Annotated in this window: 51 protein-coding genes and 1 other RNA gene (1 of these 52 running past the window's edge); 20 read left to right on the top strand and 32 right to left on the bottom strand. The window is 27.3% G+C overall.

The features are described from left to right. The 3 genes in view from QZ288_RS01545 to QZ288_RS01535 are tightly spaced (at most 38 nt apart) and all read right to left on the bottom strand, a layout consistent with a single transcriptional unit that may run on beyond the window. Positions 1-250, bottom strand: partial view of a hypothetical protein gene (locus QZ288_RS01545; protein ID WP_295154234.1) — the 5' end (the start) only. 554 nt of this gene lie to the left of the window's left edge; 250 of the gene's 804 nt are visible here — the first part of the coding sequence; the start codon lies at positions 248-250; the stop codon falls past the left edge of the window. 38 nt (positions 251-288) lie between these two features. Then, the gene (locus tag QZ288_RS01540) at positions 289-2,685 is read right to left on the bottom strand and encodes a GAF domain-containing sensor histidine kinase (RefSeq protein WP_295154232.1); all 2,397 of its coding nucleotides are present in this window, start codon (positions 2,683-2,685) and stop codon (positions 289-291) included. A gap of 20 nt (positions 2,686-2,705) precedes the next feature. Beyond that, positions 2,706-4,103, bottom strand: coding sequence for an alpha-amylase family glycosyl hydrolase (locus QZ288_RS01535; protein WP_295154230.1), 1,398 nt, complete (start codon positions 4,101-4,103; stop codon positions 2,706-2,708). A gap of 202 nt (positions 4,104-4,305) precedes the next feature. On the opposite strand from QZ288_RS01535, the gene QZ288_RS01530 reads away from it, so the two are divergent. Continuing rightward, a complete protein-coding gene (locus tag QZ288_RS01530) occupies positions 4,306-5,013 on the top strand; it encodes a response regulator (RefSeq protein ID WP_295154228.1) in 708 nt (235 codons plus the stop codon). Positions 5,014-5,058: 45 nt separating this feature from the next. Then, the gene (gene thiD, locus QZ288_RS01525; protein WP_295154226.1) at positions 5,059-5,868 is read left to right on the top strand and encodes a bifunctional hydroxymethylpyrimidine kinase/phosphomethylpyrimidine kinase; all 810 of its coding nucleotides are present in this window, start codon (positions 5,059-5,061) and stop codon (positions 5,866-5,868) included. Positions 5,869-6,193: 325 nt separating this feature from the next. On the opposite strand, the gene QZ288_RS01520 is transcribed toward thiD, so the two are convergent. The 3 genes from QZ288_RS01520 to gltA form a co-directional block, all read right to left on the bottom strand. After that, on the bottom strand, positions 6,194-7,954 hold the full coding sequence (locus tag QZ288_RS01520) for a hypothetical protein (RefSeq protein WP_295154225.1): 1,761 nt from the start codon (positions 7,952-7,954) through the stop codon (positions 6,194-6,196). Between the two features lie 19 nt (positions 7,955-7,973). Further along, entirely contained in the window at positions 7,974-8,594 is a 621-nt protein-coding gene (locus QZ288_RS01515; RefSeq protein WP_295154223.1) for a hypothetical protein, read from the bottom strand. A gap of 310 nt (positions 8,595-8,904) precedes the next feature. Next, complete coding sequence (gene gltA / locus QZ288_RS01510) at positions 8,905-10,305, bottom strand: NADPH-dependent glutamate synthase (RefSeq protein ID WP_295154221.1); 1,401 nt, start codon at positions 10,303-10,305, stop codon at positions 8,905-8,907. A 326-nt stretch (positions 10,306-10,631) separates the two neighbouring features. On the opposite strand from gltA, the gene QZ288_RS01505 reads away from it, so the two are divergent. From QZ288_RS01505 to QZ288_RS01495, 3 genes are all read left to right on the top strand, one after another. Continuing rightward, positions 10,632-11,849 (top strand): DegT/DnrJ/EryC1/StrS aminotransferase family protein, encoded by a 1,218-nt coding sequence (locus QZ288_RS01505; protein WP_295154219.1) that lies wholly within the window; start codon positions 10,632-10,634, stop codon positions 11,847-11,849. 738 nt (positions 11,850-12,587) lie between these two features. Next, positions 12,588-13,316: a hypothetical protein gene (locus QZ288_RS01500; RefSeq protein WP_295154217.1), complete on the top strand. Its 729-nt coding sequence runs from the start codon at positions 12,588-12,590 to the stop codon at positions 13,314-13,316. Positions 13,317-13,861: 545 nt separating this feature from the next. Then, the gene (locus QZ288_RS01495) at positions 13,862-14,290 is read left to right on the top strand and encodes an NYN domain-containing protein (protein WP_363322998.1); all 429 of its coding nucleotides are present in this window, start codon (positions 13,862-13,864) and stop codon (positions 14,288-14,290) included. A gap of 107 nt (positions 14,291-14,397) precedes the next feature. Here the strand turns inward: QZ288_RS01495 and QZ288_RS01490 are convergent, their stop codons facing one another. Continuing rightward, on the bottom strand, positions 14,398-15,399 hold the full coding sequence (locus QZ288_RS01490) for a glycosyltransferase family A protein (RefSeq protein ID WP_295154215.1): 1,002 nt from the start codon (positions 15,397-15,399) through the stop codon (positions 14,398-14,400). A 742-nt stretch (positions 15,400-16,141) separates the two neighbouring features. On the opposite strand from QZ288_RS01490, the gene rplM reads away from it, so the two are divergent. Genes rplM through priA form a run of 4 tightly spaced genes read left to right on the top strand, consistent with a single transcriptional unit; the run spans position 16,142 to position 19,407 of the window. Beyond that, positions 16,142-16,597: a 50S ribosomal protein L13 gene (gene rplM / locus QZ288_RS01485; protein ID WP_295154213.1), complete on the top strand. Its 456-nt coding sequence runs from the start codon at positions 16,142-16,144 to the stop codon at positions 16,595-16,597. A gap of 14 nt (positions 16,598-16,611) precedes the next feature. Next, the gene (gene rpsI, locus QZ288_RS01480) at positions 16,612-17,010 is read left to right on the top strand and encodes a 30S ribosomal protein S9 (protein WP_008723492.1); all 399 of its coding nucleotides are present in this window, start codon (positions 16,612-16,614) and stop codon (positions 17,008-17,010) included. A gap of 40 nt (positions 17,011-17,050) precedes the next feature. After that, complete coding sequence (locus QZ288_RS01475; RefSeq protein WP_295154202.1) at positions 17,051-17,416, top strand: TraR/DksA C4-type zinc finger protein; 366 nt, start codon at positions 17,051-17,053, stop codon at positions 17,414-17,416. A 5-nt stretch (positions 17,417-17,421) separates the two neighbouring features. After that, positions 17,422-19,407, top strand: a complete 1,986-nt coding sequence (priA, locus tag QZ288_RS01470; protein WP_295154201.1) for a primosomal protein N' — start codon at positions 17,422-17,424, stop codon at positions 19,405-19,407. Between the two features lie 20 nt (positions 19,408-19,427). Here the strand turns inward: priA and QZ288_RS01465 are convergent, their stop codons facing one another. Then, positions 19,428-20,036 (bottom strand): response regulator, encoded by a 609-nt coding sequence (locus QZ288_RS01465; RefSeq protein ID WP_295154199.1) that lies wholly within the window; start codon positions 20,034-20,036, stop codon positions 19,428-19,430. 232 nt (positions 20,037-20,268) lie between these two features. Here QZ288_RS01465 and QZ288_RS01460 point away from each other — a divergent pair, with 232 nt between their 5' ends. Next, on the top strand, positions 20,269-21,342 hold the full coding sequence (locus QZ288_RS01460; RefSeq protein ID WP_363322963.1) for a sugar phosphate nucleotidyltransferase: 1,074 nt from the start codon (positions 20,269-20,271) through the stop codon (positions 21,340-21,342). Here QZ288_RS01460 and QZ288_RS01455 read toward each other — a convergent pair. The 12 genes from QZ288_RS01455 to QZ288_RS01400 form a co-directional block, all read right to left on the bottom strand. Next, positions 21,334-22,191, bottom strand: coding sequence for a hypothetical protein (locus QZ288_RS01455; RefSeq protein WP_295154196.1), 858 nt, complete (start codon positions 22,189-22,191; stop codon positions 21,334-21,336). The genes QZ288_RS01460 and QZ288_RS01455 overlap by 9 nt on opposite strands. Before the next feature lie 6 nt (positions 22,192-22,197). Then, positions 22,198-23,190: a hypothetical protein gene (locus tag QZ288_RS01450; protein ID WP_295154194.1), complete on the bottom strand. Its 993-nt coding sequence runs from the start codon at positions 23,188-23,190 to the stop codon at positions 22,198-22,200. Between the two features lie 79 nt (positions 23,191-23,269). Further along, positions 23,270-24,124 (bottom strand): 4-(cytidine 5'-diphospho)-2-C-methyl-D-erythritol kinase, encoded by an 855-nt coding sequence (gene ispE, locus QZ288_RS01445; RefSeq protein WP_295154192.1) that lies wholly within the window; start codon positions 24,122-24,124, stop codon positions 23,270-23,272. A 37-nt stretch (positions 24,125-24,161) separates the two neighbouring features. After that, on the bottom strand, positions 24,162-24,590 hold the full coding sequence (locus tag QZ288_RS01440) for a hypothetical protein (RefSeq protein WP_295154403.1): 429 nt from the start codon (positions 24,588-24,590) through the stop codon (positions 24,162-24,164). Positions 24,591-24,622: 32 nt separating this feature from the next. Beyond that, on the bottom strand, positions 24,623-25,120 hold the full coding sequence (locus QZ288_RS01435) for a hypothetical protein (protein ID WP_295154190.1): 498 nt from the start codon (positions 25,118-25,120) through the stop codon (positions 24,623-24,625). After that, a complete protein-coding gene (locus QZ288_RS01430) occupies positions 25,121-26,281 on the bottom strand; it encodes a chemotaxis protein CheB (RefSeq protein ID WP_295154188.1) in 1,161 nt (386 codons plus the stop codon). Positions 26,282-26,294: 13 nt separating this feature from the next. Beyond that, entirely contained in the window at positions 26,295-28,466 is a 2,172-nt protein-coding gene (gene lnt / locus QZ288_RS01425; protein WP_295154186.1) for an apolipoprotein N-acyltransferase, read from the bottom strand. A gap of 86 nt (positions 28,467-28,552) precedes the next feature. Further along, a complete protein-coding gene (locus QZ288_RS01420) occupies positions 28,553-29,008 on the bottom strand; it encodes a bacteriohemerythrin (protein ID WP_295154184.1) in 456 nt (151 codons plus the stop codon). Positions 29,009-29,090: 82 nt separating this feature from the next. Next, positions 29,091-30,452, bottom strand: a complete 1,362-nt coding sequence (gene hslU, locus QZ288_RS01415; protein WP_295154182.1) for an ATP-dependent protease ATPase subunit HslU — start codon at positions 30,450-30,452, stop codon at positions 29,091-29,093. Positions 30,453-30,454: 2 nt separating this feature from the next. Continuing rightward, complete coding sequence (gene hslV, locus QZ288_RS01410; RefSeq protein WP_295154180.1) at positions 30,455-30,985, bottom strand: ATP-dependent protease subunit HslV; 531 nt, start codon at positions 30,983-30,985, stop codon at positions 30,455-30,457. 125 nt (positions 30,986-31,110) lie between these two features. Beyond that, positions 31,111-33,027, bottom strand: coding sequence for an ankyrin repeat domain-containing protein (locus QZ288_RS01405; protein WP_295154178.1), 1,917 nt, complete (start codon positions 33,025-33,027; stop codon positions 31,111-31,113). A 161-nt stretch (positions 33,028-33,188) separates the two neighbouring features. Continuing rightward, a complete protein-coding gene (locus QZ288_RS01400) occupies positions 33,189-33,845 on the bottom strand; it encodes an outer membrane beta-barrel protein (protein WP_295154176.1) in 657 nt (218 codons plus the stop codon). A gap of 500 nt (positions 33,846-34,345) precedes the next feature. Between QZ288_RS01400 and QZ288_RS01395 the strand changes: the two genes are divergently transcribed. Continuing rightward, positions 34,346-35,536, top strand: a complete 1,191-nt coding sequence (locus tag QZ288_RS01395; RefSeq protein WP_295154174.1) for an iron-containing alcohol dehydrogenase — start codon at positions 34,346-34,348, stop codon at positions 35,534-35,536. A 247-nt stretch (positions 35,537-35,783) separates the two neighbouring features. Here QZ288_RS01395 and QZ288_RS01390 read toward each other — a convergent pair whose 3' ends face one another. Together QZ288_RS01390 and QZ288_RS01385 are read right to left on the bottom strand one after the other, a co-directional pair. Next, positions 35,784-36,386 carry a hypothetical protein gene (locus QZ288_RS01390; RefSeq protein WP_295154172.1) on the bottom strand — a complete coding sequence of 201 codons (603 nt, stop codon included), beginning with the start codon at positions 36,384-36,386 and terminating at the stop codon, positions 35,784-35,786. Positions 36,387-36,388: 2 nt separating this feature from the next. Next, positions 36,389-37,846, bottom strand: coding sequence for an AAA family ATPase (locus QZ288_RS01385; RefSeq protein ID WP_295154170.1), 1,458 nt, complete (start codon positions 37,844-37,846; stop codon positions 36,389-36,391). 315 nt (positions 37,847-38,161) lie between these two features. Between QZ288_RS01385 and QZ288_RS01380 the strand changes: the two genes are divergently transcribed. After that, the gene (locus tag QZ288_RS01380) at positions 38,162-38,917 is read left to right on the top strand and encodes an ankyrin repeat domain-containing protein (RefSeq protein ID WP_295154168.1); all 756 of its coding nucleotides are present in this window, start codon (positions 38,162-38,164) and stop codon (positions 38,915-38,917) included. Positions 38,918-39,403: 486 nt separating this feature from the next. Here QZ288_RS01380 and QZ288_RS01375 read toward each other — a convergent pair whose 3' ends face one another. The 6 genes from QZ288_RS01375 to QZ288_RS01350 form a co-directional block, all read right to left on the bottom strand. After that, the gene (locus QZ288_RS01375; RefSeq protein WP_295154166.1) at positions 39,404-41,095 is read right to left on the bottom strand and encodes a phospho-sugar mutase; all 1,692 of its coding nucleotides are present in this window, start codon (positions 41,093-41,095) and stop codon (positions 39,404-39,406) included. 141 nt (positions 41,096-41,236) lie between these two features. Next, positions 41,237-41,875 carry an invasin gene (locus QZ288_RS01370; RefSeq protein ID WP_295154164.1) on the bottom strand — a complete coding sequence of 213 codons (639 nt, stop codon included), beginning with the start codon at positions 41,873-41,875 and terminating at the stop codon, positions 41,237-41,239. 11 nt (positions 41,876-41,886) lie between these two features. Continuing rightward, positions 41,887-42,546: a tia invasion determinant gene (locus QZ288_RS01365; RefSeq protein ID WP_295154162.1), complete on the bottom strand. Its 660-nt coding sequence runs from the start codon at positions 42,544-42,546 to the stop codon at positions 41,887-41,889. Positions 42,547-42,587: 41 nt separating this feature from the next. Beyond that, positions 42,588-43,277, bottom strand: coding sequence for a hypothetical protein (locus QZ288_RS01360; protein ID WP_295154161.1), 690 nt, complete (start codon positions 43,275-43,277; stop codon positions 42,588-42,590). A 14-nt stretch (positions 43,278-43,291) separates the two neighbouring features. After that, the gene (locus QZ288_RS01355; RefSeq protein ID WP_295154159.1) at positions 43,292-44,206 is read right to left on the bottom strand and encodes a hypothetical protein; all 915 of its coding nucleotides are present in this window, start codon (positions 44,204-44,206) and stop codon (positions 43,292-43,294) included. Positions 44,207-44,238: 32 nt separating this feature from the next. Then, positions 44,239-44,751: a hypothetical protein gene (locus tag QZ288_RS01350; protein ID WP_295154157.1), complete on the bottom strand. Its 513-nt coding sequence runs from the start codon at positions 44,749-44,751 to the stop codon at positions 44,239-44,241. Between the two features lie 253 nt (positions 44,752-45,004). Between QZ288_RS01350 and QZ288_RS01345 the strand changes: the two genes are divergently transcribed. The 6 genes from QZ288_RS01345 to QZ288_RS01320 all read left to right on the top strand — a co-directional run bounded on the left by QZ288_RS01345 (position 45,005) and on the right by QZ288_RS01320 (position 50,056). Continuing rightward, positions 45,005-45,427: an HIRAN domain-containing protein gene (locus tag QZ288_RS01345; RefSeq protein WP_295154155.1), complete on the top strand. Its 423-nt coding sequence runs from the start codon at positions 45,005-45,007 to the stop codon at positions 45,425-45,427. 26 nt (positions 45,428-45,453) lie between these two features. Beyond that, positions 45,454-46,473: a DNA polymerase III subunit delta gene (gene holA / locus QZ288_RS01340; RefSeq protein ID WP_295154153.1), complete on the top strand. Its 1,020-nt coding sequence runs from the start codon at positions 45,454-45,456 to the stop codon at positions 46,471-46,473. Between the two features lie 101 nt (positions 46,474-46,574). Then, positions 46,575-47,249 (top strand): late competence development ComFB family protein, encoded by a 675-nt coding sequence (locus QZ288_RS01335; protein WP_295154151.1) that lies wholly within the window; start codon positions 46,575-46,577, stop codon positions 47,247-47,249. A gap of 49 nt (positions 47,250-47,298) precedes the next feature. Next, entirely contained in the window at positions 47,299-47,841 is a 543-nt protein-coding gene (locus QZ288_RS01330) for a hypothetical protein (RefSeq protein WP_295154149.1), read from the top strand. Between the two features lie 120 nt (positions 47,842-47,961). Further along, positions 47,962-48,348 carry a transcriptional repressor gene (locus QZ288_RS01325; RefSeq protein WP_295154147.1) on the top strand — a complete coding sequence of 129 codons (387 nt, stop codon included), beginning with the start codon at positions 47,962-47,964 and terminating at the stop codon, positions 48,346-48,348. Positions 48,349-48,469: 121 nt separating this feature from the next. After that, entirely contained in the window at positions 48,470-50,056 is a 1,587-nt protein-coding gene (locus QZ288_RS01320; protein ID WP_295154145.1) for a 1,4-alpha-glucan branching protein domain-containing protein, read from the top strand. Between the two features lie 99 nt (positions 50,057-50,155). Here QZ288_RS01320 and QZ288_RS01315 read toward each other — a convergent pair whose 3' ends face one another. The 4 genes from QZ288_RS01315 to QZ288_RS01300 form a co-directional block, all read right to left on the bottom strand. After that, positions 50,156-50,695 carry a hypothetical protein gene (locus tag QZ288_RS01315; RefSeq protein WP_295154143.1) on the bottom strand — a complete coding sequence of 180 codons (540 nt, stop codon included), beginning with the start codon at positions 50,693-50,695 and terminating at the stop codon, positions 50,156-50,158. Between the two features lie 44 nt (positions 50,696-50,739). Beyond that, positions 50,740-51,092: a transfer-messenger RNA gene (ssrA, locus tag QZ288_RS01310) on the bottom strand. 97 nt (positions 51,093-51,189) lie between these two features. Continuing rightward, positions 51,190-53,751, bottom strand: coding sequence for a leucine--tRNA ligase (gene leuS / locus QZ288_RS01305; RefSeq protein WP_295154141.1), 2,562 nt, complete (start codon positions 53,749-53,751; stop codon positions 51,190-51,192). Between the two features lie 350 nt (positions 53,752-54,101). Continuing rightward, positions 54,102-55,115, bottom strand: a complete 1,014-nt coding sequence (locus tag QZ288_RS01300) for a class I SAM-dependent methyltransferase (RefSeq protein ID WP_295154139.1) — start codon at positions 55,113-55,115, stop codon at positions 54,102-54,104. A 708-nt stretch (positions 55,116-55,823) separates the two neighbouring features. Here QZ288_RS01300 and QZ288_RS01295 point away from each other — a divergent pair. Together QZ288_RS01295 and QZ288_RS01290 are read left to right on the top strand one after the other, a co-directional pair. Continuing rightward, the gene (locus tag QZ288_RS01295; protein ID WP_295154137.1) at positions 55,824-57,056 is read left to right on the top strand and encodes an NAD(P)-dependent alcohol dehydrogenase; all 1,233 of its coding nucleotides are present in this window, start codon (positions 55,824-55,826) and stop codon (positions 57,054-57,056) included. A 95-nt stretch (positions 57,057-57,151) separates the two neighbouring features. Next, on the top strand, positions 57,152-57,671 hold a 520-nt coding region (locus tag QZ288_RS01290; RefSeq protein ID WP_295154135.1), incomplete at its 3' end, for a restriction endonuclease subunit S.

The raw sequence follows: 57,671 nt of genomic DNA, 5'->3' as shown, positions 1-57,671 counted from the left end.
TAAGCTGATTATCAGAACGCACATCTATATGTTCTATTGCTATATAACAAATAGTTGCAACAAAAGAAGATGCCTGAACATAAAGCACAGCAAGTTCTACTTTTTTATTTGCTTTTTGAAAATCATCTTCCAAAGCAAGAAGTTCTTTTTCTGCCTGCGTCAATTTTGATTCTACACCTGCAAGAAAATTTTTATATTTATTTTGCATCCTATTGCATTCAGCTTTTGCCGCTTCGCTTATTTTTGCCACAATTTATCCTCCACATTATTATTATCGGAAAGTGATTTTTAATTATTTAAACTAATAGGCATAGAGACGAAAAAAGTAGTTATTTTAAAATCTTCATTTACACTTTTTATAATCATACTTCCGCCATGAGCTTCTACTATTCTTTTAGAAATTGAAAGCCCTATGCCTACTCCATGACTTTTTGTAGTAAAAAACGGAGTAAATATCTTTTCAGCCAATTCAGGTTCTATATATGAATTAGTATTTTCTACTATTACATCAATAATAGAATCTCTATATGCATTATCATTAAATATTACGCTTATTATAGATCCTTCTTCATTATCATTAATAGCATCTATAGCATTTATTATAAGATTAAATATAACTTCATTCATTCTGTCATAATCCCATCTTACAATATCTTTTTTAGTTATCTTTTGTGCATAAAATTTAATATTTTTTCCGCTTTTTTTGATATATTCATTTGCCAAAATAGTAAGGTATTTTATCATATCATCAATTTTTATATTATCAACTTCTAAATTAATACTTTTAGCAAATGATAAATTTCTTTTCAAGTAGTTTTCTAAATTCTCTACTTCATTTACTATTATTTGAGCATAGTTTTTTATATTTTCTTCTTTACTCACTTTTACAAGTCTATTTGCAAATCCTGCAATAGGTACTATAAAGTTTCTGAGATTATGAGCCATAGAAGAACTCATCTCTCCTATCATAGCCAAACTTTTTAAATCAAATAAAGTTTTTTCGGCAACTTTAAGGGCATTATTACTTTTTTCAATTTCATTATAAATAGAAGAGTATTCTAAAGCAACAGCCGCCTGTCTTCCGAACATCTTTAAATAATCTAAATCATCTTCAGGTATAGGTTTTCCATTATAAGTATTATCAATAACTATCATACCCATACAGTTTATAGAATTCATTATAGGTATAATTGCAAAAGGGCAGTCTCCGAATATATCAGTATATTTTTTTATTTGATATACATCTTCATTATCTACATTAACAATATTAATACTTTTTTTATCATTATATACATCAAAAAATAATTTGCAGTTTTCATTATTAGGTATAACGGTATTTAAAAATATCTGATTCAAATCCCAAGAATCTTTCACGCTTCTCTTATCAAAAGAAAGCATTAATTTTTCTCTTAAAGCATATTTATCTAGTTTCTGCATATTACTCCATATCATACCTGCATCTTGTGCATTTGCAGGTGCAACACACATTCTTCCTCTAAATACATTGAATTCTTTGTCATAAAGAAAAGCAAAAGCCCTGTTAAATGCAAATACATCTCCTATTGTTGTAATTGTAAGCAATAAAAATAATATATCTTCAGTTTTTGAACGTTCTAATAAAATATTGCTTATATCATATAATGTGTTCAAGCGTAACATATGCTTAGTATTTTTTTCATTAGCTTTATTTAATTTTACAATATTATAATGTTCTGATATTCTGCTTGCTATATTTGAAATGAGAGAATTAAACAAATTAGAATCATTAGAATCAAAATCTCCTAAAGGGTTTACAGCATCAGGTATCTTATCTATAACAGCTATATATCCTATACAATTATTTTTAAGCTGTATTCTATTGAACAGTACAGATCTGTTTATAATGCCTTTAAATTTTTCATAGTACTTATTGTTTGAAACATTATTTATATAGAATATATCATTATCTAAATACTCATCAGCATTAAAATTATTTTCAAATATTGAATAGTCAAAATTATCAGGAAAACCATAGCTGGATCTTGTATAAAAATCATTATTTTCATTTCTAAGTCTTATAAATACTTTATTTACTGTGAAAATATTTGCTATATCATTAGCTAAATTATTTAAATTATTTTCAAAATCATAAGCATCGCTTAATTTTAAATATAATTCTCTAAGCAATTTAAGCTGTTTGTCTCTTTCTTTATATATTACATTTTGCAATACATTATTGGCATATACAGCAAATATTCCTATTACATTTTTTATTTCATCAACTATTGATCTGTATAAATCTGTCTTATTTTCTTTATTTCTAAATATTAGAACTCCGACTGGACTCATATTGAAAAATATAGGAAGTGTAAATACTGAAGAATAATCTGAAAATACTTCCATATCTGTATGATTAATATTATCTCCAATAAAAATTTTTTGTTCGTATAATATATTTTGGCAATGATCTGCTAATATAGGAAAATATACTTTGCATACATAATATCTGTCTATGCCGTATACTCCCCTAAGTATAAGATAATCGCCTTTAGTAAAATATACCTCTCCGCAGTCAAAACCATAATACTGACAAGTTTTTTCTAAAAATAAATCAACAACTTTATCTATTTCATTAGTATTTAATGCAAAAAGCAATCCCATAGATAAATCTGAAAAAAAAATGTCTATTGATTTTCTATCTCCCATAAAATAAACACCTTAATAAACTATAATTGAACAGTAAATATTTTTAATTGATACGGCAGTATTTCTATAGTATCATTGATATTTTCTATTTTATTTTCAAAAGATATATCTTCTTTTATACCATATTCTGATGCATTCAATTCTCTGATTTTGGATGTTATATTAACTATTATAAGCAGCTTATCATTTTCATCTAAGCTATACTTATAAAATTTCCTAAAAGGATCTTTCTCTTTTTTTTCTTTATATTTTTTTTCCTTTTCATAGAATTCATTATTAATATCGGTTTCTTTTTTTAATTCATAAAGCTCCCTTTTTTCTTCTATATCCAAAGAAACTATTTTACCGCAGTCTGCAAGCACATCATTATTTTTTATATAGCTAGTCATATCTTTTATATATTCGCTTAAATCATAGCTTATATTCTCATAATCTTTTTCATTTCCGCCTACAACATTGCATCTTTTAAAAAATCCGTATTCATCTCCTGCAGTAATCATCCACATATCGCATACTATAGCTGTAAATAAAAATGTCTGTTTTACCCTCCAAATATTTCCGTCATATTCAGAAATAAGCCTTTTTGTATCATGATTGCTGGGAAAAGCTATTTGTCTGCATCTTTCTCTTGCAATATCATACTGCTCTAAAAACCATTCCCCCTCATAATCCCACCATTTGGCACTGCTGGCTACATAATCAAAGCCTGCATCTATTAATTTTTCAGTATCTTCTATAGTACAGCCTAAACTTTCAGCAAAAAATATTATTTCATTATTTATTTTTTTTGCATTATCTATTAGATATTTCCATAATTCTTTAGGTACTTTATAAGCAGCATCGCATCTAAAACCCATAAAGCCTAAATCAAGATTATGCTTTATTAAATCATTCCAATAAAGCCATATAGGATTTAATATTTCATTATCATTTATATAAATTTCTTTATCTTCTTCCCGTTCATTTTCATCATCATCTTTTTCATTAGGGTTTCTTTTATTATTGAATATAGCTAAATCGCCCCATTCAATCCATTTGCCGTTATCCCAAGCACCTGGGGATTGTAAAGCCCCGTCTTTAGTTTTATACCATTCAAAATGTTCTTCTACTAAATTGCAGTCTTTAGATGAATGATTAATAACTAAATCTATCATTAATTTTATTTGCTTATTTCGGCAGTATGCAATAAAGTCTTTTAATTCTTCTTCAGCTTTATTTTTATCCGTACTGCTGAAAAATGCAGGGCTGTATTGATAGTAATTCTTTACAGCATATAAACTTCCGCTAAATCCAGAGTATGTTATAGGATTAATATACACCCATTCAAATCCCATTTCTTTAATTCTGTCAATATGGCTGTACCAATTTTTTATATGCCCCAAAAGAGGCGGAAACAAGTTATAAGCAGATATCCTCATATATTAATTATATTAAATAATTAAAAAAAAACAACTTTTTATCATATTTTTATCCTTTATTATTATATACTAATATTATTATTATATAAAAATATTATTGAATGCATTATATAATTACATACATATATTATTGATTTTAATTTTTTATATTATATAATTATAATATATGAAAGCAGTATAATTATTATCAGGTATAAGTTTTATGAGAGTATTAGTTTATGATTCATCTTTGCAGATAAGAGATAGTTTTATCAGCATACTTATCACTGCAGGATTTGAGGTAGTTGCTGTAAAAGATAAAAATAATATTTTGAGTATGTTCGGAAAACTTCCATTTTCTATTGCTGTTATAGAGGTTGATGAAAATGATGAAGAAATGTACGGCATACTTGAAAAGGTTTATTTAGATGACAGATATAACGGAGTTCATATAATAGTTCATGTTGAAGATCCAAGCAGAGATTTTTTTACTAAGATGATGAGAATAGGAGTTTCAGGTTTTTTATTTAAGCCTTTCAATGAAAAAGATTTTTTAAATAGATTTAATCTTTTAATAGAAAAAGCAGGGGTTAAGCCCAAAAAATTGAAGCATATAGTTGTAAATAATTTGGATAATTTTAAACTTGTATTTCGTCATGACGGTGTAAAGCAGATTCTTCATGGTATGATAATAGAAATGTCGCCTATCGGATTAAAATTTATTATGCCGCCTGATGAAGCCGATATAGAAGTGGATCATTCTATAAAAAATGCTTCTATGTCAATTAGTTCTTATAAAATTAGTTTTAATATTAATATAACAGAAAAGATTGGAAATGAATATATAGGAGTATTTGAAGATTTATCTGTATTTAATTCAAAATTAATATGTAAGTTTATATATGATAAATATATGGAAAAATTAAAATAATAACTATTTACATTCAATTATTAATTCTAATGGAGTTTTTTTACTATGATAAAAGCTTTGACTATAGCGGGATTTGATGGTTCAGGAGGAGCTGGAATACAGGCTGATTTAAAAACTTTTTCTGCTTTGGGAGTTTATGGTATGTGCGTACTTACTGCATTGCCTGTACAGAATACTCAAGGTGTAAGAAATTGCTATGAAATAGAATTAAAAGCAGTAAAAGAGCAGCTTGAATGCATATTTGATGATATTATACCTGATGCTGTAAAAATAGGAATGCTTTTTAATAGCGATATAATAAAACTCATTTATGATTTTTTAAATAATAATGCAAAGAATATACCTATAATAGTTGATCCTGTAATGGCGGCAAAAAGCGGAGACAGACTGCTTTTAAAAGATGCAGTTGACAGCTTAAAAAAATATATAATTCCTATTTCTACTATTGTAACTCCTAATATACCAGAGGCTGAAGATTTAACTTCAAAAAAAATAAACACAGATGATGATATGATAGATGCTGCTAATGATATACTGAATATGGGTGCTAAAAATGTTATGATTAAGGGCGGACATTTAAAAGGGGAATTATCAAGAGATTTATTTATGAGTAAAGATAATAAGGAGTTTTTGGACGCTTTAAGGATAGATACAAAAAATACTCATGGTACAGGCTGCACACTTTCTGCTGCAATCTGCAGTTATACAGCACATGGCAAAAGTCCTTTTGAGGCTTCAAAATTAGCAAAAGAGTATCTGTTTAATGCATTGCTTGCTGCAAAAACCGAAAGTGTGGGAAAAGGTCATGGTCCTGTTCATCATTTTTATGAAGCTTGGAAATATCTTAATATATAATTTATTTTTTATTTGCTGATGAAGTCAGACTTTGGCGTCGCTAGCTTAGACTCTCTTATTATTATGTTCTAGCGAAAGTATATTTTTAAGATTTTTAACAAGTATTGTATTAGGCACTAACAATTTTTTTATTAGTAAATAAAGAGATAAATGAGCAACTTATAACTTAAATTATAAAAATTATGAGCGTCTGACATTGTTAAGAATGGCAGGGATTATGCCGATATCGGCACAAGTTTTTTATTAGTAAATTAAATATTTTTATTCAAATAAAAAAACCGTATATGAATAAAATCATATACGGTTTTATTTTTTTTATTATCTTTTATTCTTCAGTTTCAGGAGTTTGATTATTATTATTTTGCTGATTTCTTAATATCATAGCTTCATCATAAGTTATATATTCCATATTAGGATCATAAGTACCAGCTCTTTCTTCGCCGTTCATACTAGGTATAGTTAATATCTGCCCAGGAAGTATTAAATCAGGATTATTAGGATCTCTTAATATATTTCTATTAGCCTGATATAATCTGTACCACTGTATAGAATTATTATATATGAATGAGTATCCTGCTATTCTCCATAAAGCATCAGTTAAAGGAGTTCTCTGTACAACTGTATAATACATAGGAAGTACAGTAACTTTTCCTTCTGTATTAACAGTTTGTCCTGTAGCGGCATCTATAATCTGACCTGTTTCATTATTATTATCTGTATCAATCAAATCGCCGTCTCCAGGTCTTTTAGGTCCCATTTCATATATAGCATTCATACTTCTATTAGCTTCTTCTAATTTTTCTCTAGCTAAAGCATTATCATTATTGTTTAATGCATCTTCAGCTTCTCTTATTACTTGAGACAGATTTTGATCTTCTTCGCTGTTTGGTATTATATAACCATCATTAACTAATTGCTGATATCTGGCTTTAATATCATCTAATAGTCTTTGATTTTCTTCTCTGGCTATATTATTATCACGATTATTAATTAAATCGTCCATAGCTTTAGAAGCCTCTAATGCTTTTTCGCTCGCAGCAGCAGGATTATTTTCTAATATATTATTAGCATCAGCTAAAAGAGCAGATATATTTTGATCTGATTCATCGCCTCTTGCTATAGTATTATCATTTACAAGATTATTATATTTTTGCTGAGCATTAGCTATATCCTGTTTAGCTTTAGCAATTGCATCGGCTTTTTCTTTAGCAAGTGCTTCCTGCTGAGCTTTTAATCTGGCTTCTTCTTCAGCTTTCTTCTTAGCTTCTGCTTCTGCCTTAGCTTTTGCAGCAGCTTCAGCTTTTGCTTTTGCCTCTGCAGCAGCCTTAGCCTTAGCTTCTGCAGCAGCCTTAGCTTTAGCTTCTGCCTCAGCTTTTGCTTTTGCATCTGCTTCAGCTTTATTTATACCTGCAAGGGCAGCAGCAACATTCTGCTGTACGCTTGCAAAATTATCAGCCTTTAGAGCTTCATCAGCTTTAGTCAAAGCACCATTTACAGTTTTATCATTATTATCTCCTGCTTTTATAGTTTTACCTAAAGCTGCATTATATTTTCCTCTAGCATCTGCTATAGCTTTAGAAGCAGTATCTCTCTCTCTTGATAAATATCCTTCTTTAACTGTATTAGCAGAAGCCAAAGCATTATCAAAATATTGCAAAACATTATTAAAAGTATTAGAAGCAGTATTAAACTCTTCATCATTTTTAGCAACAGTGTCAGGACCAGGTACGCTTCCTATATTATTATTTCCATCTTCAAAATATTTAACAGCCTCTTCATATTTAGCCTTAAATTGATTATCACTAGCAGCACCCATTTGACTGATTTCAGTTATAGCATTATCAGCATCATTTTTTGTTTTATTAATTCTTGCATTCATTAATCTGTAGAATAGAGCCATAGAAGCTTTATCTATACTTACTGATGCTTCTTGAGATTTATCATAAGACTGCTGATATTGTCCTTCATTTTGCAGAGTATTTGCTTCTTCTGTTATTCTAGCTGCATCTTCATAAGTTTGTGCAGGCATAATAGACCATGTAAAAGATAATAAAGCTATAACAGATATTATTTTTTTTATTTTCATTATCATACTCCTTAAATATTTAATTCTGTTCCTGTTCAAAGGCTTCTATTTCCTGCATCATCTTTTCTAATTGTGCCAGACGCTCTTTTACCAATTTCAAAGCCTCATCACTTCTGTCAAATTGTTCTTTAGTTTTATTATACAATTCTGTATAAGCAGTTTTAGCTTTATAGAGTTTATCAACCATCACCCTATAATCTTTAGTTTCGGCTGTATACATTGCATTAGCTTCTTGATATACAGTATCAGCTTTAGAAAATTCATTAGCATACATTACGCCTGCTTTGATATTAACAGCATTAGCTGCACTTTCATCTGTTTGTTTTTTAAGTATTTCAGAATACGGCGGCAAGCCTTTATCTAAAACTACATTATAATTAGTTTCAGCTGTTAATAATAATTCTTTAGCCTTTGCAGCTTCATCTTTGTTTTCTTCTTTCATTATAATATCAGCTTCAGCATATCCTTTCTCAGCTATGTTAAAATCTTCCGGAGCGAATGTTTTTATTTCTGGATATTTGTTTACTACAGTATCTCTTAAAGCAGTTACTCTTTCATATTCTTTAACAGGTAAACCTCCGCAGGAAATAAACATAAAGGCTATTAGAGTAATGAAACCTATTTGCACATTCAATTTCATAATCAGTTTAATCCTCCCAATATTTATAATATATATTTTATGGCTTTTAAGTTAATAAAACCATAATTATCAAAATAAGAAAAAAAATATAATTTATATTTTATAATAAAAAAACAAAATTATGTTAACAATATTATTATTAACGGTATAAAAGTCAATATCATTTGTATTTTTTTTGTATATTTAAATTTGTATTTTTTTGTATATTTAAATGAATAAAAGAACTAAAAAATAAAAGAAATAAAGAAACAAAAAAAGGACTAACAAACTGCAAGCCCTTTTTCAATAAAAAATCTATTAATAAAATCACTTACTTATTAGATAAATATTTATCTATTCCAAAAGCAGCTTTTTTACCATCGCCTATAGCCAAAATAACAGTAGCAGCACCTCTTGCGGCATCTCCTCCTGCAAATACTCCTTCCATAGAAGTAGCACAAGTTTCTTCATCTATTTCATAAGTACCTTTTTTAGTTGTTTTTAATTCTTTTACTTTTCTTGATATAAGCGGATTAGGTGTAGTTCCTATTGCTATAATAACAGCATCTACTTCTATATCTTCTGTTTTTCCTTCAACGGCAACAGGCTTTCTTCTTCCGTCCGTATCAGGCTCGCCAAGCTCCATTACTTGAGTTCTAATAGCTCTTACATTATCATTTTCATCTCCAAGTATTTCTAAAGGGGCTCTTAAAAATCTAAAATCTACACCCTCTTCGACTGCATGATGAATTTCTTCTAATCTTGCAGGAAGTTCTTTTTCAGTTCTTCTATATATTATATATACTTTTTCTGCTCCCAATCTTACAGCAGTTCGGCATGCATCCATAGCCACATTACCGCCTCCTAATACAGCAACTTTTTTATGTTTTATTACAGGAGTATCAACTTCAGGAAATTTATAAGCACCCATTAAATTAACTCTTGTCAAATATTCATTAGCAGAATACACTCCGCATAAATGTTCTCCATTTATATTTAAAAATACAGGAAGTCCTGCACCTGTAGCTAAAAATACAGCATCATATTCTTTTCTCAAATCTTCAAAATCTAAAGATATTCCTGCAACTTCATTAATTTTAAATTTTACCCCGTCTTTTTTAAGATTTTCTACTTCATAAACTACTAATTCTTTAGGCAGACGAAATTCAGGTATTCCATACATTAAAACTCCGCCTATAGTATGCAAAGCTTCTAATACTGTAACATCATAACCTAATTTTATTAAGTCTCCTGCACAAGCTAAACCTGCAGGTCCTGCTCCAATTATACATACCTTTTTACCATTTTTTTCTACTTGTAAATTTTTATGTTCTGCATGCTTTCTTTCATAATCAGCAACAAACATTTCTAATTTGCCTATAGCTACAGGTTCAAATTTTTTACCTACTACACATCTCTCTTCGCATTGTTCTTCCTGAGGGCATACTCTGCCGCAGGCTGCAGGCAATGCATTAGTTTCTTTAATTTTTTCAGCCGCTTCTAAAAATTTCTTTTCTGCTATAAGTCCTATGAACTCAGGTATTTTTACTTTGGCAGGGCATCCTTCCATACAATGCGGTTTCTTACAGTCTAAACATCTTAAGGCTTCTTTATATGCCTGTTCTTCTGTATATCCGAGAGGAACTTCTTTGAAATCTTTTCTTCTTTCTTCTGCACTTCTTGCAGGCATTTCTTGTCTAGGTATTTCACCTAATTTTGATCTTTGAGGCATATATTATATCTCCTAATTATCTAAGATATTTTAATTTTTTATAGCCTATAAATTATACTATAGTATATAAATATAATCAAGAAAGCAGCTATATTTAAATAACTGATTAGCTGATAATACAATTAAAATAATTAGCTTTAAATATTATTCATTTTTTTATTTATTAATAATTAAATAAACGTCATACTTTTTTAAATAAAAAGTGTGCAGTATTTTAGCTTTTAAAGTTATTATTGATTTATTTTTTATATATTATATATTAATTCTTTAGTAAACATAGTTTTATATTATGTAAAGTAAACATAATACAAAGAAGGAAGTTAAATATGAATAAAAAAATACCTTTTTCGCCTCCTGATATAACAGATAGTGAAATAGAAGCTGTAGTTAATGTACTTAAATCGGGCTGGATTACAACGGGTAAAGTAAATAAAGAATTTGAAGAAGAGCTTTCTAAATACATAGATGTAAAAAGAGTAAAATTGTTTTCAAGTGCTACTTCAGCTATGGAATTGGCATTAAAAATATTTGGTGTAGGCGATGGAGATGAAGTAATAATACCTGCCTATACTTATGCTTCTACTGCAAATGTAGTTATACATCTTGGGGCAAAAGCTGTATTGATAGATGCTTCAGATGATATGAATAGTTTTAATATAGATTTAGAAAAGTTAGAAAAAGCTATAACTAATAAAACCAAAGCAGTTATTGCTGTAGATATTGGGGGAATGCCTTGCGATTATGATAGTATTATAAAACTGCTTGAAAGTAAAAAATATTTGTTTAAAGCCTCGAAAAATAAATATCAAAAAGAATTAAATAGAGCATTATTTTTACTTGACGGAGCACATTCAATAGGAGCTGTTTATAAAGGAAAAAGAACAGGTTCTCAGGCTGATATATCATCTTTTTCTTTTCACGCTGTAAAAAATATAACAACTTCAGAGGGCGGGGCATTATCTTTTAATAATATAGGAAATATTAATGCTGATGATATATATAAAGAACTTTCTATATTATCTTTACATGGACAAAATAAAAGTGCTTTTGATAAAAATAAAGGAGGTAAAGGAGCTTGGAAATATGATATAGAATTAGCAGGATATAAATGCAATATGAGTGATTTGCATGCTGCTATTGGCTTATCTCAATTAAGAAGATATGATTCAATGCTTAATCATAGAAAAAAAATTGTAAATATATATAATGATATTTTAGGAAATAATAAAAATATTATACTTCCTAATTTTAAGAATGATTACAGTGAATCTTCCTATCATCTTTATTTAATAAGAATAAAAGATTTTGAAGAAGATGAAAGAGATTTGCTTATAGATAAAATGTCTGAAATCGGAATCATTTTGAATGTTCATTATCTGCCTTTGCCTTCACATAAGGCTTATATTGATTTGGGTTATAGTATTAATGATTATAAAAATGCATTCAATATGTATAAAAATCAAATAACTCTGCCTTTATACAGCACATTAAAAGAGGAAGATGCTGTATATATAGCTGATAATATAATTAAATATTTAAATTAATATTATACTTTTTGTTATGATATGCTTATATTCAGAGTTTTATAAATATTATTTAATATTTTTTAATATTCATAAAACTTATTTTTTTAATAAGCACTAAATAATTCCTATTATTGTTAATAATATCAGAGCCTTTAAGCGAGCAATTTTTTATGAATATAAACAAAAATTTATCAATTTCTTAACAATGTCAGAGTATCAAAGCCCATAGTTTTTATTAGCAATAATAAAAAGTTTATAGCTAGCAACAATAAAAATTAATAATTTTTTAAATACTAGAAAGCTGAATATAAAAATTGTGAGCGTTTGGCAAGTTTACTTGACAGAGTTTTTTAGCGAACAATTTTTATTGGCAATAATAGAAAGTTTATAGCTAGAAACAATAAAAATTAATAATTTTTTAAATACTAGAAAGCTGAATATAAAAATTGTGAGCGTTTGGCAAGTTTACTTGACAGAGTTTTTTAGCAAACAATTTTTATTGGCAATAGTAAAGATAAACGAGCAGTTAATAAACAGTAAAGCTGGTTATTAGCTAATTTAATGCGAGTTTATAGCTAGCAATAATAAAAAGTTTATAGCTAGCAATAATAAATAATAATAAAAAAAATTTTAATTGCTAATTTTATATACAAATTAAATTCTTTTTTTAATAAAATATAAAAAAACTGTATTTTAATAATTGTAATATTTTTCTATATATCTTATTATATTAAAAATACAAAAAAGGATTAAAAAATGAATAAAATTATATTAATTACATTTATTATATCTGTTTTACTATTTTCATGCACTAAGACAGATACAACATCAAATGAAGCTGGAACTATGGATATAGATTTTCAAGCAGTATTCGGAGAAAAAGCTAATGATGATAATAATTTAATGGAAAATGCATATTTAAAAGTTTCAGGTACTTACGGCAATATTGATTCTAAAGTTGATGCTGAAACAAAGGCTTCTTCACCTGCAGGAGCTACTAAATCTTGGGATGCATACAGATATCAAAATAGTCAGCCTCAAAATAATAGAATGGAAAGAGGATTAGGATTTTTTGTACTTTACGGAGTATCTCCTGCAAGAATATATAATTTTGACGGTATGACAGAAACAGGAGTATCTCAAAAAACTTTAGATGGTACTAACGGACCTAGCATAATAGGAACAGGCGTTAATAAAGATGAAGCAGGAGTAATTACTATAAGATATGCACATGCAGGAGGACCTACTGTATATCCTTGGGTTTATGAATTAAAATCAGACACTAACGGAATATTCAAAATAGGCTATGGTTTGGATAATAATAAAGTAAGTACTTCTCAAATTTCTAATGATATAAATTTTGCTGATATTGAAATGATTACTGATAAAGCAAAAGACGGCATACCTTATTGGCAGGGCGATTTACAAGGCACTTTTGAAAATGATATTTTAACTTTGAAAGGCACTTTAAAAGAAGTTAAATAATCATCAAATAAAAATTAATAAATATAAAAGGGGCTTTATAAAAATATAAAGTCCTTTTTTATTTTAATTATAAATATAATTTATTATTATTGCTATCGATAAACTCGCTTTAAAATAGCTAATAACCTCCTTATTGTCGGTTATTAGCTGCTCGTTTATCTCTTTGTTATTGCTATCGATAAACTCGCTTTAAAATAGCTAATAACCTCCTTAAATAATTTTTAAATACTAGAAAACCAAACAAATATAAAAATTGTTAGTGCTTGAAACAACACTTAAACCAGCACCACAAGAGATAAATTTGCCAAAGGGTGACTAGTCAGCACCTACCAAATAGGTGCCTACTTGGAAGTAGCGGTAATAATAAAAACAATTTTTATATATAAATAAAAGTATTTGCATATATAGATGGTTTTAATTCTTATCATTATTTAAAATATACAATAGAATCGCAAAATAGTAATTTAACAAATAAAAATAAATGTATAGACTATAGAAAATTAATATCTTTATTTTTTAATAAAAACACTTATATTGATAAGATAATGTTTTTTCTGTTATACCTTACCATTTATATATTATATAAATCTAATAGCAATAAAAGAAAAGGTAAAATAAACGGACATAAGGCTTTTTATGAAATATTAAATAAATATTGTAATATAGAAGCAGTTAATGGAAGATTTGGAAGAAAAATTGTCACAGATATTTGCCCTAATTGTAATAAAAATCTCAAATTAAAAAAACATGAAGAAAAAGAAACAGATACGGCTTTATCTATAAATATATTATATGATGCACTTACAAATAAAGATATTGATACTATTGTAATAATATCTTCAGATACAGATTATATACCGATAATAAAAATGATATTAGAAAAAACAGATAAAAAAATTAAAGTTCTTTTTCCGATTAATTCTAGGATTAACAAAGAATTTTCAAAAATTCAAATTATTCGGCTAAAAAAATAAAAGAAAATCATATAAAGCTGTCTAAAATTCAAGATACTGTAACAATTTCCGGTATAAAATATATAAATCCATATGTATAGAATATTTGTATTTTGCTGTATTAAATATTATTCTTTATCATTCTTATAATACTTATATCTATTTTCTCTATACCGCACAGATACATCTTTACCAAATAATGTAAATCTTATATAATTATATTTATATTTAACCTTGCTGTAATACTCTTTTATTGTATCAGACTCTATAAAAATAACAAACTCTTTAGAGAAATATTTATTATAATCTTCTTTATTAATATAATTTAGAGCTTTATTTAAAGTATTCTTTATAATATCAAAAATTTCCTTCTCATCATCATAAGTAAAATTTTTTGTTCTAAATGCTAAAAATGCTTCGCTTTCAATATATTTAGCAAATGATAATGACTTACTTTCCCAAAAATTATATTTACTGTAAAACTCCTCTAATAATTCAAACCATTTCGGTATAGCCTCTAATAATATTTTAGGCTCTTTAACAGCTCTTTGAGAATCCTGTCCTCTTCTTTTTACATAATGATAATTTGTATTATATTCAAAACTAATATTTTTAGTATACATTAAAAGTTTATGAGAAAATATGCCGTCTTCTCCGGGCTGAACATTAAGAGGATATCTCAAATATTTATAATTATCTAATACAGACTTTCTTATAAACATAGAACAAGTTGGAAGTGCTGAATGATAATCTTTATTTATTCTTTTGTCCAGACTCCAAAAAGTACTTAATACCACTAAATCACTATCATTATTTTTAGCATTATTATAAAAAACTTCAATAAAATTACTATCAATATAATCATCGCTGTCAATACAAAATAAATATTCGCCTTTAGCTTTATCTATTCCGTCATTTCTTGCAGCAGAAACTCCTGCATTTTTTTTATCTATTAAAATTATTCTACTATCTTTATCTGCATACTCTTTTAATATTTCAAGAGAATCATCAGTTGAGCCGTCATTAATGCATATTATTTCTAAATCTTTATATGTCTGATTAATTACACTGTCTAGGCAGACTCTTAAATATTTTGAAACATTATAAACTGGTATTATTATACTAATCATTATTTTTATTATTGTTATCCCGCAAAGCGTGCCTTTGGCAAAATATATGCTGACAATGTCAGAATATGGCTTCGGCTCGCTTTTTTATTATTATTTTTAATAAACTCTGCAATTATTAACAATGTCAGACGCTCATAATTTTTATATTTATTTTATTATTGCTAGCTATAAACTCGCTTTAAATTAGCTAATAACCAGCTTTGCTGTTTATTAGCTGCTCGTTTATAGCTTTAAAAAATTTTCTCTAATTCAATAATTCCAAAGCATAATATTCATATTATATATATTAGTATATCAAAAAAAGTATTTAAGTAAATAAAAATATTTTAATATAGGAAATTTATTATGGCTTAATTATATATTTGACATAAGTCAAAAGAAACGATTAAAATTATATAGAATATTTTATTTATAAGTTTTTTATTTCTTTATTTACTAATAAAAAACTTATTCGTAACTTTGACGCCTTTCAGTGCATCATTTAGTGAAGCAGGTGTACGCTTTAAGAAGCGATATGCTGATAATGTTTTTTAAGATTTTTAATAAATCTTGATTTTTATATTCAGCTTTCTAATATTATTCAAAACTGCTGCTTTTATCATCAAAATAATCTTATAAAAATATATTAAATACATCAATTAAATTTGACTTTGCAATATTTTTATGGTATAATTACGCACCGTTACATTTTAATATTTTATGAAACTACCAAATTTTTTAGTTAGATCAAGGTGTATATGTTATGGATAAGAAAACATTAAAAACAAAAAATAGTACCTATGTTTTATCACAAAAAGATATTAAGCAGAATTGGTTAATAATCGATGCTAAAGGTAAATCATTAGGAAGAGTAGCAAGCAGAGCAGCTTATATGCTTAAAGGCAAACATAAAGCAGACTATGCATACAATTTAGATAATGGTGATTATGTAATTATCATCAATGCTAAAGATATATTATTAACAGGAAATAAAAAGAAAGGCAAAATTCACTATAGACATACAGGATATCCGGGCGGAATTAAGGCTGTAAGCTATGGCGAATTATTAGAAAAGAATCCTGAAAGAATGGTAAAAATAGCTGTAAAAGGTATGCTTTCTCATAATCCGTTGGGAAGACTTCATCTAAAGAAGTTAAAAGTATATGCAGGAAGCGAACATCCGCATGAGGCTAATAAACCTACCGTAGTAAATATATAATTAGGAGATAAAAAATGGCAGCTAAACAATTAACTATTTTTACTGGTAAAAGAAAAACAGCTAATGCCAGAGTACGCATAACTTTAGGCAGCGGCAAAATTTTGATAAACGGCAAGAATTATGCTGAATACTTCTGCAATAGAGCAGCTCTTCTTAAAGTGGTGGAAGATGCTTTGAAAGTAACAGGTAATTTTGGAAAATATGATGTATTTGCTAATGTTCATGGCGGCGGTGTTTCAGCACAGGCTGATGCTGTTAGACATGGAATAGCCAAAGCTTTAGTGGGCGAAAGTCAGGATTTTAGAACTACATTAAAAAGAAACGGGTTTCTTACCAGAGATTCACGCGTAGTTGAGCGTAAAAAATACGGAAGATCAGGTGCTAGAAAACGTTTCCAATTCTCAAAACGTTAAATTATATTTATTATATTACTACTGCTTAAAGGCTTGTTATATGACTGCTAAGAAGTTAAAAAAATTTAAAGATTTACTATTAGAAGAAAAGAGAAAAACATTAGATGATTTACTAAGCGGAAATGAAACCTATGAAGCACTTAAAGATGATTCGTATGGGGATATGGTAGATATAGCATTTCAAGCTTATGAAAAACAAAATCTGATGAATTTCTCTCAGAAAGAAAAAGACAAATTAGATATGCTTAATAATGCACTTAAAAGAATAGAAGACGGCAGTTATGGAAAATGTATTGATTGTAAAGAAGAGATTAATGAAGAGAGACTTGCTGCTTTGCCTTATACTTTAAGATGTGTGAATTGTATGTCCAAATATGAAGATAAAAAACGCCGTGAAAAAATGTAATAATAATGTATGTTAAAGTTGTTTTCAATCTGCCTATAGATAAAATACTTACATACAAAAAACCAGATGAGATTAGTGATAGCTTGATAGGATGCAGGGTTATAGCACCTATTAAAGGAAAAAATAATAAAGGTATTGTAATAGAAGAAGTTGAAACTATAGACGGAAACTATAAAGTATATCCTATCAAAGCTAGAATTGATCTTGAACCTATATGTTCCGATAAAGAATTTAAATTAGCTAAATGGATGAGTAATTATTATCATTCATCTTTTGGGGAAGCTCTTTTTGCTGCTCTTCCTGTAGGCACTCCTGCTAAAAAAGAAAAAAAAGCTAAGCCTATTTCAGCAAAACAGAAACCATATTTGAAGCTGAATGATGAACAGGAAAATGTTGTAAAAAAAATCATTGAAAGTATAGAATCAAATAATAATAAAACTTTTTTACTGCATGGCGTTACAGGAAGCGGTAAAACAGAAGTATATTTGCAGGCTATAAAAAAAGCTGTAGATATGGGAAAGCAGGCTATAATTATACTTCCTGAAATATCTTTAACTCCTCAAACTATAAAAAGATTCGCTGAAAGATTTGAAGGCAAAGTAGCTGTTCTTCATAGTAAATTATCTCCAAATGCAAAATATAGATATTGGCAGATGATAAAAAAAGATGAGATAAAAATAGTTATAGGTGCAAGAAGTGCAATATTCTCCCCTACTCCTAACTTGGGAATAATCGTTATAGATGAAGAACATGAAACAAGCTATAAGTCAGCAGACACGCCAAGATATCATGCAAGACAAGTTGCATTTTATAGAAAATCTCAGGAGAATGCTGTATTACTTTTAGGAAGTGCCACACCGTCAATAGAAAGCTATTATTATGCTTCAATAGGAAAAATAGAACTTCTAACATTAAATAAAAGAGCAGCATCTGTTAATATGCCTGAAGTAAAAATATTGGATTTGAAAAAAGAAAAGAGAGCTGATGCTTTTCCTATAATTACTCAGAAATTGGCAGAGGAAATAAATAAAAAGTTAGAAAAAAAAGAACAGATTATACTATTTCTTAACCGTAAAGGATATGCACCTGTTGTAAGCTGTTCATATTGTCAAAGAGTTTTAGAATGCCCAAATTGTTCTGTTTCTCTTACTTATCATAAAAAGAAAAATGTTGTTATGTGCCATTACTGCGGATATACTCAATATTTAGATGAACTTTGCGATGAATGTAAAATAGGACATTTTGAACAAATAGGAAGCGGTACTGAAAAGGTAGAAGAACATTTAAAAATACTTTTTCCTAATGCTGTAATAGAGCGAATGGATCAGGATACTGTCGGAGGGACAAAAAATTATGAAAAGATATTCAAAAGATTTTCTGACGGAGAAATAAATATATTAGTAGGCACTCAAATGATAGCTAAAGGGCTTGATTTTCCTAATGTTACTTTAGTTGGGGTATTATTGGCAGATATGTCTCTCCATATACCAGATTTCAGAAGTGCTGAGAGAACATTCAATCTAATAACTCAGGTAGCTGGAAGAAGCGGAAGAGGAGAGAAAAAAGGAATTGTATATATTCAGACTTATTCTCCTAATAACTATAGTATAGAGTATGCTAAAAATCATGATTATATATCTTTCTATAATAAAGAAATAGAAAATAGGAAATTTCCTCTAAACTATCCGCCTTTTGCAAGGCTTGTAAGGCTAGTGATAAGGGGACTAGACGAAGAAAAAGTAGAAAATGATGCAAATAAAATAGCTGATATGCTTAGAATGGAAACTTATAATAACTCAGATAAAATAATAATATTAGGAGCTTCGGCATGTGCTATAAACAAATTAAATAAATATTATAGATGGAATATACTCATAAAAACTTCATCTCATTCTCTATTAAAAAACTTTTTTGATAAATTAAAATATAATTTCACAGCACAGAAAGATAATTATATAGAAATAGATATAGACCCTGTAAATATGCTATAGCAAATATCAAACAAGAAATATCAAACATCAACATAAAATCTAATAGAATTTTTTATTCTTGCTTTAAGTTCATTTTGACCTACAGGTTTTTTTACATAATCGCATGCACCCTTTTCAAGCCCGTTTACAACATCATCTTCATTATATCTTTTTGTAATAATGATAATTAATGCTGTTCTTAGAGAAACCTCTTTTTTTATCTCATCTAATAAATAAAAATAATCCTTATCTTCTGATAAATTAATATCCATAAGTATAATATCAGGAGAAATCTTCTTGAGTTCTTTAAGCGGTGCTGTCAAATTAGAAACACATACAGTATCATAATCATCTTTCAGCCATTCAAAATAATTTTTTCTTGTAATTTCAATAGGTTCAATTATAGCTAATTTGTATTTAGACTGCTTTCTTTTTAATCTCATTCTTTTTTCTTTCTTATTGAAAGCTAAAAATACCTTTAAATCAGCATATCGTATCTTATATCTTTTTCCAGGAGTAACATCGGCTTTTAATCCATAATGTCTTATCCAATAATTAACTGTAGTCCTAGAAACTCCTACTATCTTTGCAGCATCTATAGGCGACAGCATATCATCATCATCATATATTAATTGCTCAATATTATTCATACAGCCTTCAGCCTCTCAAAATTTCAAAATCTAAAATTATAGGGTATTAGATTAATACATAATGAAATTTTTGTCAAATAAAAATATTTAAGCATTTTGCAAAAGATAAATAAAGTTTTTTTTATTTTTTTTCAATATCAATAAATAAAAATATTATTGTTTTTTATTTTTTTTTCTGTATAATTAAGCTAGAAATTAAGCAGTATTAAAGGGTATATATAATATGTATAATATAAAAAAAGTTGTACTTATTATGGCTGGAGGTATAGGAGAAAGATTATGGCCTTTAAGCCGAGAAAATAAACCTAAACAATTTTTAAAAATAATAGATAATAAATCTCTGATAGAACATACAATAGACAGAGCTTTAAAAATTACTTCAAAAGAAAATATTTTTATAATAACAGGAAGAAGATATAAAGAAGCTTTTAATAAATATATACCGTCATTTAATAAAGAAAATATAATATATGAGCCTATAGGAAGAGATACAGCAGCTGCCATTACATTAGGCATTTTATCTATAAGAGAAAAAATAAAAGAAGATGCTGTAATATCAATACTGCCTTCAGACCCTATAATAAAAGATGAAGATATATTTATAAAAACTATAAATGATTCTATTAATATTAGTAAAGAAACTGATAATATTGTCACTATAGGAATAAATCCTAATCGTCCTGAAACAGGCTACGGATATATAAAATTAAAAGATAATATTAAAGATAATATATATAATGTTGATAGATTTGTAGAAAAACCTAATTATGAAAATGCATGCAGATTTTTAGAGGACGGACATTATTTATGGAACAGCGGTATGTTTACTTGGACTATTAATAATATTTTAAATTCCATAAAAAAATTAATGCCTGATACATACGATAAAGTCATAGAAACTTTAAAAATAAAAGAAGAAAATAAAAAAATAGAAATTTTTAATACTATAAATAAAATATCATTCGACTTTGGCATAATGGAAAAATTAGATAATATAATATGCCTAAAGTCAAGTTTTTTTTGGGACGATTTAGGGGCTTTTTCTGCACTTGGAAGAATATATGATAAAGATGATAATAATAATGTAGTAATTGGAAATGTATATGCAAAAGAGGCTTGCAGTAATATTATAATTAATGATGATAATAAAACTTTTATAGCTGTAGACGGAATTAATGATATTACAATAGTAAAATCTAATGATGTTATTCTAATATATCCTAATAATAAAGATTCTAAAATTAAGGATATATTAAAAGATATAAGAGAAAAAGATGAATTAAAAGATAAAAGAAATTTACTTTGATGATTTATTTTTTTGGGAATATTTATCATTAAGTAATGTTTCTTTATACATTTTATCCTTTGCTTCTTTGATTTTTTCTAATTGAGATTCTTTTTTATCCTTTTCTTTTTTATCTTTTTGATTATTTTCTATAACAGTGCCATTTATTAAAACATTGACAAATTCTATATTATCATTTTTAATAATTTCTTCAGGTATAGTTTTTCCTTTAATTTCTACATTTTCAAATTTTAATGACTTATAAAATATCATATTTCTAAAATCAGCATTGCCTTCTACTATAATATTTTTAAAATCGGCATCTCCTTGCAAACTTGTATTAAGAAAACTTAAATTATTTTGAAAATGAATATGATTAAGCATTAATTTATCAATTATGTCAGTATTAGAAATATTAAAATTACAATTAACTTTCATATTATCAATATCAATAGAATACAGATTTGATAATGACATATCAAAATCAATATTTATTTTAGAATCTTTCATTATGATTTCTTTGTATACATTTGACATTGTGATAAATAAACCGCTTTCAAAATTACTATTTGTAAAATCTAATGATGAAAATAGATTAAAATTTTTCATTTGAAAAGGTCCGTAAAATAAAGAGTTTTGAAAAAGCAAATTGGTATTTTTATCTATTTTTAAACTCTCAAAGCTAAACCCTTCATAACTAATCATATAAGAAAAGTTATAATATCCTCTATAAATATCATCTCTTATTATTCGTCTGAAAAGTCCGTCAGGCTTATCATCGCTATTATGATGTATAATGCATAATCCGTCTTTATATTCTTCTCTATCGCAGTTTTCTGTAGAAGATATTTTCTGTTTACAAATAGCCATAATTCATTAAAACATAAAACTCATACCTATATCATGCGAAATATTATCTTTTTTAAAATTATCAAAAATTACAGCATAATCCAATCTAAACAATTTCACATAAATAGATAAACCCAAAGAAGCCCCCTTATTTCCTATACCAGCCCTTGCTAAAATACCGCTAGGAAGTTTTTGAGCAAGTCTTTTCTGTACAGCACTAGGAGCATCTAATATACTCTCAGGCAAGTCATCATACCAAGCCTTTTTTTCCTTAAATAATCCTAACTTATTAAAATCTATAATCATAGCTTCAATACCCAAAGACACTTTATGACTCACAGACGGAACTGATATAGTATATTGTGCAGATATAGAAAAACTATTGTCGCTTTTAATATAGGCTAAAGATGCCGTTATATCAGTATCTATTTTAGCAAACACATTATCATAAAATCCGAAATTTTTAATTCCTACTCCAAGTTTAAAACTAGGCGTAAAAATAGACTGCATATATGATAAATCAAAAAATAATCCGAAATTATTATGCTTTTCGCTATTATTAACTACACTTTTAATATTTGCCCCTATAAAAGAAGATTCATTAATAGCATAAGAAGCTCCTATATTAATCAAATAAAGTCCGCTGTATATATCATTTTTTTTTATCCCATATACGCTGTCATAAGAATAAATTTTATTAATCTCAGAAGCAAAGCCTATGCCGAAAGCATAAGAAGCTCCTATATGAGCATAAGATGCATTAAATATATACTCATCTTTCATACTAGATGTAATTGTATAATTTAAATTAATACTGTCTCTTAGAACTCCCATCAAAGATGCAGAACTTGTAAATACTGCTGATGAATCATTACCTATTAAAAAGCTAGTACCCATCATACCCCTTGACCTTGTACTGCTTGTTTCTAAAATTGATAAGGAATGTTTTGAAGATATGCTCTCTGCCCCAAAAAACACAGAAGCATATACTAATAATATACTAAATATTTTCTTTATCATTTTTATTATTCTCTTTATATAATAAAATAAAAATTTATATAATATATAAAAATTATAACATAAAAAACATTAAACACAATTAAATTAAACTTAATTTATAAATATCAGCATTAATATTTGATTTTAATTTTTGAAAATCATATTCTAATTTCTCATCATTATGTTCATATAAAATAAAAAGAGAAGAACCTGAACCGCTCATAGATACTTTTCTATTTATAATATTTTCTATTTCTATTTTTATATTTTCTATTCTTTTATCTAAATTAAAAACATTTTTCTCGAATATATTATATGTATTTGAAAGTATTTTTTCAAAATCAATATTCTTATTATCAAGCATATTCTTTATATAAAAAATATCAGACTTATTAAAATCATCTTTTGTAAATCTTGAGTAGGCTGATTTTGTAGATATATGAATATTAGGATATATTAATATTATATTATAAGGCAGTATAAAATCATAATTCTTTATTTTCTCTCCTATACCAGAAACCCAAGCACAGCCGCCTCTTATAAAAAAAGGAATATCTGCTCCGAATTTTGAAAATTTTTCTATTAAATCATCATTAATATTAATATTCAATTCATCTAAAAAAAATTTTATAATGCAGGCTGCATTAGAAGAGCCTCCCCCAAGCCCTGCACCTAAGGGTATATTTTTCTCTATATGTATATTATAGTTATGACAAAGATTCATACTATTTCTAAAATATTTAAATATCTTTGTTATTATATTCTCTTCATTATCATCATCTAAAGCAAACTTTCCGCTAGTTGAGATATTATATTCAGAAGATTTTTCAATATTTATAATATCATATAAGCTAACAGTATGAAATAAAGACTCTATCAGATGATAACCATATTCTGTTTTTGAAGTTATATCAAGAGAAATATTTATTTTACATGGGGATTTTAATACAGGCATATATTTTTTCCTAAGTATTATATTATTTGCATTATTATTAATTATAATCTTTTAAAGGCAGCTTATCTATAGATTCTATTTCCCATTTATTTGATTTATTTACAAGCCTAATATAATAATATGTTGGAGAAAATTCTGTATTTCTAATAATATAATAACCTCTGTAAGGATTAGCACCGTCTCCTATTGTATAATTTATAGTTACAGAAAACTCTTTATTTGAAGAGTATATTAAATTTTTAAGAGAATCATTATTATATAATAAAATATTTTTCATACTTTCTATATTTTCTATATTAGAATTTTTTTCTATCCAATCGATACTATCATTTAATATATCATTTTTCATATTATCATAAAAAATAAATAAAGACTTTTTTTTACTGCTGTCTAAATCATCTAAACAAGATACCAATAATGTTAATATGATAATTAATATAATTTTTTTTTTTATTAAATTTTTCATTAAGTTTTTCATCAATAAATCCTATTTTTCAATTAAATATTTAAGAAATTAATAGTAATTAAATTCCATTTATTATTTAAATAAACTGCGACAAATTCAATAGAGTTCTCGGAAATTTCATTAAAAGACGGATATTCAATTTGAGCTACAGAAATATCTTTGTATACCTTATAAGTAATACTAACATCATAATATCCTCCGTCTCTAGGAAGATAATTACAAAGAGCATCATCATTATTAGAAAATATCCTTTGATATATAGCCCCTCTATTTTTTATAGATTCTATAATATTAATAGGAGTTAATTCATATATTAAAGTCATCTCGCTTAAAGCAGATATAAACTTATCATCTATATCTAAAACAAAATTAGAAGTAAACTCTAAAGTATCTCTATTTGATATTAATGTAGATATATAGCTTTCATACTCATATAAACTATATTCAATACTAGTATTATTATCTTTTTTATTATTACAGGAAAAAATAAAAATAGTCATTATAATAATCAAAACAAAATTCTTTTTCATTTACAGCTTACCTCTCAAGTATTGTATCAAAAATTCAGCAATATCATAAAGCGACAGTACCAAATGCACAACCTTATTTTCTATAACGCTTCTAGGCATACCAAATACAGTAGAACTAGCCTTATCCTGAGCTATAGTTAAATTATTATTATTATATAATCTGCTCATACCCAAAGTACCGTCATTTCCCATTCCTGTCATTATAATAGCAATCGCCTTATCTTTTACAACATCATCAATTGTACTAAATAAATAATCTATGCATGGAGTATAAATAAATTTTTTTTCAGTATCAGGATAAAATTTTATTCTAAGCCTTCCTGCACTATCCATATATACACCCATATTCTTATTGCCCGGCGATATATATACTATAGAAGGAAATATCTCTTCATCTACAGAAGCCTCTTTTATTTTAATTTTGGATATATCCTGCAAACTAGAAATAAGAGATGATGAAAACTCTTTAGGTATATGCTGAGATATAAGTATCGGAAGAGGAAAATCTTTAGGAAAACTAGGAAGCATTATTCTAAGAGCTCTAGGACCTCCCGTTGATATTCCTATAGCAATCAAAAGAGGTGCTTTAAAATCTTTTCTAAAAGACTTGCTTAAAGCTGCTGCAACTTCCTTTTGATTAAAAGGTATTACTCTTATATGCTCATCAAATTTATCAATATCTGCTTTTTTATATTCTTCTGAAGATTCTTTATTGATATATAAATTTATATTAGCAGAATTATAATCTGAATCATATTTAATATTAGTATCAGTTTTAGTTATTTCTAATATTTTAGAAAGTATATTTTCTTTGATAAAATCAGGCGAAATATTTCTAGGCTTATATACAAAATCTAAAATGCCTAAACTTGAAATTTTAGAATATGAATCTTTATTCTGAGCTAAAGAACTCATAATTAAAACATTCACTTTTATATCATCTTTATTTAATAATTTTAAAAGTTCTTTTCCGCCCATTAAAGGCAAGTCTATATTCATCACAACAAAATCAGGCTTCATAGATACTATAGACTTATAGGCATCTATACCATTATTTACAATACATATAACATCTATTCTATAATGACTAGATAATACATCATTTAGCATAGAACTAATCATCTTAGAATTTTCCGCTATAAGTACTTTAACAGCTCCCATATAATCCTTTTTCCTATTTCCTCAAATTATTATTTTTTTTGATATTTTTACTATTAAAACCTTCTTCATTCTCTTCTATAATTGTACCCAAAACCGAAGAAATATCGGATGTAAAATTATTATCTTCAAATATATTATGCTTATCAGAATCCTCAATTATATTGGTTTTTGTATTGTTTTTATCATTATTATTTTCAAGCTTTCTTATTTTTTTTACAGTGATATTATTAGATTTATTATTATTTTTAGAAACGGATTCTTCTATATCATCTAAACTAGGCAAATCATAATTGCTGTCATCATTAATATATTCATCAACTCTTTTTGCTGAAGGAACTAAAGGCTCAGCAATCTCTGCTTTCTTATAAAAGAAATGTTTTTTTACAATTTCTTTAAACTCCATTAATGTTTTTGCTGCAGATAAAAATAAAAACACAAAAATAAATATCAAACAAAGATATACAAACCATTCTCCGAATCTTGTATATATTGTCAATTTATCATTTAATGCTACATTTGCAATCATGTAATCTGGCTTCCAAAAAGGAAGAGTAGAGATAATCCTGCCTGTACTTGATATATGTCCTGTAACTCCTGAATTGCCATTATGTACAATATCTCTTCTATTTTCAATAGCTCTAAATACAGACATATAAAAATGCTGAAGTAAAGATACATCGCTGTAAGACCAAGCATCTTCTGTAATGACTGCTAAAGTTTGGCTGCCGTCATAAACGAATTTTCTAACAAAATCTCCAAAAGCACTTTCAAAACATATAATACCTGAAAATCTGTATCCGTTTGGGTGATTAAATACCGTTAAGCTTCTGCCCCTATTCCATCTATTTGCTCCTGCCTTATCAAATTGGGCATACATAAAACTTATTATATTTTTGAAAGGAAAAGTATTAAGTAAAAACTCATTATCCTGAAAAGGATAAGATTCCCCGCCCGGAACAAGTTTTATTTTGGAATATTCCCCTATAACATTTCCTCTGTCATTTATAAATTCCATACCATTATAATATTGATAAGGATTATATGCATTTTCATTTGTATCTTCTTTTATAATCGTAGTGCCAAGCAAATGATAAGTTTGAGTATATCTAATCATATCATAAAGTATATAAGTATTATATATTCCCGGATACATAGAATTTGAAGCTAATCCGTAATTAAAAGCCTCCCTATATTCAGATAAATAAAATCCGTAAGAATCAAGAGTAACAGATTCAGGATATACTATTAAAGAAGGCTTGGATAGAGAGGCATCTCTTGCAAGTTTTGCTATCCTTTTTACAGAAACAGTACCATTTTGAGTTACTCCGTCAGGTTTTTCTTCGCTTACAAACTTTTCAGGCTTTAAAAGAAATTTCTCAGCAAATCCTTGTATACCTTTTGAACCTTTTCTAAAAGGCTCCCCTGTATATATGCTGTTCCAATAAATATTAGGGTCAAAAGATTTTTGTATTAATGCTATGGAAGTTTTAGGCTGTAATGTTCTTCTGGATTCTTCCAAATTTACTTTTACAGCACCGTATATCATAATTAATATAAATGATGATATAAATATTAATGCAGGAATATATGATATTTTATATTTACTTTTATCTTTTTCTGCATACAGAAGTAAATAATGACTAATGATTGAATTTGAAAAATAAATAAAAAAACTTATGCCAAGCACTCCGAAAATATCGGCAGATTGTATAAACAGAGAAAAATTCCACTGAGAATATCCTATAATGCCCCAAGGAAATCCAAGATATCCCACATTACGCATATATTCCATAAATGTAAATACAATCGGAACAGCTATAAATCTAAGTTCTGGCATCTTTTTAGATAGAAAACCGCTTAAAAGCATAGCTGGAAAATAGAACAGAAATATTATTAAAAATAATATTGTAAATAAAGTTAAAAAAGAAACTACCGCCTGAGTTTCTTTTAACATAAATGAAGTTACCCATAATAATAGATAACCAAAAAATATAAGTACAAATATTGATGAAGCTGTAATATAATATCTAAACTTATCAGCTTTATATATTATAATATTGAGCGGTACAAAAGCTATAAAAGCCATAGGAAATAAATCAAGCGGAGGAAAAGCTAGAGACAAAAGTACAGCACTAATAATACTTAATATAATTACACCAACTATATATGAATTACTCTTCGACACTTAAAATCAATCCTATCATTCTTTTATACAGCAAACTATTATTTAAAGGACAATAACAAATTAATATTATTTATAAATAGTGCTTTTTAACTACCTTCTTTTTTCTTTAAAGCTTCTTTAATCTCATTTACAAACTTTTTATCTTGGAAACCTATATGCTCTAAAAGCCAATCTTTCAAGAATTTAAGAAATTTATTAGCTACGAAAGGCTGACCCTCTTCATATTTTCTAATCTGGTCAACTATTTCCAAATAGAAACTCTTATGCATAGCCTTATGATTTTCAGCATCTGAATAATTAATTAAATCCATTATTTTTTCTTCTGTTTTAAAATGATACTGAGTATAATCTATACATTTTTTAATAGATTTAATGAAAGCTTCATTAGCATTAGCACTGCTGTCTATAGTTGCTAAGTAAAGTTCATTAACAATATTAACCAACTCTTTATGCTGGCTGTCTATAAGTTTATGTCTTGTTTCATACAAAGGAACCCATTTTATATATATGGCAGCCTCTTGTTGTTCATTTTTATTATCCATAATTTACTCCATTTTTATTTGTTTATACTTTATTATTTTATAAAAAAATAATGAAAAATCTACAATATATAAAAAAACACTATTATAATATATATCTGCTTATATCTCTATTATCTTCAATATCTTTCATAGCGTCTTTTATATTATCGGCATTAATTTTTATAAATTCACCTTTATGCTCATCGGCACTGAAAGAAATTTCTTCAAAAACCTTTTCCATAATGGTATAAAGTCTTCTAGCACCTATATTTTCTACATTAGTATTTATATTATATGCTATATCAGCTATGGAAGATAAAGCATCTTCTTCAAATTCTATTGTTACGCCTTCAGTTTTTAAAAGCTCCTGATACTGTTTTGTTATAGCATTTTTAGGATTAACAAGTATATCTTTAAAATCTTCTTTAGATAAAGCCTTTAATTCCACCCTTATAGGAAATCTTCCCTGAAGCTCAGGAATCAAATCTGAAGGCTTATTAATATGAAAGGCTCCTGCCGCTATAAATAATATATGATCTGTTTTGACAGGACCATATCTTGTATTTACAGTAGTGCCTTCAACTATAGGAAGCAAATCCCTTTGCACTCCATGACGGGCTACATCCGCACTGTCTGTTTTATTACCGCTTGCTATTTTATCTATTTCATCTAAAAATATTATACCCATATTCTCTGTAAGACTTAAAGCATCAGAAGTAATTTTATCCATATCAATAAGAGATTCTGAAGCCTCATTAATCAAATATTTCTTAGCCTCTTTGACTCTAAGACGCTTATGCTTCTTGCTTTGAGGCATAATGCTTCCCACCATAGACTGAATCATATCGCTTTCTTCAAAACCCATACCCGGAATTATACCAAACATTCTATTATTTCCGCCTGATATTTTAAGCTCAACATAGCTTTCATCAAAATCACCATTAGATATGCGTTTTTTTATCTGTTCTTTAGCATTTTTTTTCTTTTGTGCCTCTTCTTCTGATATATTATCGCTGCTGTCTTTTTTTACTGAAGGAAGCAGTAATTTAGCTAATTTATCTAAAGCTATTTCTGTAGCCTCTTTTTCTACTTCTTTCATCATAGCAGATTTCAAATCAAATATTGCAACATTAACCAAATCACGCACCATACTTTCAACATCTCGTCCCACATAACCTACTTCAGTATATTTTGTAGCCTCAACTTTAATGAAAGGAGCATTAACTAGTTTTGCAAGCCTTCTAGCAATTTCAGTTTTTCCTACTCCTGTAGGTCCTATAAGTATGATATTTTTAGGTGCAACCTCATCTTTTAATTCTTCTGGTAAATGGCGTCTTCTATATCTATTTCTCAAAGCTATAGCAACAGAGCGTTTAGCCTCTACTTGCCCTATTATATATTGATCCAAAGCCTCTACTATTTTTCTAGGCGTAAGTTCGCTTTCTAATTTCGCATCAAATGACATATTTACTCTATTACCTCCAAAGAAATATTACTATTAGTGTATATACATATTTTAGAAGCTATTTCTAATGATTTTCTTGCTATTTCTTCAGCAGAAAGATCAGTATTTTCACTTAAAGCCATAGCCGCCGCCTTAGCATACTGCCCGCCGCTTCCTATAGCTAATATATTGTTTTCACTCTCTATAACATCGCCGTTGCCTGAAAGTAAAAGCATTTTTTCTTTACTTGCAACTATAATAAGTGCCTGCAAATTCCTAAGCATCTTATCCGTTCTCCATTCGCGTGCAAGCTCAACTGCAGCCCTAGTTAAATCACCTGAAAACTCCTGAAGCCTCTTCTCAAATTTTTCAAATAATGTAAAAGCATCAGCGGTAGAACCTGCAAAGCCTGATATCACTTTACCGCCGTATAATTTTCTCAATTTAACTGCATTAGGCTTCATTACAGTTTCGCCTAATGTTACTTGTCCGTCTCCTGCTATTGCTGTAATTCCGTTTCTGCATACTGCACATATTGTAGTACCTTTAAACATATATTATTATCCTCTTTAATAAAGATTGAGATATTTATTATATCTAATGCAAATTTATTCTATATTTTAAATTATAGGTTTGAAATATATTTAGAAATTCCAAGTCTATATTTATAAAAAACTAATTACCACCATTTTTTACTTAAATCAGGTTTTCTTATATATTCCGGAAGTATCAAATCTCTGCTTTTAGTATTATTTTTATCATTATTCTCAGGTATATATTTAGAATCACCTTTTAAATATATTACTATATTTTCATAGCCATTATCAGAAGCCAAATCAGCGGCAGTATAACCTTCGCTGTCTTTTAATGTTTTATCAGCATTACATTTTTCTACTAATGACATAACGCTGTCTATATTACCATAAGCAGCAGCATAATGCAATGGAGTATCATTATTAGAATCTTTAATATTAACATCAGAATTCCCGTCCTGAACTAAAGACACTAAAGCATCGGAATTATTTTCCATAGCAGCATAATGTATAGGGTATATTTTTTCATTATTTGGTATATTAACGCTTGATTTATCAGCATTAACTATACTTTTTATAATATCTGCAGATGCATACATCGCAGCATAATGCAAAGCTGTATCGCCGTTAGTATTTTGTATCTTACTGTCAGCATTATATTTCAAAAGCAGGCTTACTGTAGAAAGCTTATTTTTCATACAAGCCCAATGCAAAGCTGTATCATCTCCATTATTATCAGTTTCATTGATTAATGTCTTATCTTTCTCTAATAATAATACAATAACATCATCATTTCCGTTTGCAGCCGCAACATGTATAGGCATAGCTCCGTCTATATCATCTCTGGCTCTGATATTACATCCTGCATTAATTAAAGTATAAACTATATCAGGATTTCCTATATATGAAGCTGTAATTAAAGGAGTAGCTCCTCCCAAATACCAATTATTTAAATCAGCTTTATAAGGAAGTTTAGCTTCTTTATTAATATTTTTATATGTAAGAAGAGACTCCACTAAATCCAAGCTATTATTAATAACAGCTAAATGCAAAGGAGTATATCCGTTTTCATCAGTAAAGTTCGGATTAATACCCTCTTTAATCAATGCATTTAAAGCTATTATATCATTATTTTTTACAGCAATAAGCATTTCAAGCTGTTTTATATCCAACTCTGCATTATTAACATTTTCTTCGGCTATTTCTCCTTGCATATCTTTATCTATAATTTCTGTTTCTTTTGTATTATTATCAGCAATAACAGTTTCATCTTTTATATTATTTTCTCTCTCTATATTGTTTTCAGCAAAATAATTCTTAACATCATCGCGTCTTGCATAATATACAGGATAATTTCCGTCTTTAGTTTTGCTTTCTTTATCAGCACCTAAATCAATAAGCATTTTTACCGTTTGAAGAGAAGAAAAAGCAGCAGCATAATGTAAAGGAGTCCAGCCGTCTGCATCTTTAGACTCCATATCTGCACCGTTTTCTATTAATAATTTCACAGTTTCAGGCTTATCTTTCATAGCAGCCCAATGCAAAGGAGTATTTCCTCTATTATCAACATCATTTATTATAGAAGGCTCTTTATCAAGCAGTATTTTTATTGTTTCATTATTGCCGTTAGCAGATGCCATATGTATAGCCATACTGCCGTCAACATCATCTTTAGATTTTATATCAGCATTATTATCAAGCAAAACGGCAGCTATATCTGATTCCCCAATATATGAAGCCAATATTAAAGGAGTAGCCCCTCCCAAATACCAGCCGTCTATACTAACTTTCATATCTAATTTTGAGTTAACATCTATATTTTTATATTTCAAAAGAGTATTTACCGTATTCAAGTCTCTATTGTAAATAGCTCTATGCAAAGGAGTATATCCCTCATCATCTAATATATTCACATTTATGTTTATAGAATTCGATAATATATTTAATACATTATCTGCATTTTTTTCATTAACAGCATTAAATAAATTAGCTTCATCAGGAGTTAATGCAAATACAGAATAACTAAAAGTTAATAATACAAATAAAAATTTAATATGTCTCACCTTTAATGCTCCAACTTCATAAAGTATGTTAATAGTATAAGTATATTAGATAATAAAAAAATATCAAGTACAGCAAAAATTAATATTAAGAAATTCTGCCGTACTTGATATAAATTATTTTTATAATTTTTTTATTAAGCTATTTTAAAAATAATTATTATTTACTTAGGTCTGCCGAAAGAAAAACCTGCATAAACCTCTATATTCAAAGAAGAAAAATTATATTTATCATATACAAAATAATCAGCTAATTTGACAGTATCAAACTCCATACCAAAATTATATGTTAAACTTCCTCCTATCTTAAAAGCCCATCTGTCTGAAAGATAAAAATATCTTACAACATTTAATTTCACATAAGGCATAAAAGGAATCTTGTGCATAAAAGCTATATTTTTTTGATTAAGCTTTTCCATACTTTTGGAATCACCACCCATTCCATAGAATTCTTTTTCTGTACCGTATAAAGGAATATAAATCCCTGCCCCTATACCTAAAGAAACTTTATTATGAAAATTTAATTTAAGCAGATAGCCTAAAATAATACTATGATAATCATATTGATAATAGTAATATTCATCAGATAATCTCTCTCTTTCATAATAATTATATCCAGTTTCAATCATACTGCTTATACTAGTTAAAATATTATTATCAATTCTGTCATTTCTTCCTAATGATAGTAATACACTGAAAGAAAACCCAGAACCTAATCTAAAACCATCTAACTCTTTAAAAAAATTTCCATTATTATAGCTGAAATCTAATGTAACACCTGCAGAAGCTGAATACTCAAATTCAAAAGAGGAGGCAAGCACTATATTTGAAAATATAAATAATGCTATTAATATTTTTTTTCATAAGTATACCACCACATCAATTATTAGGCACTAATATTAATCTAAATGATGAAGATGCTTCACTGCCATTTACTAAGGTGCCTTCATCAAATTTAATATTTATATTTATTTTATTCTTTCCTATTTTCATAAATAAAAATCTCCTATTTATTGTTTATAAAAATTATACTATAAATATACAAAAAAAATATTATTAGACAACAATATATATATTACTTTTATTAAAAAAAATTAATTTATTAAAAATATTATTATTATAAAGAACAAAAATAAGCATAAAGCATACAAAAAATCTGATTAAAAAATGAAAATCTTAATAAAAATATATATTTTTTAAATTATTTTCATTTTATATGATATAATTTTTTCTAATATTAAAAAAATATTTTTATAATAGGTTTTAATAAAAAGCTATATTGTGTTATAATTAAAAATAATATTTATAAGGAAAAATTATTATGCAGAATTTTGTATACAATAATCCAACAAAAGTAATATTTGGAAAAGATGCTGAAAATAATATTGCAAATGAAATAAAAAATTTTGGAGGAAAAAAAGTATTTATAGTATACGGTGCTAAAAGCATAAAAGAAAGCGGATTATTAGAAAAAATAGAAAATATAATAAAAAATGAAAATATAGAATATAAATTATTCGGAGGCATAAGAGCTAATCCTACACTATCTTATGCAAGAGAAGGAGTAAGAAAATCTATAGACTTTAAATCGGACTTTATATTAGCAATAGGCGGAGGAAGTGTTATTGATACTGCTAAAGCAATAGCAATCGGCACAGCTAATTTTGATACTGATATATGGGATTTTTGGACAGGCTCAAAAAAAGTAGAAAGAAGTCTGCCTGTAGGATGCATACTTACAATATCGGCAGCAGGAAGTGAAACTAGTGCAGCTTCTGTACTTACTAATGAAGAGACTCTTGATAAAAGAGGTTTGCATACAGATTTTAACCGTCCTAAATTTGCTATAATGAATCCGTATCTGACTTTTACACTGCCTTATTATCAAGTGGCATGCGGTATAACAGATATGCTTATGCATACATTAGACAGGTATTTCGGAGATAGCGAAAATTCAGCAAACGGTGATAACAATCAAATAACAGATGCTATTGCTGAAGCTGTTTTAAGAACTATATTTAAAAACGGATTAATAGCTATGAAAGATAAAAATAATTATGATGCTATGAGCGAGCTTATGTGGTGCGGGAGTTTATCGCATAATACTTTAACAGGTTTGGGACTTAATTTCGATTTTATAGTACATAAGTTCGGGCATGAACTGAGTGCTAAATTTGACTGTGCACACGGGGCTAGCCTTTCTGTGATATGGGGCTCTTGGGCTAAATACTGTTATAAAGATAAAAAAGAAAGATTTATTCAATACTCAAAAAATGTTTGGAATATAGATAATGATGATACGGGACTAAAAGCTATAGAAAAAACTATAGAATATTTTAAACAGATAAATATGCCTACCAACTTTACAGAATTAGGAATCGGTATTCAAAGCGAAGAGGTTTTAGAGGATTTAACGAGAAGATGCATAAAAGACGGAAAACTTCAATTCAAACATTTCAGGGCTTTAAACAGAGATGATGTTTATAATATTTTTAAGATGGCTAATATATAATGATTTTTATTATACTTAATTTAAATATTAAAAATAATTATAAATAGTTAAATTATTATATAACTTATATTAGCACTTTTGAGTATAAATAAATATTTTTTAATATATCAACTGGGTGTTTATATGACTTCTATACTTGGAGTAATACTTTACAATTATGCCCTATTCTTTTTTTAATCTTATAAGTATATGCTTGCTTTACCTAAATTTGCAGTATCTATTAATAAAGATATTAAAAAAAAATATTTTATAAAAAAGATATATCTAATCCGTATTCTTCTGGATAATCTTTTATACTATAAGTTTTATTATGCTTAAGAAGTTTTATTTTTAACTTTTCTTGACTAAATATATATGATAAATTATCTAATTCCAAAACTTCATCATTATTAACTGATAATTTTTTATTTGAAATTTCCTGTTTATAAAATATAGGATTTGTACTTATATCTCTTCTAACAAAAAATAAATATACTTTATTGATTGCCATATATTTAAAATAAGAAATCACTGCTAAAGTTCTTAAAAAAGCTCCTTCAAGTTGTTCTATTAACTCATTATATTCTTTCTTACTCTTACTAAATTCAAATATATATATACTATAAAGTTTTTCATTTTCTTTTTGAATTATAACTTTATCAGCACATTTTTTATTTTTTAAATAAGGAAAAGAATTATTTCCCTCTAATGTTTTTATCGATAAAGAATGTTCTAAAACTTCAACGGTTATAGATATATTATTATCACTTAATATATATTGTTTATTATTATAATCATCAAAAAAATTATGCAGAAATATTTTACTCAAAACTTCTCTGAACTCTTCAGGATATTTTTCATACCATTTCATTATTATAATTCTTCCTGAAAATCATATATTTCATCTGATATTTTTTTTAATACTTTATTGAATGTAGGAACTTCAAAACCATATTCTGAACTTTCTAATTTTGTAACTTTTGTAAATCCATCTTCCTTATTAATATCAAACTGATACATTCTAACCTTATCTTCTGAAATTAAATCATCATCATCATATCCGTATTTATGCATCAAATATTTTTTTCTTTCTTCATTATTTGAATTTAATTTAATCATATTATTTATATGCTGAATAATAGTATCGCTATGTGTTGTTATTAAAACATGAGTATTAATATTAACTAATTTAATAAAAACTCTAGTTAATTGCTGCTGAAGTTCTGGATGCAGAGAAATTTCCGGCTCCTCCATTATAATATTATTATAATCTATACCATATTTCAAAAATAAAGCAATAGGTGTTACTTCAGTTACAACAGCTGAGCTCACATGCATACTAAAATTATTATCTGAATTATTGGTTTTATAAAATATCTCTCTAATTGTATCTAAAGTGTTATATTGACTTAATGGAAATGCATTCATTGGCAATATAGACAAAGTATTTTCAATACAAATTTCACCTTCTAAAATATTTTTTTCAATAAGACTAATAATATTTTCATACTTTATATTTTCTTTAATTTGTATACCAAAACTAAAACTATCATTTTTTTTTAAAATAATAGACAATTGTTCAAAAAAATTTTTTATAGGTAATGTCAAATCTATCTTTCTCGACAAATCATAAGGATTATACCATAATGTTGATATAGATTTTTGTATTATTAAATCTTTTAAAAGTAAAAAGCCTGTTCTTGAAACGGGTAAAAATAATTGATGTTTGGAATTAAATATTAAAAAATATAGTTTTTTTAGTAAGAACAAGCTTAAGTCATTTTTATTATTAATTTCTATTTTTTTATATTTTTCTTTTTTATATTTACAATTATTTATAGTAAAAGTAATATCTAAATAATATTTAACTTCTCTGTTATTATCATTATAATCAGTTTTTTTATCAATAAAAAAATCTATGTTAATACCATAATTCATTTTATATTCTAAAATATATATTTTATCTATTTTTATATTTTTTGAATTAAAAATATCATTAAGTATTATTTCTTTATTATTTTCTAGAACATTATTAATAGTTTTTATTATATCATTTATAATATTATTATCTATTTTTAAATTACTAATATTTTCATTTATAACTTTATTTGATAGATTATCTAAAGATTCTACTTTAGGATAATCTTTATCTTTATAAAATTTATATAATAAATCTATATTTTGTATATACCAAACCAAACTTGCTAAATAACTTTTTCCGCTGTTGTTGTCTCCTACAAAAAGAGTAAAAGGTGCTAACTCTATTTCTGCCTCTTTGATTTTAGCAAAATTTTTAACATATAATATAGGATATTTAGTTTCTTCTAACATATTAAATTATTTATCTGCTTATTTTTGCTAATTATATAATAAATTAAAAACTATATCAATACAAAAAGTATACTGCTATATCTAAAAACAATAGATAAGTATTTAAGTGTTCATTGTATTTTAAAGTATAAAATATCTATATAATAATCTAAATTAAAAGTTTATTATTATACCTGCTTTTTACATTATATATAATTCTTAAATATTATTTAATCATTTCCTTAATAATTTCTATTTATATTATAGAAAATAATTTATTTTTAGAGTATAATATTTAAGATTATTGATTATAATACGGCGGTGTTAAAAATGTTTATGAAAAAAATAAAAGTGTTAAAAAATATATTATTGATTTCTTTATTAATAATTTTCATTTTGTCATGTAAGAAAAAAGAAGATGAATCTGTAAATATTAATAATGATTCTAGCTATATAAGCAAACCTGAAAATATATATCATAAAACTTATACCAATGTTGTGAAGATTCAAGGTAAATTTGTTAAGATTGATTCTTTACTTTCTTATAGGGGCAGAGAAGAAGGCGAGTATTATGAAGATTATGATATATTTGAGGCTATACAAAATCATAGTTTAAAAAGAGTTCAGGAACTAATTAAAGAAGGCGAAGATATTAATCAAACTTATACTGGAGATAATTTATACAGCGAGTTTATGGATGACAGCTATTCTGCAGAAAATACTACGCCTTTGAGTTTTGCTGTATTTTATAGAGATTTAGGTATAATGAAATATTTACTCGATAATGGAGCGAATCCTTTTATTCAAGACGATGACAGTTGGAATGCTTTTCTTTGGGCTTGCGGTACTGGAAATATTGATACAATAAAAATGCTTGCTGAGTTTGATACTGACTTAATTTATTCTGAAAACATATACAAAGCGAATGGGCTTCATATAGCTGCCTTAAATGATAATATAGAAGTATTTGAATATTTAGTTAATACTCTAGGAATAGACATAAACAGTAAAGATGAAGACGGAGACGGAGTTTTATATTATGCTAATGAAAATGGGGCAATAGAAAAACTTAAAGAACTTGGAGCAGAATAATATTTATTACTGTTAATAAAAATTGTTTTATTGCTGATATCTATAAACTCTCTTTAAATCAGCTTATAGTTTATCAGCTTTATTTAATAAGCTAAATTTTCAATACAAGCATATTTTTTATAATTAGTTTTTTATTAATACTTAATATCATCAAAAGAATGACAGAGTTTTAAAGAAAGAAAAACTTAATTTGCATATTTACATCCCCCGCCATTTTATATTTACTGCTTTATCTTTTAATTATAACTTTCATTTATTTTTTTAATTAATTATAAAAATCATATTACACTAAAACTCTGATTAAATGCATGATTAACTAATTTTTAATTATGATTTTAATTGTATTATAAATTTATTTAAATTTTTAAATTCGTTTACTATAAAAAAATATAATATTAAAATAATTTAAAAACATAAAATAAAAGCCCCATTAAAATAATGAGGCTTTTTTTATATTTTTAATAATATTTTTAAAAGTAAAAAATATTATTCTTTAATAAACTTTTTGAAGCTTAATACTTTTTCTTTAGCAGCAGAAAGTCTTTTATCTTTATCTTCTTTTACGCAAACTTCAAAATAGAATTTAATTTTAGGTTCAGTACCTGAAGGTCTTATAGTTATTTTTGTTTTGTCTTCAAGTATATACTGAAGCACATTAGATTTAGGCAAAGATATGCTTCCTACTTTTCTTCCTGTATTATCATATATTTCTTTTTTCTCATAATCGCTTATAGTTTCTACTTTAATGCCCGAAATATCTTTAGGTAAATTATTTCTATAATAAGTCATTAAATCAGCTATAGCCTTAGCTCCGTCAGCACCTTTTTTTGTTATGGATACAGTTTCTTCATAGAAGTATCCGTATTTTTCATAAATGCTCTCTAAATAATCAGCTAATGTCATATTATTATCTTTACAATAAGCAAGTACTTCAGCAAGTATTAAACAAGAACTTACTCCGTCTTTGTCTCGTACATTAGAGTTAATACAGTAGCCGAAACTTTCTTCAAAACCAAATAAATATGTTCCGTCTTTTTCTCTTTCTACAATATCAGCAATCCATTTAAAACCTGTAAGAACATCATAAATTTTAACATTATTAGAATTAGCAATAACTCTTGCAAGTTCAGTAGTTACTATAGTTTTTACTATGAATGGATTTTTTATATTTTTTTTGTTTGTAATAAGATAGTATGATATTATAGAGCCTATTTGATTGCCTGTAAGATACATATAGCTTCCGTCTTTAGTAAGTAAAGCACAGCCCATTCTGTCGCAGTCAGGATCTGTACCCATAACAAGTTCAGCACCTATTTCCTTAGCTTTATCAACAGCTATTTGTAAGGCTTCAGGATTTTCAGGATTAGGAGATTCAACAGTAGGGAAATTTCCATCAGGCGGCTGAGCATTTTCCAAAGTTATTAAATTAGTAAATCCTGCCTTTCTTAAAGCCATAGGAACCATTTTATATCCCGAACCATGAATAGGAGTATATACTATTTTTATATCATTATGTTTTTTGATAATATCAGGATTAACTAAATACATCATTAAATCATTCATATATTTGTCTTCAATATCTTTACCTATAATAGTAACTTTTGAACTGTCTCCAACTTTTACTTCTTCAGGCTTAACTTTCAATACCTCATCTATTATATTTTTATCATGAGGCGGTATAACCTGAGCCCCGTCAGTCCAATAAACTTTATATCCGTTATATTCTTTAGGATTATGGCTTGCAGTAACAACTATGCCTGCAATACAGCCTAAATCCCTAACAGCATAAGAAAGAAGAGAAATAGGATGAATATCATCATATAAATAAACATTTATTCCATTTGAAGACAGTATTTCAGCGGCAGCCTTTGAAAAAGTATCCGAATTATTTCTAGAGTCATAACCTATTGCAACTTTATAATTACTTCCGCCTTGTTTTAATATATAATTAGCCAAGCCCTGAGTAGCAACACCGACAGTATATTTATTCATTCTATTAGTACCGACTCCCATTATTCCCCTAAGTCCGCCTGTACCAAATTCTAAATCTCTGTAGAATGCATCTGTCAATTCTTTGTCATTTCCTGCATCTAATAATGCTTTAATCTCTTTTTTAGTTTCTTCATCATAAGCTCCGTTAAGCCATGAATCAATTCTTGCTTTAACTTCTTGTTCCATATATTCACCCCTATTTATTTCTATATATAAATTATAATATACAAAAGTCATATAATCAAGTAAAAATATATTAATTATAAATTCTTTAATATATTTTTTCTAATTTAATCAAGATAATATATTCTTTTAAATTTAAGAAATTTATAATTTAGGAACTTTAAACCTTACTCCAAGCAAAGCCTCGTGATAGCCTTCTGCTTTTGTATCTAATAAATATCTGTATGCTAAATCAATAGACATAAATGGAAGAACATTAAAAGCCATTCCTCCGCTGAATCCGAAAACTAATGTATTTACTGATATTCTATGTTTTGCTTCATCATATTCAGCTAAAAAACTATCCTTTAATTTAGCTCCTATAGAAAAACCTAAAAAAATAGTAAAAGGAGGGTATTTATCAATCAAAGTTTGTTTATAGCTTTCATCTGTTAATCTTTCTTTTATAAGGAAAAAGTTAATATCAAAATATACAGAACCTAATATAGTATGCATTTTTATATCATTTGTCATCTCTATTATATTTCTTCCCATATATTCAAATTCAAATCTTACAGGCGAGGATTTATTTATAGTAGGTATATTATATCCTAATGAAAACCCTCCTCCTAAATAATTGAAATATCCTTTCTTTCCGTTATCCTTAATATAATAATAATTTCCGTCATGCGAGAATATAAATTTAGGCGTGATATATAAGCCTTCTGGAATATATGAAAATAGTTTCTGCGTACTATTTAATATTATTATAAACATAAATATAATTATATAATATCTTTTCATCTAATATACCCCTAAAAATTGAACCTTAAAGAAGCTGTAATATCATTATTGTATTGTGTTTTTTCACTAAGCAGCAATCTATATCCTAAATCTAAACTTAATAATGGGGTTATATGAAATCCTAATCCAATTCCAAACCCATAAAGAAATTGTCCTTTATTATAATAGGTGCTGGTCTTAAAAATACCTCCGTATTCATAAACCGTATTTAATATATATGTATTTAGAGCTCCGCCGATTAAAATTCCTGCATAAACAGACATTAAAGGTCTTTTTCCATTATTAATTTTGCTTCTAGCAGAATACTCATTATCATAATCTGTATACCAAAAATAATAATCATAATATGCCCCTATCAAAAAACTATGAGACTGCATAGATTGTACTTTATTTATATATACATTCTCAGGTATAGGGTTCCTATATAAATATTCAAATTCAACTCTCACAGTGCTGTATTTATGAAATATATCAAAATTATACCCTAAAGCGATTCCTCCTCCGACATATAAGTTTTGAATATTTTTTTTACTGCTGTTTTGTTTTTTTATTCCCGAATCTTCTATTTCAAATAAAAATTTAGGAGCTAAATATACACCTATATCAATAGCAGTAAGTATATTGCTGAAAGACACAATAATTAAACAGCTAATAAAAAATTTTTTTATCATATTATAAACACCATAAAATCACCATAAACACCATAAAATTATCAAAATAGTATTCCTATTGCCAATCTTGGAATAGGCACAAATCTTAATATAGTTTTGTATGAAAAACCCATATCAAGTATTGATATATCCAAAAAAGGACGAACACCGCTATTAACTCCTAAACCTCTCGATAAATCTATTCTAAAGCCCATCTCTCCTGATACATAAAAATCCCATATATTACTATTTCTATCAGTATACGATGAATCATCTTTTTTATATTCTTTTCCGTGAGTCATAAATAATGTTGTTCCTACTTTAGGCATTAAGAAAAATCCTGATGCTCTGTTTTTATTATTAAAATAAAACCTTATTCCTGCAGAAAAACCAAGTCCGTATACATTTCCATTATAAAGAGTTTTTGTATTACTATAATAAGTTTTCATAGCATAAAATCCTGCATCAGCATTAACTTCCATTTTTTCTGCAAATCTATATGTATATGTTATATCCAGTGCGAAATTACCTTGAAGCTTGAGATTATTAGGATCATCACTCGGAAGCAAAAGATTAACAACTGAAGGTGCTGCGAGCATATAAAAAATAGTACTGCCGAAATTTATTCCTATTGAATGTCTATGCGACTTTATACCATTTTCATTACTTGCTGAAATTACTGAAGATTCAGAAGCAAAAATACTATTGGCAAGTATAAATAAAAATAAAACTATTTGTATATTCTTTTTCATATATTTATACTCCGCTAAAATCTAATACTAAAGCCTATTCTTGGAAATATAGCAATTCTTATAGCAGAAACAATATTAACCCAAGAAGGAAAAGAATTCCAAGCAGGTATGCTGGCAGTTAAATCTATTAATCCGCCTCCGAAGAAATTTATTCCTTCTCTCATATCTTCATAAACTCCCGGAAGCCCTGAACGCATATAATATCCTAACTCAAATAATGATATATCTATATAAGGTTTAACAGCCCATTCTTTATTAGGAAATAATTCTATGCTCCAGCCAAGCTCATAAGAAATATATAATCCTGTATCAACAGTATGCCTTTGAGTTTTTAATCCTGTAGCACCATTATATGTTTCTACATCTGATATCAATGCCTCTACTCCAAATCTGAAAGTATTAATCACCTGTTTCTTTTTTCCTCCGTAAAATTTTATTCCTATTGTTATGGGAATAAATATCATAGAGTTTTTTAATATTGTATCAGCAGAAACTACTCCCCCTACATTGCCTAAACTTCCTCCTGAAATATTAGAATCAATTATTTCAGAAGCCTTTTCTTTTGGTATAGTAAAATTGAAAGACATAGCCTGAACGCCGAATCCTAATTCAATACCTATTCTTGAATGAAGCAATAATGTATATGATATATTCGGTATGTACCAAAAACTTCCTTTAAAATTTACAGCATCAATAAATTTTGAAGCTTCGCCTAAATTTAACCCTGTTAATCCTATAAGTGTTTCATAATTATTTAATACTGTATTTATCATAGGAGGAAATAATCCCGCATATCCCGAATTTAGATTTACACTTATAACTTGCCTGCCTTTAATCCAGCTATAAGTATTAGTATCTGATTGCGAGGCAGCATATAAACTAATAAATGATATATTAAATACTATAATAGCTGTAAGGATTTTTCTCATAATTTTATTAACCTATTATATTTTATTATGGTTTAGGAGTATTTCTCAGGATTTTTAAAATGATTTTTGCCGTTTATTCTATTAATTATATCTTCTATCTTTTTTTTATCTTCTTCGGTAACATCTACATTGCGTACTATTTCATCAACATTAATATTATTAGGATCTTTAATATCTATTACTCCATTAACAGCTGCTAATGCATTTTCCTCTCCTATTATGTCCAATATTTCATTAATAGCTTTTTTGCCTTCCTCTGTAGCTTCTACAGTTCCTAAACTATCTCCAAAAGGTACTGTTAGAAGATATCCGCCTTTACCATCATTATATACTCCGCCTACTCCTAATATAGGATTTTCAAATGTGTAATTTTTTCCATTAATTGTTAATTTATCTCCATCTACTTTAACACCAGTCCAATTACCATTTTTCATTTTTCCCAAAAAGAAGTCAGGACCTGGCTCTGTTATTGTAAGGTTGGTTTTTCTGCATGAAAACACTGCTAATAAAACAAAGATTAATGCAGTATATTTATAAAATCTCATTTATGTTCTCCTAGCATAAAATTATAATTTAATTATATAATTTTTATTAATAAAAACAACTAGAAACAAGAGTGCAATTATATATAAACTCGGATATATATGTATTAAAATTTAATATATAATACATATTATATAAATAATATATATTATAAATATTTTTTTGTTTTATATTATAAATGATTGACAAAAAATTTGAATTAAAGTAAAATTCAGAGATATGCATTAAAAAAAATTAAGGTAAATATTATGTTTTATGAATAAAAATACAGAGCATATCACTTGTTTAATTAATCATGAAGAAAGTTTTAAAAGAATTATTATAAACAGAAATTATAAAACAAAAAGATATTATATAGATTTTTTTGTTGCAGGATATAAATATAATAATGGAAAAGATATTATAGATTTATTATTAAAAAATGAGCCTATTAATCTGCTTAGAGATATAACAAATCCTTATGACAGATTTGCCATAGCCATTTATGACAGAAGTTTTGATTTTAGATTAGGATATGTTCCAAGTATTATTTCTCCGCTTATATCATATAAATTAGAGGATAAAAGAAATAGAGTATATGCCAGAATAAAAAATGTAAAATTAGACGCTTCTGATGAATGTAAAATAGAGATAAGACTATTTATAGATATAGATAAAAAAAATAAAAAAGCTATGTAATTTATAATTTAGCTGTAAATAAATATATGTTAAATAAAGTTTCAGTAAAAACAGAGATTGAATTTCAAAAAATCAAAGATAATTATATAAAAGAGCCTTTTAAACATTGCGTTTATATACTGACAGGAAAAGAAAGACTTTTTAAAAAAGCATTTATAGCAGCTATGCATTCATATATGTTTTCAGACGAAGGCGACAGCGAAATGAATTACAGTGTTTTTTATGATAAAAATGATGCTGTAGGCTTTACTCCTTTAGAAGCGGCTGATACTCCTCCTTTTGGCTCTAAATTAAGGCTTATTGTAATTTATAAATATAATAATTTTAATGAGGATTTCTTGGAGTACTGCTCAAATCCTTCAAAAACTGCTGTAGTTATACTTGAAACAGATAATTCTTTAGAAGATGATCCTGTATATAAATATTTTTCAAAGAAAAAGAATATTAATAATTTGTATTTCATAGATTTTCCTCTTCCAGATGAAAAGGACTTTAGAGGATTAATTAATGCCTATATTATTAAACAGGGAAAAAAAATATCTTCTGAGGCTATAGAATATTTAATTAATAATATAAATTTAGATTATGACTCTATTTATTCGGAGCTTTCTAAAATATGCAGCTATAATGATAAAGAATATCTAAATGTAGAAGATATAATTGATTTTACTTATGTATCAAAAAATAGAAATATTTTTGATTTTTTAGATGCTGTTTTTGAAAGAGATAGAAAAAAATGCTTTAGTATAATGAACAGATTAAATCAAGATGCTTCTTCTTCTTTGGCATTGATGATGAATAATTTTCTTGCTGTATACTATATGAAAATATTTACGCCTCAGACTACTTTAAATGAAATAAGTAAAATAACAAAAATACCTGAGTTTATACTAAAAAAGAAAAAAACTTCATTAAAGCTGTTCAGCATAGAAGAGATTGTTAATATAATGTCAAAAATATCATATTTAAATACATTAAGCGTAACTACTCCTAATAATATTTTCAAAGCTCATTTTGAATTATTTTTATTTACAATAACAAAATAATTTTATTTACAATAATAAATAATTATAATTATTAATAAAATTATCTTTGACAAATAACAGTTTATTTCGTATAATAAATTATTATTTGTAGGAGAATGCTTATGTATTTAGTAAACCTTATGGAGCAAAAAGTTGCCAAACTAGCAGATTCATATTTGAAAGAAAAAAATATTCCTGTCAATACAAATATGCGTATGGATATAATAGCATATACATTAAATAGAGTTCAGCCTAAATATGTTACAAGTGCTAGGGGTGTTCTTCATAGTTATAATAAAGATCCTATACAAAGCAATACAGAATTATTAAGTATTATAGCAGATGCCTGCGAAATAGTAACTAGAAGAAAAGAAAATACATTATTAGAATCAATTCCTTTTATTGATGAAAGCGGATATTATTTAAATTATCCAAGTATAATGGGCAATATAACATCTTCTAATAATTTTGATAAGGTGGACAGTGCTTTGGTTTATATATTTTCTGAGGGAAATATACTTCAGGGATATGGGGTTAATTTCCCTAATCCAGCCATAGTATCAAGCAATGTTCCCGGAAAGTTTATGTTTTGCTTTATGCCTAAAAAAACGGATTCAAATGAAGATATAGAAGTAAAATTAAATATGATTATAGAATCTGAAAAATATATGCAGTATGAAAGCGTATTATCATTTAAATTAAAACCTATATACTATAATGCAGGAGATATTCCTTTATTTTCTATAGAGGAAGTTAATGATATATTACTTATAGAAAATCATAATATACCTAGCTGATTATAATATTATTACTATTTATATGCATTATTTGTTTTAAGAGAAGCTGATGAGAGTAATTAGATTTATAGTATTTGCTTGTTTTTTAGTTATTTTTATAGTTATAGCAAATATAATTCATAAAAATATGAGCTCATACGAAATTATAAGTATAACAAGTCCTTTTACATATTATAATTTAATATCATACAGCAATAATGATATCAAATCTTTGGCTTCTCTTTCTTTTAAAACTTCTTTTGACAGCTTATCAGAGATGTTTGATATTGATAGAGTATTTGCAGCAAATAATATTCTAAAAAAAAATATAAAAATAAGAGAAGATGATGCTGAACTTACTGTATTTACTGATAATAATTCTATATATCAAATAACAATAAACAGCTCAAATAATGCTGATGCATTTTTAGAAAGTATTTTGAATAATTTATCATCTAATAATATACAATTAGAAAAACAATTTTTAGATGATGAGAAAGGCAATATTTTAGCAGAAATATATTCTCATAAAACAGATGCTTATAAAATAATTATAACAAAAGCATATATACAGAATAATAATAATTTATCTATAGATTATGTCAAATTATAATATTTTTTGTATTATCTGTATAAAGAAATATTTTTTTCTTGATAAATAATTTATTTGATATATAATATCAGTATTACTAAATAAGATTAATTATTGATTATTCTGCAAGGAAATTAGGTTATGAATAATAGAAGAAATACTATACAAAAACAGGTTATTTTAAATGCGGTAAGAGAATTACAAAATCACCCTACTTCAGAAGAAGTATACAATTATATAAAACCAAACTTTCCTTCTATAAGTTTGGGAACGGTGTACAGAAATTTAAATTTGTTATCAGATACAAAAGAGATACAAAAATTATCTGTAATAGATGATGCTGTACGCTTTGACCATATAACAAATGATCATTATCATTTCCAATGCAGTAAATGCAAAAAACTTATGGATATACCTATGGAATATCAGAAAAAACTAGATGAATTAGTTTCAAATGAATATGATGTAGAAGTATTTAAGCATGATATTGTATTTTCGGGAATATGTAAAAATTGCAGCAGTCTTTAACTATATATAATATAATTGATGCAATTTTTATTTTTTAATAATAACTATATTGAAAGTCTTGATTTTAATATTTATATTTTATATACTATTTATTATAACATTTTAAATTTAAGGAATAATTATGTCAAAAGGCTATTTAGCTTTAGTGCTGCACGCTCACTTACCTTATGTGAGACACCCTGAACATGAAAACTTTTTAGAAGAAGAGTGGTTGTATGAAGCCATAACAGAAACTTATATACCTTTATTAGATGCTTATGATCGTATGGTTAATGACGGCATAAACTTTAAAATAACAATGAGTGTTACTCCTCCTCTTATGAATATGCTTGCTAATGAGCTGCTTCAAAATAGATATGTTAATTATATAGAAAAATTGATTAAACTTTCTGAATTGGAATGCGAGAGAACTTCACTAGACTCTAACTTTCATAATACTGCTGAATTTTATAGAGATAAATTCAAAAAGATAAGAGATATTTTTGTTTATAAATATAATAAAAATATATTAAATGGTTTCAGATATTTTTTAGATAGAGGAAATTTAGAGATAATTACCTGCGGAGCTACTCATGGTTTTTTTCCTTTTATGCAGGAATATCCTAATGCCATAGAAGCACAATTAAGAATGGCTGTAAAAACCCATGAAAAACATTTGGGAAGAAAGCCTACAGGAATATGGCTTGGAGAATGCGGATTTTTTCCGGGATTAGAAAAACATCTTGCCAATAATGGGATAAAATATTTCTTTGTAGATACACATGGAATAATGTATGCCGATAAAGTTCCTAAATATGGAGTTTATGCTCCTTTATACTGTTCAAGAGAAAGCAAGGTTGCGGCATTTGGAAGAGATATAGAAAGTTCAAGAAGCGTATGGAGTGCTGAAGTAGGATATCCGGGGGATTTTAGATACAGAGAGTTCTACAGAGATATAGGTTATGATTTGCCTTTTGAATATATAAAAGACTTTATACAAAGCAATGGGCTTAGAAAAAATACAGGAATCAAATACTATAGGATTACAGGCAAAGACTGCCCTAAAGAGCCTTATAATCCGCAGTGGGCTATGGATGCTGCAGGAGAGCATGCGGGCAACTTTATGTTTAACAGAGAAAAGCAGATTGAATATTTATCTTCTGTTATGGATAAGCCTCCTATAGTTGTATCGCCTTATGATGCTGAATTATTCGGGCATTGGTGGTATGAAGGTCCTATGTTTATAGAATTTTTGATGAGAAAAATACATCATGATCAAAATACAATAGAAACTATTACTCCTAAAGAATATTTAGAAAGACATCCTGTTAATCAAATATCAATGCCTTCTATGTCAAGCTGGGGAGCAAATGGATACGGAGAAGTTTGGCTTAACGGTACTAACGGCTGGATATACAGACATTTGCATAAAGCGGCTGAGAGAATGATAGAATTAGCACATGATTATTATAATGAAACAGGACTTTATGAAAGGGCATTAAATCAGGCAGCCCGTGAATTGCTTTTAGCTCAAAGCAGCGACTGGGCTTTCATTATGCATACGGGTACTATGGTTGAATATGCCGTTAATACTACAAAAATATATATAAAGAGATTTACGGATCTTTATTATGCTATAAAAAACAGAGATTTAAATGAAGAGTGGCTAAGCAAATTAGAATGGCGTGATGATATTTTCCCAGAGATGGATTTTAGGATATACAATTAAATAAATTGATTAAAAATAAAGAGTATGTATTTTTATATGCATACTCTTTTTTATTTATTATAAAGTAATATAAATTATACATTGTTAATTTTAGTGAAACTATTTTCTTATATTTCGACTATACCACTCCGTATCTCCTAAATTTTCCTTTAATGTTTTATCCAAGCCGTTAAGATTGAAATATCCTAGAAGTTCATCTGTGTCTTCATTATATAACTCTGCATTTACAGAATCAAGCAATATTTTTATTAAATTATTAGCTCTTACTCCATTTTCTGAATTCACCCCTATTCCAACATAATAGTTTTCATCTCCCATAAGTATATCTTCATCAGTAATATGATATTTTATATTGTTATTAGATTTTCTTTTAATATCTAAATATAAACTGCTTTCCTCAGATATTTTATTACTATGAAATACAACTGCAGCTATCTTATAGTTATTATAAGCAGAGAACCAATCATCTGCTATAGAAGTATCTATCAATATTACTATTGCGGATTCATTTTTTTTATCATAATTGGCTATAAACATCACATCTCCATCAATGCCGACTTTCCATTCAGCAAATAATACAGAAGAAAACATAACAGTAAATGCAAAAATTAATATAATAAATTTATTAATATTTTTCATACAACTATCCTTATATTAGAGATAATTAATTATACTTAGAAATGAATTGGAGATGGCGGGAATCGAACCCGCGTCCTACGAAGCGTACCATATTCGTCTACATAGCATATCTTATCTTTAAAAGTTTCGCCTTATAGGTAAAAGAGAAGCAGAAAAGCTATAAGACTAGAATGAGTGTACTTAATATCAGGCTCATACGGCACCTAATACAAGTTCTATGTGTTTTGGCACCGAAAAAATAACCCATAGACAAATCATTTAATCAGCGGCAGCTTCAATTAAGCTGCGAGTGCATATTCGTCTGCACTTATTGTTCGGTATGATATTAGCGTGCATACACCTAGCACGGCTATGCAAAATATGTTCCAACCATCGCAGTCGAAGCCGAAACATCCCCTTTCAAAGAACGATATTTATTCATAATATAATATTTATAAATAATTGTCAATAATAAAAAGAGTACAGATTTTTTTAACCCCATACTCTTTTAATTTTTATTTTACAACTATGTTTACAAGTTTGCCTTTAACATAAACTACTTTGATAATATTTTTGCCGTCAGTAAATGCTTTAACTTTTTCGCTCTCTAATGCCTGAGTTTTTGCATCCTCTTCGCTTATATTAATATCAGCTTCTGCCCTATCTCTTATTTTGCCATTAACCTGAAATACAAGCTCAAAAGTGTCATCTTTGCAGTATTCTTCATTATGCTCAACCCAGCTTTCTTCAAGTATCATCTTTCCGAAATTTAATATTTGATAAAGCTCTTCTGTTATATGCGGAGCTATAGGATTAAGAAGTATTAAATATCCTCTTATAACTTCTTTAAACATAGCATAATCATCATTATTAGCTAATTTTACAGCAGACATATCATTTAAAAGCTCCATTAAAGCAGCAATAGCAGTATTGAAATGGAATCTGTCTTTAATGTCTATTGTAACTTTCTTAATAGTTTTATTATACTTTCTAAATAATTTTTGCCCGTCTTTTGATAAATTATTATAATCAAATGATTTAGCGTTTTTAAATGCTTCATCATCTTTATATTTAAGAAATAAATTCCAAATTCTATTTAAAAATCTTGCAGAACCTTTAACCCCGTCATCAGACCATTCTTTATCTTTTTCAGGAGGGGCAACAAACATAACAAATATTCTAACCGCATCAGCACCGAAAAGCTCTATAATCTCAGCAGGATCAACACCATTAGCTTTTGATTTGGACATCTTTTCTACTTTTACTATTATATCTTCTTTTTTAATGCCGTCTTTCTCATACTCTTTATTATTCATCTCTTCCTGAGTATAGAATTTCTTTAACTCCTTTGATTCATAGCTGTTAGCTAAAACCATACCTTGAGTAAGAAGTTTATTAAAAGGCTCATCTCCTTTAATAAGTCCGATATCTCTCATAAACTTATACCAAAATCTTGAATATAATAAATGCATACAAGCATGTTCAATACCGCCTATATATTGGTCAACACCAAGCCAAGAATTAGCAATATTGCTGTCAAAAGGCATTTTATCATTATGAGCATCTGTATATCTTGCATAATACCAAGAACTGCATGTAAATGTATCCATAGTGTCAGTTTCTCTTTTAGCCTTGCCGCCGCATTTAGGACATACAGTATTTACAAATGATTCTGACTTTTTAAGAGGATTCTCGCCGACTGTAAACTCTATATCCATAGGAAGTGTTATAGGAAGTTCGCTTTCATTTACAGGGACAATACCGCATTTATCGCAATGTACAAAAGGAAGAGGATTGCCCCAATATCTCTGCCTTGATATAAGCCAATCTCTAAGTTTATACTGCACTTGTTCTTTACCGAAGCCTTTTTCTGATGCATATTCTATTGCTTTTTTAATAGCATCTTTTGAAGAAAGCCCGTTTAATATATCCGAATTAACAACTATTCCGTCTTCAATATAAGCCTCTTTCATATTTTCAGCTTTCAAAGAATTGTCAGCATTCTGTATAACGACTTTTACAGCTATATTATATTTTTCAGCAAATTCAAAATCCCTTTGGTCATGAGCAGGAACAGCCATTACAGCACCGCTTCCGTACTCAGCCAAAACGAAATTGGCGGCATATAAAGGAACTTTCTCTTTATTGAAAGGATTAATTACATATCTGCCTGTAAATACTCCTTCTTTCTCATAATCTGTTTTTTGATCAATTTTAGCAGACTTTTTAATAAACTCTTCTACTGCACTTTTTTGCTCTAAAGTACATATATCTAAAAGCCCTTCATAATTCCAAGCTATAGCCATATAAGTAACGCCGTAAATAGTATCAGGGCGAGTAGTAAATATCGGGAAATCTTTGCCGTCATCTAAATTAAAATTTATATAAGCACCTACGCTTCTTCCTATCCAATTTTTCTGCATAGCTATAACATTATCAGACCAATAGCCTTCTAATAACTTCAAATCTGCATCTAACTGCTCTGCATAATCGGTAACTTTTATATACCATTGTTCAAGCTTCTTTTTAATAACCTCTCCGTCACATCTCCAGCAAGTGCCTTCTGCGGTAACCTGTTCATTGGCAAGCACTGTATTACAATTATCACACCAATTAACATCTCCGCCTTTTCTATATAAAAGTCCTTTTTCATACATTTTTAATATAAACCATTGTCCCCATTTATAATAGTCTGGCATACAAGTAGTAACTTCTCTATCCCAATCATAAGAGTATCCAAGCAAGTTTAACTGCTCTTTCATATTAGCAATATTTTTCAAAGTCCATTCAGCAGGGTGAGTTTTATGTTCTATAGCGGCATTTTCTGCAGGCATACCGAAAGCGTCCCAGCCCATAGGATGTAAAATATCATAGCCTAGAAGTTTATAGTATCTAGCTATAGAGTCGGCTATAGTATAGTTAGAAACATGTCCCATATGCATTTTACCTGACGGATAGGGAAACATCTCAAGCACATAATATTTTTTTTCTGTAGGTTTAGAAACTGTTTTGAAAGAATTATTATCTTTCCAGAATTTCTGCCATTTCTTTTCAATGGTAGTAAAATTATATTCCATAATACACACTCCGTAGTTTGATACTATTAGTTTTTATTAAATTAATAAATTGTTTACATATTATTATGACGAAAATTATATTGCAAATCTGTATATTTTTCAAGTGATAATTGTAAATAGTATTTTATTTTTACAGGCATTTCATTTGCATTTAAAATATCTCTAACGCACGGTTAATAAAATTTATATATAATAAAAATTAAAACTAAAAAACAAAGTTAATTCGGCAGTAAAAAATAAGAAAAGCAACAAAAATTAAAGTTCCTGTACTTACTTTATTGAAATAATTAGCATTAGATTTTTAGTTAATCAATTATTGCATACATATATTTTAATATGTTATTATTTTTTTATTTCACAAGTTTTTTACCTATTATAGCTGAAGCAGCAATATTATTGTATATAGGATTTCTAATCTTTTTTTCAACAACAACAACATTCTCATGAAAATATATTCCATAAGCAGTATCTGTAAAATTAGATACTTCAAGCTCGTCTGATTTTAAAGCATTATATGCATTTATATAATCTATTAAATTTTTTGTATACTCTATGTATGAATTAGGGCTTTTATACCCGCCACCGTAAAAACCACTTCTATAAGAAGTTCCAGTATCTTCACACCAATATAGTCCGTCATCTTTTATATGCTCATACATTTCTTCAAAAGTAATTATCTGTTCATGCATACGATGACCGCCATCATCTATAAGTATATCTAATTTAGGTATTACAGATTTTAGCTTTCTTAAAAAATCTCTATCAGATTGTGAACCTATAAATATTTTTATATTTTCATTTTCTATACTTTTACATCTTTTGTCTATATCTAGTCCAAATATATTTATTTTAAATCCGGGATTTATTTTTTTGAAATAATACTCCCACATTTGAGTTGAACCTCCATTTTGAACACCTATTTCTAATATATTAACATCTCTACCTTTAAATTTAGAAAAATATCTTTCATATAAATCAAAATAACGAAAAGGTTTATCTATGCCATTTGAAGTATTATTAATAAAATAATTATGTAATATATATTGTCCATTATCCTCTTCATTTATCAATATTTTTTTTACTAATTCAGTGTTTTTTTTATCTAATTCAGCATTATCAAGCCTTATTTTTATAGAATTAAATGAATATTTTGATTCTGGACTTGAATATTCTTTTAATTCTTTTGTTATTTGAGCATTATAAATTGTATCAACCAAATAATTTCTAAGTTTATCCCTTAATTTTCTAAAAGGAATAAACCAAACTATTCTATCTACTTTTTTCTGAGTTTTAGTTCTATAAGAATCATCCCAACATTTATTAAGACCTATTATATCTTGATCTATATTATTTTTTATTTCCATAATATACTCCAAATCCAAAACTTTTTAAACCTATCAAAGAAAATAGGCAGATATAAAAAATATTTTTAAAAATTAGACTTGACTTGACTTGACTTGACTTGACTTGACTTGACTTGACTTGACTTGACTTCAAGCATATATATATTTCTGATATTAATCATAACTTAATTGATTATACATTAATTAATTAGTTATGTCAAATAAAAAAACTATAAGTATGAGTTTTCAGACATTTTTTAGAGCGTATTATTTTAAATTATTGCAATAAAAAATAATACTTTGATGCAGTATTTATAATTTTATTTACATACCCCGACCTTTAATTCTTACTGCTTTACTTTTTAATTATAACTTTTATTTATTTTTTTAATTAATTAAAAAAAATCATACCAACCCAAATTTTTATTTAAATTTACAATCTACATAACGCACAGTTAATAAAATTTATATATAACAAAAATTAAAACTAAAAAAACAAATTTATATTTTTAATAATGTTATGCATGCGGCAAAATATAAATAATATTAGGGCTGGCATTAAAATAACAATAAATATTGAAAGAAAAGATAGTATAAAAAATACAAATAAAAGTTATAGATAATATAGAGCGGGGAATTAAATAAATTTTAAAATAATTATTTGACTCTGGAGTTTACTCTAATGATATAATATAATTATAGAAAATATAATTATAAGGATATTATAAAATGAAAAAATTAATAACAGCACTATTAATATTATGCATTATATCATGCAATAACTCTTCAAATGCCCAAACTCAAAATAATAACATAATTAATAATCAAAATAATTCTTCAAATGCAATGTATAATCAGGAATTAAAAAAATCACCTATTAATATACAAACCAATGCAGACGGCAGAATAAAAACAAGAGGATTTGCTGCAGTTTCTGCTAATATGGATTTTAAATATCATGAGTTTACAAGGCATGCAGTAGGAAGCAATGATATTTTAATAGAAATACTTTATGCAGGAATATGTCATAGCGATATACATGCAGTTGAAGGCAAATCAAGTAATACTCCTTTAGTAGTAGGACACGAAATAGCGGGCAGAGTTGTGCAGGTTGGAAATGCAGTAAAAAAATTTAAAATTGGAGATTTTGCAGGCGTGGGCTGTATGGTAAACTCATGTAAAAAATGCGAAAACTGTTTAGATAATTTAGAGCAGTACTGTTTAAATGGAGCTGTTTATACTTACGGCTCAAGAGACAGATTCCATAATAATGAAATAACACAAGGAGGATACTCCGACAATATAACAGTCTCTGAAGATTTTGCAATACTCATACCAGATAATGCCTATCTTGAAAAAATAGCCCCTCTTCTTTGTGCAGGAATTACAACTTATTCGCCTATAAAAGTTATGAATGTGCAAAAAGGCGATAAAGTAGGCGTTGCAGGATTCGGAGGGCTTGGCTCTATGGCTGTAAAATATGCTGTGAAATTGGGTGCTGAAGTAACTGTTTTTGATATTACAGAAGATAAAAGACAGGACGCTTTAAATATGGGTGCTGTAAAATATATTAATGTTAATAATCAAGAAGATTTAAAAAATATTAATAATACTCTGAACTATATAATAAGCACAATTCCAGCTTATTATGATGTCAATATGTATATGAATATGCTCAAAAGAGGCGGAACTATGTGCATATTGGGACTTCCTAGAACTTCAAAAATGCCTACGCTTATAGCAATGGTGGGACAGCATGGCAGTAAAAAATTATTCGGCTCGCTCATAGGCGGAATAAAGGAAACTCAGGAAATGCTTGATTATTCTGTAAAAAATAATATTTATCCTACTGTAGAAATAATAAAAGCAGACGCTCAAACTATATCAGAAGCATACAGAAAAGTTATAGACGGAAAAGTAAAATTCAGATATGTAATAGATATGCGTACTATAAATAAATAACAATAATTTTTTGTATTGTATTTTAATATTTTAGTTTTAATTTTTTTATATATCATAGTATAATTATTTTATAAAAAAGCAGTAAAGGTATATTTATGAAAAACCCGCCGCTTCCTAAAGACTGGCAAGAAGTAAAATTAAAAGATATAGGTGAAATATTAGGAGGAGGAACTCCAAGTACAAAAAATAAAGAATATTGGAATGGTAATATATTGTGGTTAACTCCTACAGAAGTAACAGCTTTAAAAACAAAATATTTATATGATACAGAAAGAAAAATCACAGAATTAGGCTTAAAAAATAGTTCTGCCAAAATGATAAAACCTAATTCGCTGATTATATGTACTAGAGCAACTATTGGCGATTGCTGTATAAATAAAAAAGAAATATCAACAAATCAAGGATTTAAATCTATTATTCCAAACTACAATTATGATATAGTATTTTTATATTATCTTATAAGCCATAATAGAAATCAGCTAATATCAAATTCTTCAGGCAGCACATTTTTAGAAATATCAAAATCTAATTTAGAAAATTTAAGTTTTTATTTTCCACCGCTAGACGAACAAAAACGCATAGCCTCAGTACTCTCCTTATGCGACGAAGCAATAG

The sequence above is a fragment of the uncultured Brachyspira sp. genome, from assembly GCF_910578695.1.
In the GTDB taxonomy this organism is placed as follows: Bacteria; Spirochaetota; Brachyspiria; order Brachyspirales; family Brachyspiraceae; genus Brachyspira.
This window is presented reverse-complemented; position numbering and strand designations above follow the sequence as displayed.

Coding starts and splice junctions, on each gene's coding strand:
- QZ288_RS01540 (WP_295154232.1), bottom strand. CDS start 2,685: ATGGGAGATAGAAAATCAATAGACATTTTTTTTTCAGATTTATCTATG.
- QZ288_RS01535 (WP_295154230.1), bottom strand. CDS start 4,103: ATGAGGATATCTGCTTATAACTTGTTTCCGCCTCTTTTGGGGCATATA.
- QZ288_RS01530 (WP_295154228.1), top strand. CDS start 4,306: ATGAGAGTATTAGTTTATGATTCATCTTTGCAGATAAGAGATAGTTTT.
- thiD (WP_295154226.1), top strand. CDS start 5,059: ATGATAAAAGCTTTGACTATAGCGGGATTTGATGGTTCAGGAGGAGCT.
- QZ288_RS01520 (WP_295154225.1), bottom strand. CDS start 7,954: ATGAAAATAAAAAAAATAATATCTGTTATAGCTTTATTATCTTTTACA.
- QZ288_RS01515 (WP_295154223.1), bottom strand. CDS start 8,594: ATGAAATTGAATGTGCAAATAGGTTTCATTACTCTAATAGCCTTTATG.
- gltA (WP_295154221.1), bottom strand. CDS start 10,305: ATGCCTCAAAGATCAAAATTAGGTGAAATACCTAGACAAGAAATGCCT.
- QZ288_RS01505 (WP_295154219.1), top strand. CDS start 10,632: ATGAATAAAAAAATACCTTTTTCGCCTCCTGATATAACAGATAGTGAA.
- QZ288_RS01500 (WP_295154217.1), top strand. CDS start 12,588: ATGAATAAAATTATATTAATTACATTTATTATATCTGTTTTACTATTT.
- QZ288_RS01495 (WP_363322998.1), top strand. CDS start 13,862: ATGTTTTTTCTGTTATACCTTACCATTTATATATTATATAAATCTAAT.
- QZ288_RS01490 (WP_295154215.1), bottom strand. CDS start 15,399: ATGATTAGTATAATAATACCAGTTTATAATGTTTCAAAATATTTAAGA.
- rplM (WP_295154213.1), top strand. CDS start 16,142: ATGGATAAGAAAACATTAAAAACAAAAAATAGTACCTATGTTTTATCA.
- rpsI (WP_008723492.1), top strand. CDS start 16,612: ATGGCAGCTAAACAATTAACTATTTTTACTGGTAAAAGAAAAACAGCT.
- QZ288_RS01475 (WP_295154202.1), top strand. CDS start 17,051: ATGACTGCTAAGAAGTTAAAAAAATTTAAAGATTTACTATTAGAAGAA.
- priA (WP_295154201.1), top strand. CDS start 17,422: ATGTATGTTAAAGTTGTTTTCAATCTGCCTATAGATAAAATACTTACA.
- QZ288_RS01465 (WP_295154199.1), bottom strand. CDS start 20,036: ATGAATAATATTGAGCAATTAATATATGATGATGATGATATGCTGTCG.
- QZ288_RS01455 (WP_295154196.1), bottom strand. CDS start 22,191: ATGGCTATTTGTAAACAGAAAATATCTTCTACAGAAAACTGCGATAGA.
- QZ288_RS01450 (WP_295154194.1), bottom strand. CDS start 23,190: ATGATAAAGAAAATATTTAGTATATTATTAGTATATGCTTCTGTGTTT.
- ispE (WP_295154192.1), bottom strand. CDS start 24,124: ATGCCTGTATTAAAATCCCCATGTAAAATAAATATTTCTCTTGATATA.
- QZ288_RS01440 (WP_295154403.1), bottom strand. CDS start 24,590: ATGAAAAATTTAATAAAAAAAAAAATTATATTAATTATCATATTAACA.
- QZ288_RS01435 (WP_295154190.1), bottom strand. CDS start 25,120: ATGAAAAAGAATTTTGTTTTGATTATTATAATGACTATTTTTATTTTT.
- QZ288_RS01430 (WP_295154188.1), bottom strand. CDS start 26,281: ATGGGAGCTGTTAAAGTACTTATAGCGGAAAATTCTAAGATGATTAGT.
- QZ288_RS01420 (WP_295154184.1), bottom strand. CDS start 29,008: ATGGATAATAAAAATGAACAACAAGAGGCTGCCATATATATAAAATGG.
- hslU (WP_295154182.1), bottom strand. CDS start 30,452: ATGTCATTTGATGCGAAATTAGAAAGCGAACTTACGCCTAGAAAAATA.
- hslV (WP_295154180.1), bottom strand. CDS start 30,985: ATGTTTAAAGGTACTACAATATGTGCAGTATGCAGAAACGGAATTACA.
- QZ288_RS01395 (WP_295154174.1), top strand. CDS start 34,346: ATGCAGAATTTTGTATACAATAATCCAACAAAAGTAATATTTGGAAAA.
- QZ288_RS01390 (WP_295154172.1), bottom strand. CDS start 36,386: ATGAAATGGTATGAAAAATATCCTGAAGAGTTCAGAGAAGTTTTGAGT.
- QZ288_RS01385 (WP_295154170.1), bottom strand. CDS start 37,846: ATGTTAGAAGAAACTAAATATCCTATATTATATGTTAAAAATTTTGCT.
- QZ288_RS01380 (WP_295154168.1), top strand. CDS start 38,162: ATGAAAAAAATAAAAGTGTTAAAAAATATATTATTGATTTCTTTATTA.
- QZ288_RS01375 (WP_295154166.1), bottom strand. CDS start 41,095: ATGGAACAAGAAGTTAAAGCAAGAATTGATTCATGGCTTAACGGAGCT.
- QZ288_RS01370 (WP_295154164.1), bottom strand. CDS start 41,875: ATGAAAAGATATTATATAATTATATTTATGTTTATAATAATATTAAAT.
- QZ288_RS01365 (WP_295154162.1), bottom strand. CDS start 42,546: ATGATAAAAAAATTTTTTATTAGCTGTTTAATTATTGTGTCTTTCAGC.
- QZ288_RS01360 (WP_295154161.1), bottom strand. CDS start 43,277: ATGAAAAAGAATATACAAATAGTTTTATTTTTATTTATACTTGCCAAT.
- QZ288_RS01355 (WP_295154159.1), bottom strand. CDS start 44,206: ATGAGAAAAATCCTTACAGCTATTATAGTATTTAATATATCATTTATT.
- QZ288_RS01350 (WP_295154157.1), bottom strand. CDS start 44,751: ATGAGATTTTATAAATATACTGCATTAATCTTTGTTTTATTAGCAGTG.
- QZ288_RS01345 (WP_295154155.1), top strand. CDS start 45,005: ATGAATAAAAATACAGAGCATATCACTTGTTTAATTAATCATGAAGAA.
- holA (WP_295154153.1), top strand. CDS start 45,454: ATGTTAAATAAAGTTTCAGTAAAAACAGAGATTGAATTTCAAAAAATC.
- QZ288_RS01335 (WP_295154151.1), top strand. CDS start 46,575: ATGTATTTAGTAAACCTTATGGAGCAAAAAGTTGCCAAACTAGCAGAT.
- QZ288_RS01330 (WP_295154149.1), top strand. CDS start 47,299: ATGAGAGTAATTAGATTTATAGTATTTGCTTGTTTTTTAGTTATTTTT.
- QZ288_RS01325 (WP_295154147.1), top strand. CDS start 47,962: ATGAATAATAGAAGAAATACTATACAAAAACAGGTTATTTTAAATGCG.
- QZ288_RS01320 (WP_295154145.1), top strand. CDS start 48,470: ATGTCAAAAGGCTATTTAGCTTTAGTGCTGCACGCTCACTTACCTTAT.
- QZ288_RS01315 (WP_295154143.1), bottom strand. CDS start 50,695: ATGAAAAATATTAATAAATTTATTATATTAATTTTTGCATTTACTGTT.
- leuS (WP_295154141.1), bottom strand. CDS start 53,751: ATGGAATATAATTTTACTACCATTGAAAAGAAATGGCAGAAATTCTGG.
- QZ288_RS01300 (WP_295154139.1), bottom strand. CDS start 55,115: ATGGAAATAAAAAATAATATAGATCAAGATATAATAGGTCTTAATAAA.
- QZ288_RS01295 (WP_295154137.1), top strand. CDS start 55,824: ATGAAAAAATTAATAACAGCACTATTAATATTATGCATTATATCATGC.